Genomic DNA, 56,134 nt, shown 5'->3' with positions numbered 1-56,134 from the left:
ATGGACTGGAGGTCGGCGCGGCGGGTCGCGGCGGCGCGCAGCGGCTGGGTGAGGTGGTGCACCTCGGGGTAGGCGGGCGGGGCGTACGGGCCGTGGCGGTCGATGAAGGCGTTGCGCAGGCCGCGGGCCGGGCGGCCGGTGAAGGCCCGGGTGACGGCCGTCTCCGGGAGTTCGGTGAGCGCCGCCCGGTGCGCGGCCGAGGCGCCGGACTCGTCGGCGCGCAGCAGGGCCGTCCCCAGCTGCACCGCCGCCGCGCCGGCTCGCAGCGCCGCCGCCACCGCCGGGCCGTCGCCCAGCCCGCCGGCCGCGATCAGCGGCAGCGCCGTCACCGCCCGGACGGCGGGCAGCAGGTCCAGCAGCGGGACGTCACCGGGCTCGTCCCCGATCCGGTGGGTGGCGCGGTGCCCGCCGGCCTCCGGGCCCTGCACGCACAGCGCGTCCATCCCGACCGCCTCCGCCGCCCGCGCCTCCGCGGGCGTGGTGACGGTGCCGACCTGGAACGACCCGGCCGCGCGGACCGCCGCCGCCTCCTCCGGTGTCGGCAGGCCGAAGGTGTACGAGACCACCGGGGCCGGCTCCGCCAGCAGCACGGCGAGCTTGGCCTCCCAGTCGTCCCGGTCCGGCCCGATCTCCTCGGGCAGCGCCACGTCCCACCGCTCGGCCTCGGGCCGCAGCCGCTCCCGGTAGACGGCGACGGCCGCCGGATCGCCGGGCGGGGCCGGGACGAACAGGTTCACGCCGAACGGCCTGCCGGTCAACTCCCGGACCATCGCGACCTGTTCGGCCATCGCGGCGGCGCTCCGGTACCCGGCGGCGAGGAACCCCAGCCCACCGGCCCGGTTCACCGCGGCCACCAGCTCCGGGGTGGACGCCCCGCCCGCCATCGGCGCGCCGATCACCGGCACGGAAAGTTCGTCGAGACGCACGGCCATCGGGTTCCTCCACTCCGGAAAACGGTTCGGACCCAGCCCACCCTACGCTCAGCGGATCAGCCCCCGCCCGCGCGCCGCCCGCACCGCCGCCGTCCGCGAGTCCACCGCCAACTTGGTGTAGATGTGCACCAGATGGGACTTCACCGTGGCCTGGCTCAGGTGCAGCCGCTGGCTGATCTGCTGGTTGGTCAGCCCGTCCGCGACCAGCCCCAGCACCTCGGTCTCCCGTGCGCTGAGCGCCGCCGCGGGCGTCCGCATCCGTTCCAGCAGCCGGTCGGCGACGCTCGGTGCCAGCGCCGAGCGTCCAGCGGCGGCCGCCCGGACGGCCTGGGCCAGTTCCTCCGGCGGAGCGTCCTTGAGCAGGTAGCCGGTGGCGCCGGCCTCCAGCGCGGGCAGGGTGTCGGCGTCGGTGTCGTAGGTGGTGACGACGAGGACCCGGGGCGCGCCCGCCCGGGCGGTGATCGCGGCGGTCGCCTGGGCGCCGTTCATGGCCGAGCCGGGCCCGAACTGGAGGTCCATCAGCACCACGTCGATCCCGCCCGCCGCGGCCAGTTCGACGGCCCGCTCGGCGGTCGCGGCCTCGGCGACGATGGCGAAGTCCGGTTCGCCCTCCAGGACGGCCCGCAATCCGGCCCGCACCACCGGGTGGTCGTCCGCCAGCAGCAGCCGGATCACGTCCCCGCTCATGCCCCGCCCTCCGTCACCGTCACCGGCAGCTGCACCGCGAGCGTCGTGCCCCGGCCGGGCGCCGACTCCACCGTGAAGGTGCCGCCGAGCGCCCGTGCCCGCGCCCGCATCGACGGCAGTCCGAACCCGCCGTCCCCTCCGGTGCGCCCCGCGACCACCGCCGGGTCGAACCCGGCCCCGTCGTCGAACACGTCCAGCGCCACCTCGCCCTCCATGTAGCTGAGCGTCACCTCGGCGTGCGAGGCGTGCGCGTGCCGGACGGTGTTGCCGAGCGCGGACTGCGCGATCCGCAGCAGCGCGACCTCCTGCGGCACCGGCAGCCGGACCGGGTCCCCGGAGACGTGCAGTTTCACCGGCAGGCCGCTGTGCGCCGCCGTGGTGGCGCACAGCCGTTCCAGCGCGACCGGCAGCGGGTCGCCGTCCAGCGCGGGCGGGGTGAGCGCGCGGACGAACCGCCGGGCCTCGTCCAGGTTGTCCTGGGCGGCCCGCCGGGCCTGCTCGACGTACCCGGAGGCGGCCTCGGTGCGTTCCGGCAGGGCCCGCTGGGCGGCCCGCAGCAGCAGCTGGATGGAGCTGAGGCTCTGCGCGAGGGTGTCGTGGATCTCCCGGGCCAGGCGCTCGCGTTCGGCGAGCACCCCGGCGGTGTGGTTGGCGGCCGCGGCGTCGGCGCGGGCGGCGGTGAGTTCGTCGATCAGCCGGCGGCGCTCCTCGCTCTCCCGGTACAGCGCCTGGTAGCCGAGCACGGTGGCGGTGGCGACGGCCGCGCCGAGCGCGGGCCCGATCGCGGCGGGCAGGCTGAAGGTGTGCTGGTGCCAGGACCAGGCGGCGATGGCGGTGGCGGCGGTCAGCCCAACGGCGGTGAGGCCGCCGCGCCGCCCGAGCAGGTGCAGCTCCAGGAAGTACAGCGGGAACGCCAGCCACACCCCGTCCTGGGTGGCGATCAGCACGCCCACCCAGGTGACGCCGAGCAGCGCCAGCCAGAGTGCGGCGGCCCGGCGCGAGCGGTGGACGGCGGGCAGCCGGGGGCCCACGGCGTAGACGGCGGCCATCGCGGTGGCCGCCGCGGCGACGGGCACCGGGTCGCCGTCCCGGCCGGCGGCGGCGCGGGCGACGGCGAGTGCGAGCAGGCCCGCCACGAGCAGGTGCAGGCAGACCTGAAGGACGCGGGCGACGGGGGTGGTGCGGGATCGTTCGGTCGCCATCCGTCCAGCCTAGGTTCCGGACCGGGCCCCGGCATCAATCAAAAGGTTGAACTCCGCTTCTGCCCTTTGATGCCGAGGATGCAATCCCCGGTGCGATGCCCGCGGGGTCCCTTCTCCGAGACGGTGGAAGCGTCGGAAACACTCGTTGAGCAGGAAGGCCCACCGTGTTCGTCGCCTGGAGGGATCTGGGGTTCGCCAAGGGGCGGTTCGCCCTGATGGGGACCGTCATCGTGCTGATCACCGTACTGGTCGGCCTGCTGTCCGGCCTGACCGCCGGACTCGGCCGGCAGAACATCTCCGCGATCACCGGCCTGCCCGCCGACCACCTGGTGTTCGGCAAGCCCGCCGACGGGCAGACGCTCTCCTTCACCGACTCCCAGGTCACCCCCGAGCAGTGGCAGGCCTGGGCGGGCGAGCCGGGCGTCACCTCCGCCCAGCCGCTGGGCATCACCACCACCAAGGCCGCCGCCGGCACCCGCACCGCCGCGCTGTCCGCCTTCGGCGTCCCGGACGGCTCCGCGCTGGCCCCGCAGGGCGCCCGGATCGCCCCCGGCCAGGCCGTCCTGTCGAAGACCGCCGCCAAGAACCTGGGCGGCCTCGCCCCCGGCGACGACCTCACCCTGGCCGGCCACCGCCTCCAGGTCGCGGCCGTCGACGGCGACGCCGCGTACAGCCACACGCCGGTGATCTGGACCAGCCTCACCGACTGGCAGCAGGCCGCCCCCGGCGGCACCGGCCACGCGACCGTCATCGCGCTCACCACCGCCAAGGGCGCCGACCTGGGCGGCGCCGACGCCCGCCACGGCACCGAGACCCGCACCCGCGACGACGCCCTCGCCGCGATCGGCTCCTACACCTCCGAGAACGGCTCGCTCCAGCTGATGCGCGGCTTCCTGTTCGCCATCTCGGCCCTGGTGATCGGCGCCTTCTTCACCGTCTGGACGATCCAGCGCAGCGGCGACATCGCGGTGCTGAAGGCGCTCGGTGCCTCCACCCGCTACCTGCTGCGCGACGCCCTCGGCCAGGCCGTCCTGCTGCTGGTGCTCGGCACCGCCGTCGGCACCGCGCTCGCGGCGGGCGTCGGGGCCCTGGTCGGCTCCGCCGTGCCCTTCGTCCTGGACGCCCCGACCGTCCTGTTCCCCGCCGCCGTCATGATCGCGCTCGGCGCGGTCGGCGCGGGCCTGTCCATCCGCCGGATCACCTCCGTCGACCCGCTGACCGCCCTGGGGAGCGCCCGATGAGCCTCGTCCTCGACCACATCACCCTCACCTACCCGGACGGCGACGGCCGGCTCACCGCCCTGGACGACGTCTCGCTGACCGTCCCCAAGGGCTCGATCACGGCCGTGGTCGGCCCGTCCGGCTCCGGCAAGTCCAGCCTGCTGGCGGTCGCCGCCACCCTGATCACCCCGGACTCCGGCCGGGTCGTGGTGGACGGCACCGACACCACGGGCCTCGGCCCCGGCGAACTGACCGCGCTGCGCCGCACCCGGATCGGCATCGTCTTCCAGCAGGCCAACCTGCTGCCCTCGCTCACCGCCGCCGAACAGCTCCAGGTGATGGCCCACCTGGACGGCCGCTCCCCGCGCGCCGCCCTCCCCCGCGCCCTGGAACTGCTGGCCGCCGTCGGCCTGCGCGACCAGGCCGCCCGCCGCCCGCACCAGCTCTCCGGCGGTCAGCGCCAGCGCGTCAACATCGCCCGCGCGCTGATGAACGACCCCACCGTCCTGCTGATCGACGAACCCACCAGCGCCCTCGACCACGAACGCGGCGCCGCCGTCCTCGACCTCATCACCGAGCTCACCCACCGCCGCGCCACCGCCACCGTCCTGGTCACCCACGACCGCACCCACCTGACGGCCGTCGACCAGATCGCCGAAGTCCACGACGGCCGCCTGACAGTGCCCGCGGCGGCCTGAGCTACTTCTTCGCCGCCAGCACGTCGTCCACCGACAGCGTCACCGCCGCCCCGATCGACTCCGGCAGGGTGAACGACTGCCCCGGGTGGTGGACGGCGTGCACGCGGTACTCGCCGTCCTGCGGGTCAGTGAGCACCATGACCCGCTGGTTCGTCCGGTCCACGATCACGTAGACGGGTACTCCAGCGGCGGCATAGACGAAGGGCTTCCGCTTCAGGTCGTCGCTGAGGTTGGACGACGTGACCTCCAACACGAGCCGGAAGACCGCCGGGTCGTAACAGTTGTACTCGATCAAGTGGTCATCGATGTCGGCATCGACGATCGCCAGGTCGGGAACGGCGTAGTCCGACGGCCCGTCCGGCAGCCAGATGCCAACGCCCTGAATGACGTCGACCTCATCCCCGTCGAGGCCGGCGGCGAACAGCACACGCATGAGGCGGCTCAGCGACTTGCCGTGCGAAGCATTCGGCGGCGGCGTCACGGTGATCTGGCTCCCGACGATCTCGACCCGGTGCCCGGCGAACTGGTTGGAGATCAGCTCGGCGACCTCGAGCAGCGTCGGCTGCTCGATGGGCTCTTCCACTGCTGCGGCGGACATGGATTTCCTCCTGGCTGCCGATGTCGAGAACATCATCGTAGGGCGCGAACGCATTCCGACGCCCGATCCCCAGTCTTCACCCGAACGGGCGGTTTAGCCCCGGCTAGCCCTACCGCGCCCGCAGCTTCAGCGCCGGGCGCGCCTCCTCCGCCGCCTCGTCCTGCCCCGCCCACAGCGAGCGGACGTGGCTGAGGTGGCGGGTCATGCAGGCCTCGGCCGCCTCGGCGTCGCCGGCCAGCATGAGGTCCAGCAGCTCCAGGTGCTCCTCCGCCGAGGAGGTCAGCTCGCCGCGCTCGTCGAGCCGGTTGAGGCCGTACAGCCGCGAGCGCTTCCGCAGGTCGCTGACGACGTCGACCAGCCGGGCGTTGCCGGCCAGCCCCAGCAGGTCCAGGTGGAACTGCCGGTCGGCCTCCAGGTACCCGATGAGATCGTGCTTGCGGGCGGCCGCGACGATCGCCTCGGCCTGCGGGCGCAGCCGTTCCAGCTGCTCCTTGGTCGCGGTGCGCGTCACCCGGCCGACGGTGGGGACCTCGATCAGGGCGCGGATCTCGGTGTAGTCGTCGAGGTCGCGCTCGGTGAGCTCGGTGACCCGGAAGCCCTTGTTGCGGACGGCCTCGACGAGGCCTTCGCGGGCGAGGTCGAGCATGGCCTCGCGGACGGGGGTGGCGGAGACGCCGAAGTCGGCGGCGAGCGCGGGTGCGGAGTAGACGACGCCGGGGCGCAGTTCGCCGGAGATCAGGGCTGCCCGGAGCGCGTGGGCGACCTGGTCGCGAAGCCGCTCCTGTACGGAGATCAGGGTGCGGGGTTTGAGGTCGGCCATGGTGTTCCTCCGGGTGGGTGCAGAACACCAGCGTACAATGTCACGTTACGTTGAGTGCGCAACATTCCACGATTCGAACGGTCATCAGCGCCCGAGGTCCCGGCCGAAACCCATGGTGGCAGCGGCCGGCGGCCGTGACAACGGCCGGCGGCGCACGACCTGTCGCCCGCCCTGCCCATACGGAGCCGGCCCGACAGGGGATCCCTTCCCGCCGGGCCGACTCCCGCTTCACAGCCCCCGACACCCGCCAGGAGCAACGGACTTGGGAATCGAGATCGCCCTGTACGACGACCACCCCAACAAGGGCGGCCGGTCCGTCCCGACCCTGCTGTACCTCTCGGTCGACCACGGCCCGGCCCTCGCCGCCGCCCTGGCCGCGCACGCCCGGCCGGCCGACCACCGGCTCGGCCGGATCGACCCGTACGGCGACACCCGGTTCAACGAGCAGGACGCCGGCGCCGCCTTCGAGGAGGCCACCGTCCTGCTCGCCCGCTGCACCACCGAGGAAGAGCGGGCGGCCGTCCGCGACCTGCGCAACCTGCTCGCCCACTGCGCCGCCACCCCGGGCAGCTGGCTCCACTTCCTCGGGGACTGAAGGTCAGCCCGCCCCGGTGCTCCGGTACACCTCCGCCGCGACCGCCAGGTCCTCCCACGCCATGCCGACGCTCTTGAAGAACCGCGGCCGCCCCGCCGGCACCAGCGCGTCGCCGCGCACCAGCTCGGCCAGGTTCCACACCTGCCGGCCGGCCACGCCCGCCATGATCAGGTCGCCGGCCTCGCGGGCCGCCACCGTCCGCGCCTCCACGTACAGTTCGGCCCGCTCGACCAGCACCTCGTCCACCTCCCGCGCGTCCGGCTCGTGCGAGCCGACCGCCGCGACGGCGGCGTGCGCGGGCACCAGGGCGCCGTCGAACAGCGGCGTGCGCGCGGTGGTGCAGCAGACCACCAGGTCGGCCCCGGCGACCGCCCCCGGCTCGCCGACCCCGGCCGCCAGCCCGAGCCCCCGCCCGTACGCGGCCAGGGCCTCGGCCCGTCCGGCGTTCCGCGCCACCACGGTGAGCCGGGTCAGCGGCTGAACGGCCAGCAGCGCGTCCAGGTGCCCGTACGCCTGCGGCCCGGAGCCGAACAGCACCAGGTGCTCGGCGTCCGGCGCGGCCAGCCGGCGCAGCGCGACGGCGGTGACGGCAGGTGTGCGCAGCGCGGTGAGCGCGGCGCCGTCGAGCAGGGCGAGCGGCTGCAGGGTGGGCCCGTCGAGCAGCAGGTAGCTGCCGGTGATCCGGGGCAGTCCCCGCCCCGGGTTGGCGGGCGCGACCCCGGCGATCTTCACCCCGGCGTACGGGCCGGCGGCGGCCGGCATCATCAGCAGTTCGCCGGCCGGGACGGGGACGGCCGAGCGGGCCGGTGCCGGCTCCGGGTCGAAGCCGTCGAGCAGCACCCGCTCGATCGCCGCCACCGCCGCGGCGGGCCCGACCCCGCCGACGCCCGGCACGGCGTACTGGAGCGGCTCAGCCGCCGCACCGGGCAGCATGGAAGGGCTCACAGCAGGAACCCCGCGCCCAGGTCGTCGTCCGGTTCCAGGACGAAGGCGTGCTCGCCGGTGCGGTGCGCACTGCCGGTGACCTCGGTGACGACGCCGCCGTCCAGCGGGTCGCCGCCGGGCAGGACGCGGCCGGTGAAGACCGTCCCGATGACGGACTCGTGCCGCAGCTCCTCCCCCGGCGCGAGCCGGCCCTCGGCGGCGAGGACGGCGAGCCGGGCGGAGGTGCCGGAGCCGCAGGGTGAGCGGTCGATCTGCCCGTCCGCGAAGACGGTGACGTTCCGTTGGCTCAACACACCGTCCTCCGCGGGTAGTTCGTCGAAAAGGATGACCCCGTACACACCCGACAGGCGCGGGTCGCTCGGGTGCGCCACCGCCGCCGCGCCGGCCAGCAGGTCCCTGATCTCCCGCCCGATGGCGGTGAGTTCCGGCAGCTGCACGGGCTCGACCGCGAGGCCGAGGGCGGCCGCCGACACCGAGGCGTAGCAGGCGCCCGCGTGCGCCACCGCGACCTCCACGGTGCCCCGCGAGGTGGTCAGCGGCAACTTGAGCGCGCTGACCCGGCTGGGCACGTTGCGGAAGGTCACCCCGGTGGTCCGCCCGCCGGCCCGGTGCACCAGCGCGGTGACCCGGCCGGACGGCACGTCGATCCGCACCCGTGCCACGCCGTCGGCGGGGGCGGTGACCCGCCCGGAGTCCACCGCCCAGGCACCGAGCGCGATGGTGCCGTGCCCGCAGGCCGTCGAGTAGCCGTCCTTGTGCCAGAACAGCACCCCGAAGTGCGCCTCGTCGTCGTCCGGCGGCACCAGGAACCCGCCGTACATCCCGGCGTGGCCGCGCGGTTCGCGGCTGAGGAGCTGCCGGGCGTCGTCCAGCGCGCTCGGCCGGGGCGCGGTCGCGCTGCCGCCGGCGCCGAGTGCGATGGCCCGCCGTTCGGCGACGCTGTCGCCGGGGATCGCGGGCACACCGTCCAGCACGATCCGGAACGGCTCACCGGCCGCGTGGTAGTCGACGGTGCGGACGAGCATCACGCACCCCCGACCGGCAGGACGCTGACGGTGCGGCTGACGGTGTAGAAGTCCAGCGCCGCCTGGCCCTGCTCGCGCTCGCCGTGGCTGGCGCCCTTGGCGCCGCCGAACGGCAGGTGGAAGTCGACGCCGCTGGAGGGCGCGTTGACCCGGATCATGCCCGCGTCCAGCCGGTCGGCGGCGGCGAGCGCCACGTCCAGGCTGCGGGTGTGCACCGAGGTGGCGAGGCTGTGCGGGGTGTCGTTGGCCAGCGCGATCGCCTCGTCCAGGTCGGCGGCGGCGTGCAGCAGCGCGATCGGGCCGAAGAACTCCTCGCGGGCCAGCGGGTGTTCGGCCGGCACGTCGGTGAGCAGGGTCGGCTCGACGTACCAGCCGTCCCGTTCGGGTGCCCGGCCACCGGTGAGCAGGGTGGCCCCGGCGGCGGTGGCGGTGGCGACGGCGGCGGTGAGCCGGTCCCGGGCGGCGGCGTTGATGACCGGCCCGCAGGCCGCGTCGTCGACCAGTTCCAGCGCCTTGACCAGGGCGTCGCGCAGCGGCTCGTACGCGGCGCCGACCGCGATCACCCGGCTGGTGGCGGTGCACTTCTGCCCCGCGTACCCGGCGATGGCGGCGGCGAGGTGGGCGGCGGCCTGCTCGACGTCGGCGTCCGGCAGCACCAGCGCGGCGTTCAGCCCGCCGAGTTCGGCCTGCACCGGCACGCCGCGCTCGGTGGCGGCCCGCACCACGGCCCGGCCGACGCCGGTCGAGCCGGTGAAGGAGACCACGTCGGCCGTGTCGACCAGCGCCGCGCCCTCCTCGGCGCCGCCCGGCAGCACGGTGAACACGTCCGCGGGCAGCCCGGCCCCGGCGGCCAGTTCGGCCAGCCGCAGCGCGCAGGCGGTGGCCTCGGGCGCCGGCTTGAGCACCGCGGTGTTGCCGACCGCCAGCGCCGGCGCGGCCTTCCAGGTGGGGATCGCCAACGGGAAGTTCCACGGCGCGATCAGCCCGGCGACGCCGTACGGGCGGCGCCGGGTGAGCAGCAGCCCGGGCCCGGCCGCGGTCTCGTGCACCGCCCCGGACGGCGCGAACGGCGCCTGCGCGTAGTAGCGCCAGATCGCGGCGGTGCGGGCGACCTCGCCGCGCGCCTCGGCGAGCGGCTTGCCGACCTCGCGCACGATCAGGGCGGCCAGTTCGTCCGCGTGCGCCTCGACCGCTTCGGCGATCCGGCCGAGTGCCGCGGACCGGGCGCCCGCACCGGCCGCGAGCCAGCCGGGCTGGGCGGCCCGGGCCCGGGCCACGGCGGCCCGGACGGCTTCGGCGCCGGGTTCCTCGACGGCGACGACGAGGTCCGCGGGGTCGGCGGGGTTGTACGAGGTGATGGTCACAGCCAACAGCCCTTCGAAGGTGGTTCAGCAGACGTCATAGCAGGCCCCCCGGCAGCAGACCCCCCGGGTACCAGGCGCCCGTTACAGCAGGAACCCGGCCGGGAACGGGTCGCGCGGGTCGAGGAAGTACTGGGCGGTGCCGGTGACCCAGGCCCGCCCGGTGACGGTGGGCACCACGGCGGGCCGCCCGGCCACCTCGGTCTCCTCGACCAGGCGCCCGATGAAGGTCGTCCCGATGAAGGAGTCGTTGCGGAAGTCCCGCCCCAGCGGCAGTTCGCCGCGCGCGTGCAGCTGCGCCATCCGGGCCGAGGTGCCGGTGCCGCAGGGCGAGCGGTCGAACCAGCCGGGGTGGATGGCCATCGCGTGCCGGGAGTGCTCGGCGGTGGAGCCGGGGGCGAGCAGCTGGACGTGGTGGCAGCCGTGGATGGACGGGTCCTCCGGGTGCACCGGGCGGTCGGGGCTCGCGTTGATGGCGGCCATCAGGGCCAGCCCGGCGTCCAGGATGTCCTGCTTGCGCTCGCGGTCGAAGGGCAGCCCGAACTCGGCGAGCGGCAGGATGGCGTAGAAGTTGCCGCCGTACGCCAGGTCGTAGCCGACCGTGCCGTACCCGGGCACGTCGATCTTGCTCTCCAGCGCGGCCGAGTAGGACGGCACGTTGCGGATGGTCACCGCGGTGGCGGCGCCGTCCTCGACCCGCACCTCGGCGACCACCAGCCCGGCGGGCGTGTCCAGCCGCACCGTGGTGACCGGCTCGACCACCGGCACCATGCCGGTCTCGACCAGCACGGTGGCGACGCCGATGGTGCCGTGCCCGCACATCGGCAACAGGCCGGAGACCTCGATGTAGAGCACGCCGAAGTCGGCGTCCGGCCGGGTCGGCGGCTGGAGGATGGCGCCGCTCATCGCGGCGTGGCCGCGCGGCTCGTACATCAGCAGGGTGCGGAAGTGGTCGAGGTGCTGCTGGAAGTGCACTCGACGCTCGGCCATGGTGGCGCCGGGGATGACGCCGAAGCCGCCGGTGATGACCCGGGTCGGCATGCCCTCGGTGTGCGAGTCCACGGCATGGAACACGTGACGGCTACGCATGGCTCTTACGACTCCCGTCGGGGTGGGTGTACTGACAAGGTGGACGGACAAGGTGGACGGACGAGCTGAACGTACGCGGGATCGGGTGGGGCCGGGCCGGGCCGGCTGCCCCCTCAGCCGGCCGGGTGACGGCGCCCTGCGGCCGGACAGACCTAGGCGAGGCCCTCGGCCAGTGCCTTCTCGGTGGCGGCGCGGACGGCCGCCTCGATCTCCGGGGTCAGCGGCTGGCGCGGCGGGCGGACCGGGCCGCCGGGGCGCCCGGCGATGTCCATGGACAGCTTGATGGCCTGGACGAACTCGGTCTTGGAGTCCCAACGCAGCAGCGAGTGCAGCGACTTGTACAGCGGCAGCGCGGTGTCCAGCTCGTGCGCCACGGCCGCCCGGTACAGCGCGGCGCTGGCCTCCGGCAGGGCGTTCGGGTAGCCGGCGATCCAGCCGACCGCGCCGGCCAGCGCCAGCTCCAGCAGCACGTCGTCGGCGCCGATCAGCAGGTCCAGCCCGGGGGCCAGTTCGGCGATCTCGTAGGCCCGGCGGACGTCGCCACTGAACTCCTTGACCGCGACGATCGAACCCTCGCCGTGCAGCTGCGCGAGCAGCGCGGGGACGAGGTCGACCTTGGTGTCGATCGGGTTGTTGTACGCGACGACCGGCAGTCCGGCCTTGGCGACCTCGGCGTAGTGCGCGCGGACGGACGCGTGGTCGGCCCGGTAGGCGTTCGGCGGGAGCAGCAGCACGGAGCCGGCGCCGGCCTCGGCGGCCTGCTCGGCCCAGCGGCGGGACTCGGCGCTGCCGTAGGCGGCCACGCCGGGCATCACCCGGGAGCCGTCGCCGGCCGCCTCGACGGCCACCTCGACGATGCGGGCGCGCTCCTCGGCGGTGAGCGTCTGGTACTCGCCCAGCGAGCCGTTGGGGACGACGCCGTCACAGCCGGACTCGATCAGCCAGCGGACGTGCTCGGCGTACGCGTCGTAGTCGACGGAGAGGTCCGGGCGCAGCGGGATCGTGGTGGCGACCATGATGCCGCGCCAGGGCCGGGCGGTGTCGTGGGGGGTGTTGGACACGGTGAGCTCCTTGGTGAGGTGTGACATTTTATTAGAGGAAGTGGGCCGGAGACAAGAGTCCCCGGCCCGCACGTTCGACGACTGGCCCCAGACCGCCCCAGACCGCCCCAGACCGCCTAAACAGCGTCGGCGGTCTCGCCGGACGGCCCGGCCGCCAACTGCGACAGCGGCACCGGGCAGGCCAGCGGCCGCCGGTCCGGCCCCGGCTCACCCGAGCCGGCCAGGCAGGCCACGGCCGGTCCGCACATCCGGCCCTGGCACCAACCCATCCCGGCCCGGGTGAGCAGCTTGACGGTGCGCGGATCGCCCGCGCCCAGTTCGTCCACGGCCTCCCGGATCGCCGAGACCGGCACCTCCTCGCACCGGCAGACGTCGGTGTCCGGGCGCAGCCAGCCGGTCCAGCCGGGGCCGGGCCGGTGGGCCGCGGCCATCAGGTCGGCGAAGTTCCGCAACCGGGCCCGGCTGCGCAGCAACACGGGCTTCGGCACCCGGTCGGCCACGGCGTGCGCGGCCAGCTCGCCCTCCACGATCGCGAGGTCCGCGCCGCCGACGCCGTTGGTCTCCCCCGCGGACCAGAGGCCGGGCACGGTGGTGCGCAGCCGGGCGTCGACCTGGAGCCCGACCGCGCCGTCCGGGGCGGTCCGGGTGGCCGCGCCCAGTTCGGTGGCCAGATCAATCTGCGGCAGCAGCCCGTGGCCCACGGCGACCGCGTCGCAGGCGATCCGGCGTTCGGTGCCGGGCACCGGCCGCCAGTCGGCGTCCAGCCGGGCCACCGTGACGGCGGTGACCCGCTCGGTCCCGTGCGCTTCCACGACGGCGCTGCGCGGTCGCAGCCGCACGCCGTGCCGCAGCAGCGCGCTCCCGTGCCCGGCGCCCTCGACGAGCTTGGCGGGGACGGCCGCCAGGACGCCGGGGCGCCGGGCGTAGCCGAGGTAGTCGGTGGCCTCGACCACCGCGGGCACCTCGGCCCCGGCGGTGACCAGCGAGGACGCCGCCGCGAGCAGCAGCGGCCCGCTGCCGGCCACCACGATCCGCCGCCCGGGCAGCACCAGCCCGGCCTTGAGCATGGCCTGCGCGCCGCCCGCGGTGACCACCCCGGGCAGGGTCCAGCCGGGGAACGGCAGTTGGCGCTCGTACGCGCCGGTGGCGAGCAGCACGGACCGGGCCGGGACGGTGGCCCGGTCGGTGGCCTCCGGCCCGCACGTGACGTGCACGGCGAAGCCGTCGCCGGTCCGCTCCAGCGCCCACACCTGGTGGCCGCCGAGGAAGCGGACCCGCCCGGCCCGCTCGTGCGCGGCGAGCCGGTCGGCCAGTCCGGTGTAGACGGACCAGCCGTGGTGGAGCCGGTCCGGGCGGGCGGCGCCGAGGCCGGGCGCGGGGTGCCGGTAGTACTGCCCGCCGGTGCCGCGGCCGGCGTCCAGCAGGACGCAGCGCAGCCCGAGGTCGGCGGCGGTGACGGCAGCCGCGAGCCCGGCCGGGCCGGCGCCGATCACCGCGAGGTCGGGTCGTCGGGCCGCTTCGGCGGCGGACCGGTCAGACGGCGAGGTCGGCACGGCCGTTGCCCTCCTGGGTGGTGACGGTGGTGCCGGGTTCGGCGGGGAGCAGGCAGGTGCGCTGGTTGGCGCGGCCGTCGACGGTGGCCAGGCAGTCGAAGCAGGCGCCGATGCCGCAGAACACCCCGCGCGGCCGGCCGCCGACCCGGGTGGTGCGCCAGGCGAGCACGCCGTCGGCCCAGAGCGCGGCGGCGATCGACTGTCCGGGCAGGGCCGGGACGGGTCGGCCGTCGAACTCGATGTGGTGGGCGGGGCCGGGTTCGGCCCGGACCAGGTCGGCGGGGGTGCGGCGCATCGGCGGCTTCTCCGTTCCGGGGTTGGTCGACGAACGAGGGCGGTCGGCAAGGCGGGGGGGTAGGCGGGCAGCAGTGGTCGAGAAGCCCGGGCTCAGACCCCGGCGTCCGCCGGGAAGCGGTCCGGGCGGAACGGCGCGAGGTCCAGTTCCGGCTGTTTGCCGGTCAGTTGCTCGCTGATCAGCAGGCCGGTCGCCGGGGCCAGCCCGATGCCAGCGCCCTCGTGCCCGCAGGCGTGGTACAGCCCGGGTGCCCGGGGGTCCTCGCCGATGGCCGGCAGGTGGTCCGGCAGGTACGGGCGGAAGCCCCGGTAGGTGCGCATCACGGTGACGTCCGCGAGCACCGGGAAGAGCGCCGCGGCCTGGGCGGCGAGCCGCCGCAGCACTTCCTGGGAGAGGGTGCGGTCGAAGCCGACCCGTTCGCGGCTGGCGCCGATCAGCACCGGCCCGCCGGGGGTGCCCTCGACCACGGCGGAGGTCTGCAGCCCGGCCGAGCCGCTGGCGACGTCGGCGACGTAGTCGGCGGCGTAGACCTTGTGCCGGACGATCCGCGGCAGCGGCTCGGTGACCAGGACGAAGCCGCGGCGGGGCATCACCGGCAGGTGCACCCCGGCCAGCCGGGCCAGTTCGCCGCCCCAGGTGCCGGTCGCGTTGACGACGGCGGGGGCGTCGAGGCGGCGGCGGTCGGTCCGCACTCCGCGCACGGCGCCGTCCGGCCCCCGGTGCACGGCGGTCACGGTCTCGCCGGTGATCAGCTCGGCGCCCATCCGGCGCGCCTCGCGCAGCAGGTGGGCGGCGGCGAGGGCGGGCTGGACCTGGGCGTCCTGCGGGTAGTGGAAGCCGCCGGCGAGGCCGGGGGCGAGGTGCGGCTCCAGTTCGTGCAGCCGCTCGGCGGGGACCTCCTCGGCGGTGACGCCGGCGGCGGCCTGGCCGACGGCGAAGGCCCGCAGGGCGTCCTGCCCGGCCGGGGTGGAGGCGATCACCACGCCGCCCTTGGGCTCGTACTCCATGGCCGTGCCGAGGTGCTCGGCGAGGTCGTGCCAGAGCCGGGTGCTGAGCAGGGCGAGGTCGAGTTCGGGCCCGGGTTCCTTGTCGGAGACCAGCAGGTTGCCCTCGCCGGCGCCGGTGGTGCCGCCGGCCACCGGCCCGCGGTCGACGACGGCGACGGTGAGCCCGGCGCGGGCCGCGTAGTAGGCGCAGGCGGCACCGACCACGCCGGCGCCGACCACGACGACATCCAGGGGAGGTCTCTGGGTCTTGAGCACGTCAGTAATATGTCACATGCCATCCACCCTGCCAAGACCATCCGCCGAATCCCGGACCGGGCCGGATCGACGCGAAAGCCCGGGCTCACCGGGCCGGAGCAGCGCAAAGGCCCCGGCCCACCGCGTCGGGCGGCGGGCCGGGGCCTCAGGGTGCGCTACCGGCTCAGGTGATGTCGTCGATCTGCTCGTGACGGGCGGCCGGCACCGGGGCGCCCGCCGTCGGCGCGGTCGAGGCCTCGACCATCTCCGTACCGGCCACCGGCTGCACCGAGAGGTCCAGCTCCGAGGCCTCCTCGTCGCTCAGCCCGGCGTCGGGGTTGCGACGGTCCTTCCGCTTGTCGTTGAAGATCGCGATGCCCACCGCGAGGAAGTACAGCGCCCAGATCGGCGCCGCCAGCGTGAGCATGCTCACCGGATCGGCGCTCGGGGTGGCGAAGGCCGCGAAGACCGTGATGCCCATGACCATGCCGCGCCACCAGCCGAGCAGCCGCTTGCCGGTGACCATGCCGACCATGTTCATCATCACCAGCAGCAGCGGGAACTCGAAGGCCAGGCCGAAGACCAGCACCATCCGGGTGGCGATGTCGAGGTAGTCCTCGGGCGGCAGGATCGGCGTGGTGTTGTTCGGGGTGAACGAGATCAGCACGTCGACGGTGGTCGGCAGCACCAGGATGGCGCAGCCGGAACCGGCCAGGAAGAGCGGCGCCCCGCACAGCATGAAGATGACGGCGTACTTCTTCTCGTGCCGGTGCAGACCGGGCGCCACGAAGGCCCAGACCTGGTAGAGCCAGATCGGCACGGTCGCGACCACACCGGCCGTCAGCGACACCTTGAGCATCCAGGTGAAACCGGCGGTCAGACCGATGTTGGAGACCTGGGCGCACTTGCCCTTGAACTGGGAGGCGGTCTCAGCGGTGCAGCGCGGCAGCGGCTCCAGCAGGAAGTCTTCGATCTGCTTGTGGTAGATCGCCGCCACGATGGTGATCACCACGATCGCCAGGACCGACTTGACCACGCGGTTGCGCAGTTCCCGCAGGTGGTCGGTGAGGGCCATCCGCCCCTCAGGATCCTTGGACGCCTTCGACGCCTTGGAGAGCTTGCTCAACCCCGGTCCTCAACTCGTGCGTCGAGGCCCGTCGGTCGACGGGCCTCCGTGGTCGCGTTCGTCACGTGCGCCGCGCTCAGTGCGGGCGGTCGCCGTCGGCCGCGGACGGCCCGGCGGCGGGCTCGGCCACCGGACGGGCCGTGCCCGAGGCGCCCGGAGCGGTCTGGATGGTCCTGGCCGCGGTCGTCGCCGAACCGCCGTCGACCCGGGGGGCCGGGGGCGGCGTCGCGGCGGCGTCCTCCTCGGCGCCGTCCGAGCGCATGGCCTTGGCCTCGCTCTTCAGGATCCGCATGGACTGCCCGAGCGAGCGGGCCAGATCGGGCAGCCGCTTGGCGCCGAACAGCAGAACGGCGAAAATCACGACCACCACGATCGCGGTCATCGAGATGCGCATGCGCGACCACCTTCACTCATGGCGACCCGTCGGGCCCCCCGCCGCGGATGGTAACCGCTGCGGATGACGCCACGACGACGGCCGCCCGAACAGGACAGCGGCCCCGTTCGCAGTTCAGGAGCCACCTCAGAGCGTAACCCGCCCCCGCCTCCCCGCAGCAGCCCCCGTACCACCGACGGCCCTCCTGTGCTACCGAAAGGCGCCGGGAAGGTGGCACCGGGCGGCGCTACCGGGCCGGTACGGCCCCGGCCAGCTCCCCCGCCGCCTCGGCCAGCGCCCGCGAGGCCGCGTCCACGCCCTTGGCCAGCGCCCGCACGTCCAACCAGAGCCGGATCGCGAGCACCCCGAGGACCAGCAGGCCCGCGGTGGCGAGCAGGACGGCGGCGACGAGCATCCAGGACATGCGCCCCACCCTATCGGGCCCCGCCCACCCGGGGCGCTACCCCTCGGCCGGGACGAGCCGCATGGTGCGGACCCCGGCCCCGATGAGCGCCGCGACGATCTTCTCCCCGGCCGGCTTGCGCACCGCCGCCCCGCAGAGCGGGCAGCCGAAGCTGTAGTGCGCCTGGGCCGGGGTGCGACCGAGGGTCAGCCGGAACTCCTCCGCCGGGACCTCGACCTTCTCCCGGCAGTCGGAGCAGTACACCTTGAATCTGGTCCCGGGCTCCACCGATCAGACCCGCCCCTCCCCGTCGGTGACGGTCTGCTCCCCGTAAGCGGCCAGCGCCTCCAGGGCGGCCGCGCGCGCCTGCCCGGCCAGCCCGGGCGGCGAGACGATCCGACCGTCCCGGCCCAGCCGCAGCGCCAGCGGGCGCAGCTGGGAGGGGTCGGCGCTGCGCAGGGTGATCCGCAGCCCCCCGTCGGGCAGTTCCTCGGCCCGGTCGTGGGTGTAGTACTCCGCCACCCAGCGCCCGCCGGAGGAGACCTCGACGACCACCTCGGGGTCGTCCGCGGACGGGTTGACCAGCCCGCCGCTCAGGTCGCGCGGCTCGCGCCGGGGCGGGTCGGCGGGGACGTCCAGCACCCGGATCTCGGCGACCCGGTCCAGCCGGAACATCCGGTGGTCCTCGGAGGTGCGGCACCAGGCCTCGAGGTAGGTGTGGCCCTCGGTGAGCAGCCGGATCGGGTCGACCTCGCGCTCGGTCATCCCGCCGCGCCCGTGCGAGTAGTAGCGCAGCCACAGGCGGCGCCCCTCGCTGAGCGCGCGGTCGATGTCGGCGAACACGTGGCCCTCCGCCTCGAAGGTCACACCGACCCGGGCGCTGCCGGCGGCGTTCTCCCCCGCCGCGTTCTCGATCTTGACGACGGCCCGGGTGAGCGCCTCCCGGTCACCGGCCCGCAGGCCGGGCAGCCCGGCCACCGCGCGGGCGGCGACCAGCAGCGCGGTGGCCTCGTCGGCGGCGAGGCGCAGCGGCTGGGCCACGTCGTCGACGTTGTGCCACCAGATCCGCTCGCCGTCGGTGTCGATGTCGAGCAGGTCGCCGCCACGGAAGCTGGTGCCGCACATCGGCAGCACGTTGAGGTCGCCGATCAGCTCGCGCTCGGAGATCCCGAACGCGCGGGCCACCTCGGCCACCTCGGCGCCGGGGCGCTCGCGCAGGTAGGTGACCAGCGACAGCATCCGCCTCGTCTGGTCGATCGCGTTGCTCATGCCTGCACCCCTCCGGCCACCACGTCTCCAGTCACCACGTCCAGCCCGGCCACGGCCCGCAGCCGGTCGATCACGTCGGCCCGCAGCTCCTCGGGCCCGAGCACCAGCACGTCCGGCCCGAACTCGGCGAGGTCGGCGCCCAGCCCGTTGCCGTACGGGATCTCCAGCTCGTCCCAGCCGTCGTCCACCCGCGCGCTGCTCAGCGCCTTGGTGCGCAGCGGGAAGCCCGCTCCCCGGCGGACCCGGACGGTGGCGGTGGCGGTGGCGCCCTCGCCCGCGAACTTGGCGACGGTGGCGCGGACGTCGACGTGCTCGGGCACGGTGCCGAGGAACGCGCCGGTCCTGGCCCGGACCTTGCCGGTGATCCGGCTGAGCCGGAACACCCGCGCGTCGCCGCGGTCGCGGTCCCACCCGGCCAGGTACCAGTGCCCGCGCCAGCACTCCAGCGCCCACGGCTCGACGGTGCGCAGCTCGCCGGCGGCGGCGCCGGCCTTGCGGTACTCGAAGCCGACCGGGCGGCGGTCCCGGGCGGCGGTGAGCAGCGGCTCGAACGCGGCCTCCCGGGCGGGGATCCGCGGCTCCAGGGCGGTCCGGCCCTCGGGCTCGGCGAACGGCACCCCGGCGGCGCGCAGCTTCTGCAGTGCGCCGCTGGCCGCGCCGGACATCTTGGCCTGCTGCCAGACCCGGGCGGCCAGGGTCAGCGCGGCCGCCTCCTCGGCGTCCAGCGCGATCTCGGGCAGCCGGTTGCGGTCGGCGCGGGCCAGGTAGCCGAGTTCGCCGTCCAGGGCGCTCTCGTCGACGTCGATCACCAGGCCGAGTTCGCGCAGGTCGTCCTTGTCCCGCTCGAACATCCGGTTGAAGGCGTCCTCGCTGCTGTTCTGCCAGGCCTCGCGGTACGCCTCGATGGATTCCCGCAGCTCCTTCTTGGAGAGCGGACGTCTGGTGTTCATCAGGCACAGGGCGAGATTCATCAGCCGCTCTGCCTTGGCGATCGCCATCGCTGACCCTTCCGGTGTGCCGCGCCGTGCGCGCGGGGTGCGCCCGCCGGGCGGTCGTCACCCGGCGGGACCGACCGTACCGGTAGCGGTACGCGCTGCAAAAGCGGCCTCCCGAAACGCCCGTGGGCCGGGCCCCCGGAGGGGTCCGGCCCACGGCCGCGGCAGGCTCAGACGCCCAGCAGGTCGACCACGAAGATCAGGGTCGAGCCCGCCGGGATCAGCGGGGTCGGCGACTGGTTGCCGTAGGCCAGGTGCGACGGGATGGTCAGCTCGCGGCGGCCGCCGACCTTCATGCCGACGACACCCCGGTCCCAGCCCTTGATGACCCGGCCGCCGCCCAGCGGGAAGCGGAACTCGTTCGGGCTCCGGTTCCAGCTCGCGTCGAACTCCTCGCCGGTCTCGAAGGTCACGCCGACGTAGCGGACCTTGACGTTGTGGCCCGGCTTGGCCTCCTCGCCGTCACCGACGACGATGTCGCGGATCTGCAGGTCCGCCGGGGCGTCGCCGATCGGGAAGTCGATCTCGGGCTTCTCGTTGAGGTTGACGCTCACAGTCCCTCTTCTCACGTTTCGCATTGCAGTCACGACCAAGCGGCGGGCGCCCGCACCCCGGTCCGTTCCCGGACCACGGTACGGGCGCCCACCGCCCGGGTGGGTCCGGCCACGCGGCCGGACCCGAAGGTCACACGCACACCATTGTCACCCGAAAGTGGATCAGCCCTGACCGGCGTCCAGGATGTCCACCACGAAGACCAGCGGCGCGCCCGGCGGGATGTCGCCCTGGCCCTTGTCGCCGTAGGCCAGCGCGGCCGGGATCACCAGCTCCACCCGGCTGCCGACGGTCTGGCCCACCAGGCCCTGGTCCCAGCCCTGGATGACCTGGCTGCCGCCGACCGGGAAGGAGAACGCCTGGCCCTTGCTGAGCGAGGAGTCGAACATCTTGCCGTCCTTGAACAGCGCGCCGGTGTACTGGACGACGACCTTCTCGCCCTTCTCCACCGCCGGCCCGGTGCCCTTGATCAGGACGTGCGTCTTGAGCTCGGTCGGGTCCTTCGCGCCGGCCACCGGGGTGATCTCGGCCGGCTTCTTGCCGTTGTCCTTGACCTGCGGGAAGTCCGCCGGCGGCGGCGTCACGGTGCCGCTCACCACGGCGTCGGGCGCGTTGGCGTTGCGGATGTCGATCACGAAGACCAGGTCGTCCTTCGCCCCGATCGACATGTCGGCCTTGCCCTGGGAGCCGAACGCGGCGGCCGGCGGGGCCACCACGAGGACCCGGCTGCCGGCCTTCTTCCCGACCACGGCCTGGTCCAGCGCCGGGATCAGCGCGTCGGTGCCGGCCTGGAAGATCTGCGGCTTGCCGTTGTTGTCGTACGAGCTCGGGATGTCCTTGCCGGTGGTCCAGTCCTTGGCGGTGTAGTCCACCGAGGTCCAGGAGTTCTTGTCCACCTTGGGGCCGCTGCCCTCGGACAGCACCTTCACCACGAAGGAGCCGTCGGACGCCTCGCCCGGCACCTGGATCTCGGCCTTCTTGCCGAAGTCACCGGTGACCGTGGGCAGCACCTTGGCACTGTCCTTGATCGGCGGCACCGGGTCGGCGGTCGGCGTGGGCGGCGCGCTCTTGGCGGCGTCCGGCTTGGCGGCGGTGTCCGACTTGCCGTCCTTGTTCACCAGGTACAGCGTCACGGCACTACCGGCCAGCAGCACGGCCAGCACCGTGCCGAGGATCACGCCCAGCCGGCCCACCCCGGGCGGGTTCTCGTCGTACCCGGCCTCCGAGGTGTCGCCCCGACGCACGGTGGAGGCGAAGATCTGCGGGGCGTCGTCCGTCTTGGTCCCGCCCGAGGCACGCGGCTGCTCGCCGGGCTGCGCCCAGCCGGCCTGCTGCTTCAGGATCGACGGCGGGACGACGATCGACTCGCCGTCCCCCGGAAGCGGGCCGCCGGGACGCGAGGCGGCCGGGTCACCCGCAGAGCTGTCGTTCGCCGCGGTGCCGGCCCCGCCCGGGCTCGGCGTCTTCTCAGTCATGACTCCCCATCCATCTCGCCACGAGGTCTTCCAGGTCTGCGGCCGGCGTGCTGAGCGCCGGCCTGCCGTCGCACCGTCCGCCCCGGACCTCGACGCCGGGCGGCGCCTGCCACAGTGCGAGGGCAGTATGACAGCTCAGGATGAGGGCGGACGCTTCGTTGTACGAGCGTCCGCCCAAGCGTACGGAATCCCCCCGAGGACTTCCTAGGCCGTCCGCCTAAACCGCTTCCAGAATGTCGATCACGAAGACCAGCGTGGAGTTGGGCGGCACCGAGCCCTGCGCCTGGTCCTTGTAGCCGAGCCCGGGCGGCACCACGAGCTCGATCCGGCTGCCGACGGTCTGGCCGACCAGCCCCTTGTCCCAGCCCTCGATCACGCTGCCGGTCCCGATCTGCACCGCCTGCGCTCCCCCGTGCGTCCAGGAGGAATCGAACTGCTGGCCGTTGTTCCACAGCACCCCGGTGTACTGCACCACCAGGGTCTGCCCGGTCTTGACCGGCTTGCCCTCGCCCTTGATCAGCACCGCCTGCTCCAGGTCGGTGGGCGCGGCCTGCCCGGCCGGCACGGTGATCGCCACCGGAGCCTTGCCGTTGTCCTTGACCTGCGGCATCGTCGCCGGCGGCGGGGTCATGGCGCCGGTCAGCGTGGAGTCCTGCGGCAGGCTCTCCACGATGTCCAGGACGAACACCACGGTGTCACCCTTGCTGACGCCGAGCTGGGTGCTGCCCTGCTCGCCGAAGGCCGCCGCCGGCGGGGCGACCACCAGCAGCCGGCTGCCGACCTTCTTGCCGATCACGCTCTGGTCCAGCGCCGGCACGAGCTGCCCGCTGCCGGCCTGGTAGAGCTGCGGCTTCCCGCTAGGGTCGTACGAGCTGGGCAGGTCCTTGCCGGTGGTCCAGTCCTTCGCCGTGTAGTTGACCGTCACCCAGTCGCCCTTGTTGACCGTCGACCGCTCGCCCTCGCTGACGGTGTTGACCACGAACTGGCCGCTGGGCTGGCCCTCCGGGAGGGTGATGGTGGCCTTGCTGCCGAAGCCGCCCTCCGAGAGCGTGGGCATCGGCGACGCCTCGCCGACCGGCGCGGGCACCGTCGGAGGCGCGCTCGCCGCGGACGGAGTCGCCGGGCCGGCCGCCTTGGGCGAACTGCTGCAGGCGACCGCCAGCAGCAGGGGCAGGGTGAGTAGCAAACCGGCGGTGCGGCGCACGGTGGTCCTAACTGTCGATCGAGGTCGGCTCTCCTGACTTCGACGGACAGCGTATGCCCGGACGGCGCCCGGCCCCGGTAGGCACCACCGGGGCCGGACACCGCCTTGATCACAAACCCGAGGACGCCGTGGATCACATCCCGGCGATGAGCTTCTCCACCCGCTCGTCCACCGAGCGGAACGGGTCCTTGCAGAGCACCGTGCGCTGCGCCTGGTCGTTCAGCTTCAGGTGCACCCAGTCCACCGTGAAGTCCCGGCGCTGCTCCTGCGCCCGGCGGATGAAGTCCCCGCGCAGCCGGGCCCGGGTGGTCTGCGGCGGGATGGACTTGGCCTCGAAGGTCTTGAGGTCGGTGGTCACCCGCTTCGCCTGGCCCTTGCCCTGGAGCAGGTAGAACAGGCCGCGCCGGCGGTGGATGTCGTGGTACGCCAGGTCGATCTGGGCCACCCGCGGGTTGGACATGCTCATCTGGTGCTTCTCGCGGTAGCGCTCGATGAGCTTGTACTTCATGATCCAGTCGATCTCGGTGGCCACCTCGTCCAGGTTCTCGGTGCGGACGGCCTCCAGGGTCCGGCCCCACAGGTCGAGCACCCGGGCGATGGTGCCGGTGTTGATGCCCTTGCGGTCGGCGAACTCCAACGCCTTGGTGTAGTACTCCTCCTGGATGTCCAGCGCGCTGGCCTCGCGCCCGTTGGCGAGCCGCACCTGGTGGGTGCCGGTGAGGTCGTGGCTGACCTCGCGGATCGCCCGGATCGGGTTCTCCAGGGTGAGGTCGCGCATCACCACGCCGGCCTCGATCAGCCGCAGCACCAGGTCGGTGGCGCCGACCTTGAGCAGCGTCGTGGTCTCCGACATGTTGGAGTCGCCGACGATCACGTGCAGCCGGCGGTAGCGCTCGGCGTCCGCGTGCGGCTCGTCGCGGGTGTTGATGATCGGGCGGGAGCGGGTGGTGGCGGAGCTGACGCCCTCCCAGATGTGCTCGGCCCGCTGGCTGACGCAGTAGACCGCGCCGCGCGGGGTCTGCAGCACCTTGCCGGCGCCGCAGATCAGCTGGCGGGTCACCAGGAAGGGGATCAGCACGTCGGCCAGCCGGGAGAACTCGCCGTGCCGGGCCACCAGGTAGTTCTCGTGGCAGCCGTAGGAGTTGCCGGCCGAGTCGGTGTTGTTCTTGAACAGGTAGACGTCCCCCGCGATGCCCTCCTCGTGCAGCCGCCGCTCGGCGTCGACCAGGAGCCCTTCGAGGATCCGCTCGCCCGCCTTGTCGTGCGTCACCAGCTCGGTCACGTCGTCGCACTCGGGGGTGGCGTACTCGGGGTGGGAGCCGACGTCGAGGTACAGCCGGGCGCCGTTGCGCAGGAAGACGTTGCTGCTGCGGCCCCAGGAGACGACCCGGCGGAACAGGTACCGCGCCACCTCGTCCGGCGACAGCCTGCGCTGCCCGCGGAACGTGCAGGTCACGCCGTACTCGTTCTCCAGCCCGAAAATCCGGCGGTCCATGAGCACTCCATTCTGTGTCGGAGCTGTCCGAAACCGCCTCCACGACGACTGGGCCGCCGCAGGGGCACCGGAGTCCCGTACGGCCTCCGTCCGGCCGCCGTACGGGACTCCGCAGGCACTGCTACTCCGGCGCGGTGTCCGCCGGGTTCTCCTCGTCGTCCGACTCGGCGGACTGGTCGCCGTCGAGCAGCCGGGCGAGCTGGTTGCCCAGGATGCGCTTGAACTTGCGCTGCTGGAACCGCTGGCGGTCGAGGACGGCCACCTCCAGTTGCTCCGGGGTGAGGGTGCGCGGGCTGCCGCCGTTGGGGTCGCGGGCGAGCGAGTCCACGGCGGCCCGGACCACCTCGGTGAGGCCCAGCCCGGCGCGGTGGCGCTGACCCAGGTAGTTGCCGATCGAGTCGGCGTTGCCGCCGACCACGACGTAGTTCTTCTCGTCGACGATCGAGCCGTCCGGGGTGAGGCGGTAGATCTGGTCCTCGTCCGCGGTGCGGCCGACCTCGGCCACGATCAGCTCGACCTCGTAGGGCTTCTCGCCGACCGAGGAGAAGATGGTGCCGAGGGTCTGGGCGTAGACGTTGGCCAGGCCCCGGGCGGTGACGTCGGCCCGGTCGTAGGAGTAGCCGCGCAGGTCGGCGTAGCGGACGCCGCCGATGCGCAGGTTCTCGAACTCGTTGTAGCGGCCGACCGCCGCGAAGGCGATCTTGTCGTAGATCTCGGAGACCTTGTGGAGCGCTCTGGAGGTGTTCTCCGCGACGAAGACGATGCCGTCGGCGTAGGTGAGCACGACCACGCTGCGGCCGCGCGCGATGCCCTTGCGGGCGTACTCCGCGCGGTCCGCCATGGCCTGCTGGGGCGAGACGTAGAACGGTGTCGACACCGGCGGTCGTCCCTTTCCTGAGAGGTGATGGCTAGAGCAGCGGGGCCTGCGGGCCGTTGGGGTGCGAGCGGCGCTCGTCGGTGATCGCGACGGCGATCTCGGCGACCTCCCCGTCGGTGAGCCGGCGGAAGCCGTCCTCGGTGATCAGCGAGACGATCGGGAAGATCTTGCGGGCGAGGTCGGGGCCGCCGGTGGCGGAGTCGTCGTCGGCCGCGTCGTAGAGCGCCTGGACGACCAGCATGGCGGCCTGGTCGGCCGTCAGGTCGTCGCGGTAGAGCTTCTTCATCGAGCCGCGGGCGAAGACCGAGCCCGAGCCGGTGGCGGCGAAGCCGCGCTCCTCGGAACGCCCGCCGGTGACGTCGTAGTTGAAGATCCGGCCGCGGCCGAGGTCCAGGTCGTAGCCGGCGAACAACGGCACGACGGCCAGGCCCTGCATCGCCATGCCCAGGTTGCCCCGGATCATGCTGGTGAGCCGGTTGGCCTTGCCCTCCAGCGAGAGCACCGCGCCCTCGATCTTCTCGTAGTGCTCCAGCTCCAGCTGGAACAGCCGGACCATCTCGATGGCGAGGCCGGCGGTGCCGGCGATGCCGACCGCGCTGTACTCGTCGGCCGGGAACACCTTCTCCATGTCGCGCTGGGCGATCACGTTGCCCATCGTCGCCCGGCGGTCACCGGCGATCACCACGCCGCCGTCGAACACCGCGGCCACGATGGTGGTCCCGTGCGGGGCCTCGACCACGGACCCCGCGGGGAGCCCGCGGTGGCCGGGAATCAGCTCCGGCCGGTGCTCGGCGAGGAAGTCCACGAAGGAGGAGGACCCCGGGGTCAGGAAGGCAGCCGGTAGACGCCCGGTGCCACGAGTGTTGGCTTCCACACGATTCCTTCCAGGTAGCTTGAAGCTCGCGTTGCCCGCACCCTACCCGCCCGACGATCACTGTCCACGCGTGGAGGGGGCCGGTGCCGGGCGGTCGGACGGCCCTCGCCGCCCGACCGCCCTCGACGGTCGAGACCGTGAATTCCCGAATGCCGGGGCGGGCTATTGCCCGCCCTTCTGCACGAATCCACGGACGAAATCTTCCGCATTCGACTCGAGGACCTCGTCGATTTCGTCCAGTACCGCGTCGACGTCGTCGCTCAGCTTTTCCTGGCGCTCCTTGAGGTCGTCGGAATTCTGGGTTTCCGCGGCCTGCTCCTCGACCTCCTCGGAGGAGCGGTTCGCCCGCTGCTGGCCGCCGCCGGTGTCCTTGCTCGCCATTTCCCTCACCCCGCTCGATTCTTCTGGCACGGTTTGGTCGTTGCTTGCTGCACCGACCCTATACACAAGGTGCGACTACCGCTCCCGGTTCGCCGGTGGCGCTTCCTGTCCAACACCCGCTGCCACCCCGGATGATTCCCATTCGGCGGACGTTCACCCATGGTGATCGAAAAGTTACCCGCCGGAGAGGACCCGGAGCAGGTCCTCCGCGGTGCGACAGCGGTCCAGCAGTTCCTTGACGTGGTTGCGGGTGCCGCGCAGCGGCTCCAGCGTGGGCACCCGCTGCAACGAGTCCCGGCCCGGCAGGTCGAAGATCACCGAGTCCCAGGAGGCCGCCGCGACGTGGTCGGCGTACTGCTCCAGGCAGCGCCCGCGGAAGTACGCCCGGGTGTCCTCCGGAGGCTTGGAGACGGCCCGCTCGACCTCCTCCTCGGTCACCAGCCGCTCGAACCGGCCGCGGGCCACCAGCCGGTTGTAGAGGCCCTTGTCGGGGCGTACGTCGCTGTACTGGAGGTCGACCAGGTGCAGCCGCGAATTCTCCCACCCCAGGGCGTCCCGGCTGCGGTAGCCCTCCAGGATCTCCCGCTTGGCGATCCAGTCCAGTTGCCTGGAGAGCGACATCGGATCGCGCTCCAGCCGGCCGAGGACGTCCTCCCAGCGGGCCAGCACGTCCAGTGTCTGCTCGTCCGCGTCGGTGCCGAAGCGGTCCTCGACGTACTTGCGGGCCAGTTCGAAGTACTCCAGCTGGAGCTGGACGGCGGTGAGTTTGCGCCCGTTGCGCAGGGTGATCAGGTGCTTGAGCGTGGGGTCGTGGGAGACCCGGTGCAGGGTGCGCACCGGTTGGTCGACGGCGAGGTCGGAGGCGATGAAGGAGTCCTCGATCATCGACAGGACCAGTGAGGTGGTGCCCAGCTTGAGGTAGGTGGAGATCTCGGAGAGGTTGGCGTCCCCGATGATCACGTGCAGCCGGCGGTACTTCTCCGCGTCGGCGTGCGGTTCGTCCCGGGTGTTGATGATCGGGCGCTTGAGCGTGGTCTCCAGGCCGACCTCGACCTCGAAGTAGTCGGCCCGCTGGCTGATCTGGAAGCCGTGCGTCGAGCCGTCCTGGCCGATGCCGACCCGGCCGGCGCCGGTGACCACCTGGCGGGAGACGAAGAACGGGGTGAGGTGGCGGACGATGTCGGCGAACGGCGTCGCCCGCTTCATCAGGTAGTTCTCGTGGGTGCCGTAGGAGGCGCCCTTGTTGTCGGTGTTGTTCTTGTACAGGTGGATGTTCTGCCCGTTGGGCAGTTCCAGCGCGCGCTGCGCGGCGGCGGCCATGATCCGCTCGCCGGCCTTGTCCCAGAGCACGGCGTCCCGCGGGTTGGTGACCTCGGGCGAGCTGTACTCGGGGTGCGCGTGGTCCACGTAGAACCGGGCCCCGTTGGTGAGGATGACGTTGGCGAGGCCGATGTCCTCGTCGGTCAGTTGGCTGGCGTCCGCCACCTCGCGTGCCAGGTCGAAGCCCCGGGCGTCACGCAGCGGGTTCTCCTCCTCGAAGTCCCAGCGGGCCCGCCGCGCCCGGTGCATCGCCGCCGCGTACGCGTTGACGATCTGGGACGAGGTGAGCATGGCGTTGGCGTTGGGGTGCCCGGGCACGGAGATCCCGTACTCGGTCTCGATGCCCATCACGCGCCGTACGGTCATGCGGCCCTCCTTGCCCGGTGCGCCGCCCCCCACGGGCGGAGCACGCCGACGTACCGCTGGACAACACCGGCGCCGGCGTTCTGCCCGCGAACGGTGGGTCGAGCCTAGAACCCGGCACCGACGGGCGGGCCCCGAGACGCGCCGTCCGGCTGCGGGGCCGCGAGGCGCCACAGCCGGACGGGGTGCGTGCTGTTCCGGGGACCGCCGGGCGGCCCGGTGTCACCGTGTGCCTACAGGTACTGCCCCGTGTTGGCGACAGTGTCGATCGAGCGGCCGGACTCGGCGCCCTGCTTGCCGGTGACCAGCGTGCGGATGAAGACGATCCGCTCGCCCTTCTTGCCGGAGATGCGGGCCCAGTCGTCCGGGTTGGTGGTGTTCGGCAGGTCCTCGTTCTCCTTGAACTCGTCCACGCAGGCGGCGAGCAGGTGGGAGACGCGCAGACCGCGCTGACCGTGGTCGAGGAAGTCCTTGATGGCCATCTTCTTCGCGCGGTCGACGATGTTCTGGATCATCGCGCCGGAGTTGAAGTCCTTGAAGTACAGGACCTCCTTGTCACCGTTGGCGTAGGTGACCTCCAGGAAGCGGTTCTCCTCGGTCTCGGAGTACATCCGCTCCACGACCGACTGGATCATCGCCTCCACCGTGGCCTCGACGGAGCTGCCGTGCTCCTTGAGGTCGTCCGGGTGGAACGGCAGCGAGTTCTTGAGGTACTTGGAGAAGATGTCCTTCGCGGCCTCGGCGTCCGGGCGCTCGATCTTGATCTTGACGTCCAGGCGGCCGGGCCGCAGGATCGCCGGGTCGATCATGTCCTCGCGGTTCGAGGCGCCGATGACGATGACGTTCTCCAGGCCCTCCACGCCGTCGATCTCGGCGAGCAGCTGCGGGACGATGGTGTTCTCCACGTCCGAGCTGACGCCGGAACCGCGGGTGCGGAACAGCGACTCCATCTCGTCGAAGAAGACGATGACGGGCGTGCCCTCGCTCGCCTTCTCCCGGGCCCGCTGGAAGACCAGGCGGATCTGCCGCTCGGTCTCGCCCACGTACTTGTTGAGCAGTTCGGGGCCCTTGATGTTGAGGAAGTAGCTCTTCCCCTGGGGGCGTCCGGTGACCTCGGCGACCTTCTTGGCCAGCGAGTTGGCAACCGCCTTGGCGATCAGCGTCTTGCCGCAGCCGGGCGGGCCGTAGAGCAGCACGCCCTTGGGCGGGCGCAGCTCGTACTCCTTGAAGAGGTCGGCGTGCAGGTAGGGCAGCTCGACCGCGTCCCGGATCAGCTCGATCTGGTTGCTCAGTCCGCCGATCTGGCGGTAGTCGATGTCCGGGACTTCTTCGAGGACCAGCTCCTCGACCTCGGACTTCGGCACGACCTCGTACACGTAGCCGGAGCGGGGCTCCAGCAGCAGGGCGTCCCCCGCCCGGATGGTGAGCTCGCGCAGCGGTTCGGCGAGGCGCACCACCCGCTCCTCGTCGGTGTGGCCGACGACCAGGGCGCGTTCGCCGTCCTCGAGGATCTCCTTGAGGGTGACGATCTCGCCGATGCGCTCGAAGGCCATCGCGTCCACGATGTTGAGGGCCTCGTTGAGCATCACTTCCTGGCCGCGCCGCAGTTCGTCGAGGGCGACGTTGGGGCTGACGTTCACGCGGAGCTTGCGCCCCCCGGTGAAGATGTCGGCGGTGCCGTCCTCGTTGGCCTCGAGGAAGGTGCCGAACCCGGCCGGGGGCTGTGCCAGCCGGTCCACTTCCTCCTTGAGGGCCACGATCTGGTCGCGGGCCTCTCGCAGGGTGGAGGCGAGCCGTTCGTTCTGGGCGGACACTCCGGCCAGGTTGGTCTGGAGCTCGACGATCCGCTCTTCGAGGATCCTCGAATTGCGCGGCGAGTCGGCGAGCTTGCGGCGCAACGCGGCGATCTCCTGCTCAAGGTACGAGACCTGAGCGGCCTCGTCGGAACCACGAGCGGGCCTGCCGGTGCTGCGGTTGTAGTCGTCATCGTGGGCTGCCACGGTCCTCACCTCCTCCGGGGAGCTGGACGCTTCCAGACCCTACCTGGGACCAGGGGTCCGTAAACCCCTAGATCAAGAAAGATGGAACGGGCGTGTCCGATCTTCGCCACAGCGTGCTTCCCCTCTGCTAAGGGGATACCCACCGCGCACCACCCAAAGCGGGCCAGATGTATCGTCGAGCGAAGTGATATCCGATCGCGACCGTGCAGCGAGGTCCGATCGTTGTACGAATGGCGGGATTGCCCCCGGAAAAGGGCGACCCGGGACAGAAACGGCAGGGGACCATGTCGGTAACCGAGCAGACGGCCGCAGCGGCCGAGCAGCTGGAGGTGTGGATCGACCAGGATCTGTGCACCGGCGACGGCATCTGTGTGCAGTACGCACCCGAGGTCTTCGAGCTGGACATCGACGGCCTCGCCTACGTGAAGGGGTCGGACGACGAACTGCGCCAGCAGCCCGGGGAGACCGCCCCGGTGCCGCTGACGATCCTTCAGGACGTGGTGGACTCGGCGAAGGAGTGCCCCGGCGACTGCATCCACGTGCGCCGGGTCTCCGACCGGGTCGAGGTGTACGGGCCGGACGCGGACTGAGGCGCGTCAGGTCTGGCTGACCGGGGCGGCGGTCTGGGAGCGTTCCCAGCCGCCGCCCTTGCGCGTCCAGGTGAGATCGAGTGAGATGTCGGGACGGAAGCGCGGCACGTCGTCGCTCGAATACCCCTGCGCGTGGCCGGTGATGACGCCGTCGGAGCGCAGCGCGAGCCGGCCGACGGTCAGGTTCTCGCGCTCGGAGAGCAGCGTGGCCAGCACCACCGGGCGGTCGCCCGGGCCGAAGCCGAGCAGGTAGACGGCGTCCGGCGGGGTGCCGTTCTCGGCCGCGCAGTGCGCGGCGACCACCGTGCCGGGCCGTCCGTCGCCCAGGTCGGCCGACATGCTGATGGCCGTCGCGACCGGGAACGGGCCGCAGTCGAGCGGAAGTTGGGCCTTGGCCGGATCGGGGGCGGCGCTCGCGCCGAGGGCCTTGGGAGTGCCGTGGACGGGCACCGGGGTGCCGGTGGCCGGGCTGGCGGCGAGGGCCGCGGCCACCACCGCGCCGCAGCCGGCCAGGGCCAGGGCCCAGTGCCAGGGGACGGTGCGCGCGTGCCCGGGCCGGGTGCGGCCCCGCGGTGTCTGCTGTCCAGCCGTCGTCCCGACCGCGGTCTCCACCAGGCGTCCCCTCCAGTGCTCCCAGGAGCTGGTCTGCGTGCGCGAGCATCGTCCCACACGCCGGCGGCCGAAATGCCGAGGGGTGGCACGAGCAGGCTCGCACCACCCCTGGAAAGCGCTCCGGGTCAGCCCAGGTCGGGCTGCTCCGTCTGGTCCGTCTCGACGGCGCGGGCGGCGGCACGGGCCGCGGCGCGCTCCTGCAGGCTCGACCCCGAGCCCCCGTTGTCGTAGTCCTCGCCGTACGCGCCCTTGGCCGGGCGGCGGCGGCGCAGCGGCGGCTCGACGCCGTCGGCGAGGCGGCGGGCGGTGAGCAGGAAGCCGGTGTGGCCGATCATCCGGTGGTCCGGGCGGACGGCCAGGCCCTCCAGGTGCCAGGTGCGGACCATGGTCTCCCAGGCCTGCGGCTCGGTGAAGGTGCCGTGCTCGCGCAGCGCCTCGACGGTCTTGGACATCTGCGTGGTGGTGGCCACGTAGCAGCAGATCAGGCCGCCGGGGACGAGCGCCTTGGAGGCGACGTCCAGGCACTCCCAGGGGGCGAGCATGTCGAGGATGACGCGGTCGACGTCGGACTCGACCAGGTTGTCCTGGAGGTCGCCGACGGTGAGCTTCCACGCCGGGTGCGGCCCGCCGAAGTAGCGCTCGACGTTGCCCTTGGCGATGTCGGCGAAGTCCTGCCGGCGCTCGTACGAGGCCAGCATGCCGGTGTCGCCGACGGCGCGCAGCAGGTAGGTGGAGAGCGCGCCCGAGCCGACACCGGCCTCGACGACGCGGGCGCCGGCGAAGATGTCGGCCATGGCCAGGATCTGCCCCGCGTCCTTGGGGTAGATCACGGCGGCGCCGCGCGGCATGGACAGGACGTAGTCGGGGAGCAGGGGGCGCAGCGCGAGGTACGGGACGTTCCCCGTGGTGCGCACGACCGTGCCCTCGGGGGCGCCGATCAGCTCATCGTGCGGGAACGCACCCTTGTGGGTGTGGAACTGGTTCCCGGCCTGGAGCGTGAACGTGTAGTGGCGGCCCTTGGGGTCGGTCAGCTGGACCTGGTCCCCGACCTGGAAGGGCCCGCGTCGGCGGGTGGCACCGGTCGGTTCGGACATGCGGACAATCCTAAGGGAAGCGGGCGGTCCGCCCGACCAGAGTGATCACCGGCCGGCGACGGCCGCGGTGAGGCGCTGCTCGATGTCGGTGAGCGTGGCGACGCCGAACACCCGGCCGTCCGTCTCGACCACCAGGTACTCGCCGGCCGGGGTGGCCTGGACCGCGCGCAGCAGGTCCTCGCCGCCGAGGTCGGCGTCCAACCGCAGGCCGGGTTCGAGGTCGCGGGCGAGCGGGCCGACGGCGACCCACGGGCGGCGGTGCTCGGGCACCGCGCGGACGGCGGACTCGCGGACGATGGCGATCGGGTCGCCCCGGCCGTCCACCACCACGACCGCGCCGGCCTGGGCCTCGCGGGCCCGGCGCAGTGCCTCGCCGAGCGGGGTGTCGGCGGTGACCTCGACGGTCCGGCGGGCGAGGTCGCGCAGCCGCAGGCCGGGCAGCGCCTCCTTGAGCCGGGCGTTGCGCAGGCTTCCGCCGGCGCCGTTCCAGATGATCGCGGCGAGGACGGCGGCCAGCACCGCGTCCACCAGGGTGTCGGTCGTGGTGCGCTCGATCCCGCGGGCGGCGCTGACCAGCGGCAGGCCGATCAGCACCGCGACGGCCAGCGCACGGCCGACCCAGGCGGCGGCGACCGTGCCGGTCATCGCCCTGCCGCTGATCGCCCAGACGACCGCGCGCAGCATCCGGCCGCCGTCCAGCGGCAGGCCGGGCAGCAGGTTGAACGCGGCGACCACCAGGTTGGAGACCATCAGCCCGGTGAGCAGCACCCCGGGCACGGTGGAGAGCTCCACGGCCTGCATCGCGAGGTAGAACACGCCGCCGAGCGCCAGCGAGAGCAGCGGGCCGACGAAGGCCAGCCAGAACTCGCGCCACGGGCTCTCGGCCTCGTTCTCGATCTCGGAGACCCCGCCGAAGAACTGGAGCTGGATCCGCCGTACACCGAGCCTGTAGCGCAGCGCGACCAGGGTGTGAGCGAGCTCGTGCACCAGGACGGAGGCGTAGAAGGCGACGGCGAAGAAGAACGCGAGCAGGTAGCGGGCGCCGCCGAGGTCCGGCAGGACGTCGCCGAGCTGGCCGCCGAACACCCAGGTGATCAGTGCGGCGATGACGAACCAGGAGGGGGTGACGTAGATGGGCACGCCGAAGGGGCGGCCCACCAGGAGGCCGTTGCCGCGCTCGGGCGGCCGGGGCGGTCGCCCTGCCGGGCGGCCGCCGTCGTCCTGCGGTGGCTGGTCGGAGGTCTGCTGCCCCCTGTTGTCGCTCACCGTGATCCCTTCGGTCGTCTGCCCCGTCGTGCCCCGGTGCGCCCACGCTACGTGATCGCGGCCCCTCCGGTGGCGTGCGTCCCTCTGCCAGCCTTCATACCCACTGTGCCGGGCGGTGTGGCAGCACCGTGGCAGCGGGATGACAGCGAAGGGCAATAGGGTCGGAGGCATGCAGCAGACCGACACCACCAGCGCCGCCGGGGCCCCGGCGCGCCCGGCGGCGCCCCCGACCGGCCTGTCCCCGTCCCGTGCGGGGGACTTCCTCACCTGTCCCCTGCTGTACCGGCTGCGGGTGATCGACCGGCTGCCCGAGCCGCCGAGCGCGGCGGCGACCAGGGGCACGCTGGTGCACGCGGTGCTGGAGCGGCTGTTCGACAGCCCGGCGACCGAACGGACGCCGGAGCGGGCGCTGGGCCTGCTGCGCCCGCAGTGGGAGCGGCTGCTGGGCGAGCGCCCGGAGCTGGGCTCGCTGTTCCCGGACGATCCGGACGGCGCGGCGCTCGCCCGCTGGCTGGCGGACGCCGAGAAGCTGGTCGGCCAGTGGTTCCGGCTGGAGGACCCGACCCGGCTGCACCCGGTGGAGCGCGAGCTGTACGTGGAGACGGCCCTGGAGTCGGGGCTGCTGCTGCGCGGCTACATCGACCGGGTAGACGTCGCCCCGAGCGGCGAGGTCCGGCTGGTGGACTACAAGACCGGCCGGGCGCCCTCGCGGGACTTCGAGGGCAAGGCGATGTTCCAGATGAAGTTCTACGCGCTCGTGGTGTGGCGCTGGAAGGGTGTCGTCCCCAAGCGGCTCCAGCTGGTCTACCTCGGCGGGGGCGGGGACGTGGTCAGCTACGACCCGGACGAGGCCGACCTGCTCGCGGTGGAGCGCAAGCTGCGGGCGCTCTGGGAGCGGATCACCCACGCGGTGGCCACCGGGGAGTTCCCGGCGACCCGCAACCGCCTCTGCGACTGGTGCGACCACCAGGCCAGCTGCCCGGAGTTCGGCGGCACTCCCCCGCCGTACCCGCTTCCGCTGGCGCGTACGTCTGACGAAGACGATCCCACGGGGGATCAGACGAGCAAGGAGTCCTAGTGACGATCCGAGTGCTGCTGGTCGACGACCAGCCGCTGCTGCGCACCGGTTTCCGGATGATCCTGGAGGCCGAGTCCGACCTGGTGGTGGTCGGTGAGGCCGGCGACGGTCAGCAGGCGCTGGACCAGGTCCGGGCGCTGCAGCCCGACGTGGTGCTGATGGACATCCGGATGCCCAGGATGGACGGCGTCGAGGCGACCCGCAGGATCGCCGGCCCGGGGCGGGACGGCCCGGCCAAGGTGCTGGTGCTGACCACCTTCGACCTGGACGAGTACGTCGTGGAGGCGCTGCGCGCGGGCGCCAGCGGCTTCCTGCTGAAGGACGTCCCGGCGGAGGAACTGGTGCAGGCGATCCGGGTGGTGGCGGACGGCGCGGCGATGCTGGCGCCGAGCATCACCCGCCGGCTGCTGGACATGTACGCCACCAAGCTGCCCTCGGGCGAGGACGCGCCGCCGCAGGCGCTGAGCGCGCTGACCGAACGTGAGCTGGAGGTGCTGAAGCTGGTGGCGCGCGGGCTGTCGAACGCGGAGATCGCGGCCGAACTGTTCGTCAGCGAGACCACCGTGAAGACGCACGTCGGCCATGTGCTGACCAAGCTCCAGTTGCGCGACCGGGTGCAGGCGGCGGTGTACGCCTACGAGAGCGGGCTGGTGCGCCCGGGCGCCCTGTAGGCCCTCGGGAACGTGCCGGCGGCCCGCCCGCCCTCCCCCTGCACCCTGGGGGAGGGCGGGCGGGCCGCCGTGTCGAGGGGTGTCGTCACTTGCCGCTGCGGCTGATCTCCCAGAAGCGGAACACGCCGGTGGTGTCGATGGTGGACTCGACGCCGGTGATGTACGAACGCGACGCGAAGAAGCCCTTGTTCTGGTACAGCGGGATGAGCGGCGCGTTCTCGGCGACGATCTGCTGGATCTGGGCGTAGCCGGCCACCGCGGCGCTGCGGTCGGCCTGCTTGAGGCCGTCCGGCACCAGCTTCTGGCTGATCCTCGGGTCGTCCCAGCCGTGGTGGTAGGCGCCGCCGTCGATGAGCAGCGGGGCGATGTAGTTGTCCGGGTCCGGGTAGTCGGCGAACCAGCCGATGAGGTACGCCTGGTAGCGGCCCTCGGTCCAGCCGGACCGGTACTTGTCCCAGTCCGGCTCGGTCTGGACCGTCACCTGGAACAGGCCGCCGGCCTCCAGCTGCTTCTTCAGGGCCTCGGGCTCGGCGCTGCCGGCGCGCGAGCGCGACCAGGTGAGGGTGAGCTTGACCGGGGTCTGGACCTTGGCGTCGGTGAGGATCTTCTTGGCCTTGCCGGTGTCCTGGTCGCCGTAGCGGTCGAAGAAGGCCGTGGTGTGGCCGGTGACGCCGGCCGGCACCATCGCGTACAGCGGCTGGACCGTCCGGGCGAAGACGTCGCGGGCGAGCGACTTGCGGTCGAGCAGCTGGGCGGCGGCCTGGCGGACGGCGACGTTGCCGACGACCGGGTCCTTGGTGTTGAAGACCAGCGAGCGGGTGTCGTTGCTGTCGCCCTCGACGACCTGGAGGTCGGTCTTGCCGCCCTGCTGGTCGGAGTGCATCTGGGCGGCGGTGTTCGGGTCCAGGCTGTTGTCGGTGAGGTCGACGTCGCCCTTGTCCAGCGCGGCCTTCAGGTCGGCGGGCTTGTCGAAGTACCGGACGGTGAACTTGCTGTTCCGCAGCTTGGCCTCGCCGCTGTACTTGTCGTTGGGCACCAGGACGACCTTGCCCAGCTGCTTGGCCGTGTCGCCGGTGCCGCCCATGACCTCGACCGTCTCGAAGCGGTACGGGCCGGAGCCGATCAGCTTGTCGTTGGGGACCACCCTGTCGGCCGGGTAGGCCTGGTGGTCGAGGATGGCGCCGGCCGGGCCGGCCAGCTTGGCCGGCAGGGTGGCGTCGGGCGTGGAGAGGTGGAAGATCACCTCGGTGTCGCCCTTGGCCTCGACGCTCCTGATCGAGGAGAGCAGCGGGGCCGCGCCGTTCTGGTCGTTGATCTTCTTGGTGCGCTCGATCGAGAACACCACGTCGGCCGCGGTCAGCGGGTGGCCGTTGGAGAACTTCAGGCCGGTCCGCATGGTGCAGTGGTACTGGGTGGCGTCGCCTGCGGTGAACTCGCAGGACTGCGCGGCGTCCGGGGAGGGGGCGCTGGAGGCGGCCGGGAAGGTGAGCAGCGACTGGAAGGTGTTGCGCAGCAGCAGCCAGGAGCCGGAGTCGTAGGCGGCGGCCGGGTCCAGCACGCCGGTGAGCTGGGTGGTGCCCATGACGATCGCCTTGCCGCCGTCCCCCTTGACGGCGTCGGTGACCGATCCGCAGCCTGCCGCCGTCACGGCGACAAGACCGGCGCAGCCGAGTGCTGCCAGGCGTTCAGCTGAAGTCTTCACGGGGCGCGTCCTTCTGGGTGCGGTCCGACCGGGGCCGGCGGCCCGCGTCGAGGCGCTCCGAGGTGCGGAAGGCGTGCGCGGGCCTGGCGCCCGTACGACCGCGGGCGCGACGGGGTTACCCGTCGTCGGCGGTGGCGGGGCGCGAGGGAGGGGAACGAACTGGAGTAGCGTGCCATATCGAACACGCACGACCGATACCCGTGCAGATGACGTTTGGGACACAGTAGTTGAGGGCAGCGCGAGGCACCCGACGAGTTGTCAGGCAATGCCCTTTTTCTCCCCGGGCAGCCGTCGGCGGCGGCGGGATCCGGCTACTTACCGGCGAGTAGACCGCACCCGCAATGAGATGACAATCACACCCGCGAGGCGACCAGCGAGCGCAGCAGTTCAAGATCGACCTGCTCCAGCGAGGAGCGCACCAGCCGCCCCGGGGCCGGCTCGATCGGCGCCACCGAGGGCACCGCGATGACCGGGCAACCCGCCGCCTCGGCCGCCCGCACCCCGGTCGGCGCGTCCTCGACCACCACGCAGCGGGCCGGGTCCGCGCCCAGCCGCCGGGCCGCCTCCAGGTACGGGTCCGGGTGCGGCTTGGTGCGCGGCACCTCGTCCCCGGCGACCGTGAAGGCGAAGTGGTGGGAGCCCAGCGAGCGCAGCACGATGTCCACCACGTGCCGGTGCGAGGCGGTCACCAGGACCGCCGGAATCCCGTGTGCGGCAAGGGTGTTGAGCAGGCGTTCGGCGCCCGGCATGAGCGGCACGCCGCCCGCCAGCAGGTCGACGAAGCGCTGGTTGATCAGCACCGTCAGGTCCGCCGGGGCGAGGTCCACCCCGGTGGTGCCGACCAGGTAGTCGATCACCCGCGTCATCGGGCCGCCGACCACCTGGGCCCGGTCCTCGTCGGTCAGCGCGTGGCCCAGCTCGGCGAACAGGGTGACCTCGGCCTGCCACCAGAAGTCCTCGGTGTCCACCAGCGTCCCGTCCATGTCCAGCAGCACCGCCTGCAGGCCGCGGCCGTCCCCGTGGTCGAGGACCCGGGCGGCGGTGGAGGTGGTGGTCATGGTGGGAGTCCTTCCGTCGGTACCCCCGGGCCCGTCCGAGCGCCCCCCGGGGATGGCGCAGGCCGGCCCGCTGGTGAGCGGACCGGCCCGTTCAGGATCATCCAGCTTACGCCCGGTTCGCCCGAAAAGAGCGAACGGAACGAGGCGCCGGGATTACCGGGCGTTGAAGTACTTCGCCTCCGGGTGGTGGATGACGATCGCGTCGGTGGACTGCTCCGGGTGCAGCTGGAACTCCTCGGAGAGCACCACACCGATCCGCTCGGGCTTCAGCAGCTCGGCGATCTTGGCGCGGTCCTCCAGCTCCGGGCAGGCCCCGTAGCCGAGCGAGAAGCGGGCGCCCCGGTACTTGAGCGCGAACATGTCCTTGACGTCCTGCGGGTCCTCGCCGGAGAAGCCCAGCTCGTAGCGGACCCGGGCGTGCCAGAACTCGGCCAGTGCCTCGGCCAGTTGCACCGACAGGCCGTGCAGCTCCAGGTAGTCGCGGTAGGAGTTGTCGGCGAACAGCTCGTTCGCCGCCTCCGAGATCCGGTTGCCCATGGTCACCACCTGAAGGCCGACCACGTCCCGCACGCCGGACTCCTCCGGGCGGAAGAAGTCGGCCAGGCAGAGCCGGCGCCCGCGCCGCTGGCGGGGGAAGGTGAAGCGGGTGCGCTCGGTGCCGTCCTCGTGGAAGACGATCAGGTCGTCGCCCTTGGAGTTGGCCGGGTAGTAGCCGTAGACCACGGCCGCCTCCAGCCAGCCCTCGGTCTGCAGCCGGTCCAGCCACATCCGCAGCCGCGGCCGGCCCTCGGTCTCCACCAGCTCCTCGTACGAGGGGCCGTCGCCGCTGCGGGCCGCCTTCAGGCCCCACTGGCCCTTGAACAGCGCGTCCTCGTCCAGCCAGGAGGCGTAGTCGGCGAACGGGACGCCCTTGACGATCCGGTCGCCCCAGAACGGCGGGGTCGGCACGGTGTTGTCGACGGTGACGTCCGAGCGGATCTGGCCGAGGTTGACCTCCGGCTCCTCCACCACCTCGACCCGGGCGTGCCGGCGCTGCTTGAGCTCCGGCAGGGCCGCGCCGGGCACGCCGCGCTTGACCGCGATCAGCGCGTCCATCAGCCGCAGGCCCTCGAAGGCGTCCCGGGCGTAGCGGACCTCGCCCTCGTAGATCTCGTGCAGGTCCTGCTCGACGTAGGCCCGGGTGAGCGCGGCGCCGCCCAGGATCACCGGGTAACTCGCGGCCAGCTTGCGCTGGTTGAGCTCCTCCAGGTTCTCCTTCATGATCACGGTGGACTTGACCAGCAGGCCGGACATCCCGATCACGTCCGCCTTGTGCTCCTGCGCGGCGTCCAGGATCGCCGAGACCGGCTGCTTGATGCCCAGGTTGACCACGTTGTAGCCGTTGTTGGACAGGATGATGTCCACCAGGTTCTTGCCGATGTCGTGGACGTCGCCCTTGACGGTGGCCAGCACGATGGTGCCCTTGCCCTCGCTGTCGGACTTCTCCATGTACGGCTCCAGGTGGGCCACCGCGGTCTTCATCACCTCGGCGGACTGGAGCACGAAGGGCAGCTGCATCTGGCCGGAACCGAACAGCTCGCCGACCACCTTCATGCCGGCCAGCAGGGTGTCGTTGATGATCTCCAGCGCGGGCCGCCCGGCCAGCGCCTCGTCCAGATCGGCCTCCAGGCCGTTGCGCTCGCCGTCGATGATCCGGCGCTGCAACCGCTCGTCCAGCGGCAGCGCGGCCAGCTCCTCCGCCTTGGACGCCTTGACCGAGGCCGAGGAGACGCCGTCGAACAGCTCCAGCAGGTGCTGCAGCGGGTCGTAACCGTCCCGGCGGCGGTCGTAGACCAGGTCGAGGGCGGCCTCGCGCTGGTCCTCGGGGATCCGGGAGATCGGCAGGATCTTGGAGGCGTGCACGATCGCCGAGTCCAGGCCGGCCTCCACGCACTCGTGCAGGAAGACCGAGTTCAGCACCACCCGGGCGGCCGGGTTGAGGCCGAAGGAGATGTTGGACAGGCCCAGCGTGGTCTGCACGGCCGGGTGGCGGCGCTTGAGCTCGCGGATCGCCCCGATGGTCTCGATGCCGTCCCGGCGGGACTCCTCCTGGCCGGTGGCCAGGGTGAAGGTGAGGCAGTCCACCAGGATCGAGCCCTCGTCGACGCCGTAGTCGGCGGTCAGCTCGGCGATCAGCCGCTCGGCGATCTCGACCTTCTTCCCGGCGGTGCGGGCCTGGCCCTCCTCGTCGATGGTCAGCGCGATCAGGCCGGCGCCGTGCTCGCGGGCCAACGAGGCGATCCGGCCGAAGCGCGAGTCCGGGGCGTTGCCGTCCTCGTAGTTGACCGAGTTGAGCACCGCGCGGCCGCCGAGCGCCTCGAGGCCGGCCCGCAGCACCTGCGGCTCGGTGGAGTCCAGCACGATCGGCAGGGTGGAGGCGGTGGCCAGCCGGCCGGCGACCTCCTTCATGTCGGCGACGCCGTCGCGGCCGACGTAGTCCACGCACAGGTCCAGCAGGTGGGAGCCGTCCCGGATCTGCTCGCGGGCGATCTCCACGCAGGCCTGCCAGTCGCCGGCCAGCATCGCCTCGCGGAACTTCTTCGAGCCGTTGGCGTTGGTGCGCTCGCCGATCGCCAGGTACGAGGTGTCCTGGCGGAACGGCACCGCCTGGTACAGCGAGGCCGCCGAGGGCTCCGGCTGCGGGGTGCGCGGGGTGACCGGCCGGCCCTGCACCCGCTCGACCACCTGGCGCAGGTGCTCGGGCGTGGTGCCGCAGCAGCCGCCGACCAGCGAGAGGCCGTACTCGCGGGTGAACACGTCGTGCGCGTCGGCCAGTTCGGCCGGCGAGAGCGGGTAGTGGGCGCCGTCCTTGCCGAGCACCGGCAGGCCCGCGTTCGGCATGCAGGACAGGCCGATCCGCGCGTTCTTGGCCAGGTAGCGCAGGTGCTCGCTCATCTCGGCCGGGCCGGTGGCGCAGTTGAGGCCGATGTAGTCGACGCCGAGCGGCTCCAGGGCCGTCAGCGCGGCGCCGATCTCGGAGCCGAGCAGCATGGTGCCGGTGGTCTCCACGGTCACCTGCACCAGCACCGGCAGGTCCAGCCCGGCCTCGGCGAGGGCGCGCTTGGAGCCGAGGATGGCGGCCTTGGTCTGCAGCAGGTCCTGGCTGGTCTCGACCAGCAGCGCGTCGGCGCCGCCGGCGATCAGGCCGGCCGCGTTCTGCTGGAAGCCGTCGCGCAGCGTCTCGTACGGTGCGTGGCCGAGGGTGGGCAGCTTGGTGCCGGGGCCGATCGAGCCGAGCACCCAGCGGGTGCGGCCGTCGGCGGCGTGGGCGTCGGCCACCTCGCGGGCGATCCGGGCGCCGGCCTCGGACAGCTCGAAGATGCGCTCCGCGATCTCGTACTCGCCGAGTGCGGAGAAGTTGGCACCGAAGGTGTTGGTCTCGACGCAGTCCACGCCGACCCCGAAGTAGGCCTCGTGCACGGAGCGCACGATGTCGGGCCGGGTGACGTTGAGGACCTCGTTGCAGCCCTCCAGGTCCTGGAAGTCCTCCAACGTCGGATCCTGTGCCTGGAGCATGGTGCCCATCGCACCGTCGGCGACCACCACCCGGGTGGCGAGCGCTTCACGCAACGCGTTCGCGCGGCTCTGCTGAGTGATGGACGGATTGGCTGCAGTGGCCATGGGGCTTCTCCCTGGTGCGACGGCTGTCGGCTTTGCGGGCCCGCTGACTCGGGCCCGCACGTGGCCAGGGTATCCGGCCCGCGCCCCGGCCTGCGGTCGCATTCCGTATCCTGAGCGTTCGAGCGCAAGGGGGGAGCAACCGCGTGGACCGATTCCGGACCGTCGCGCGACGCGTCGCGCAGGCCCTGGCGGCCCCGTTCCGGGCGTTGCGCGAGCGCTGGCGAAGCTGGTCCTGGTGGCGCCGGGCGCTGCTGGCGCTGGGCCTCGCGGCGGCCGTGCCAGCGGCCGCGCTCGGCTCGGCCTTCGTCGCGATCCGCTTGCAGTACACCGGGGACCCCGCCGCCGAGGCCCGCACCCGCGGCCGGGACGCGCTCTGGCTCGGCCACGCCTGGGTGGACGGCCGCAAGGGCGAGGCCGACGTCGCCGCGCTGGTGCGGCAGCTGGCCGGCACCGGGGTCCGCGACCTGTACGTGCACACCGGCCCGCTGGAACACGACGGCTCGCTGCCGCCCGCCGTCCACCCCCGGGCCCGCTGGTTCACCGACGCGGTGCACCGGGCGCTGCCGGACGTCCGGGTGCAGAGCTGGCTGGGCGACGAGGTCAAGCCGGAGAAGGACGCCCTGGACCTGGAGGACGCCCCCACCCGGGACCGGGTCACCGCCTCCGCCCGGCAGGTCCTGGACCTCGGTTTCGACGGCGTGCACTTCGACATGGAACCGATCCGGCCCGGCAGCGCCGGCTGGCTGGCCCTGCTCGACCAGGTCCGCCCGGTCACGGCCGAGCACGGCGCCGCGCTCTCGGTGGCGGCCCCGCAGCTCGACCCGGTGCCCGGCCTGCACACCGCCGGGATCCTGCTCACCGACCACGGCAAGTGGTGGGACCAGGCGTACTTCACCGAGACCGCCCGCCGGGTCGACCAGGTCGCCGTGATGGCGTACGACACCAGCATGCCGACCGAGCCGCTGTACGGCGGCTACGTCGCCCTGCAGACCGAACTGGCGCTGGAGGCCACCCCGGCCGGGGTGGACCTGCTGATCGGCCTGCCGTTCTTCTGGGACGACCGGCACGGCCATCGGGGTGACGCCGAGACCGTGCCGGCCGCCGTCCGGGGCGTCCGGCTGGGCCTGGGCCGCCAGGACCCGGGGCGGCGCAACTTCGGCGTCGCGCTGTACGTGGACTTCGCCGCCACCCCGGAGCACTGGGCGGCGTACCGGCGCGGGTGGGTGGACGTCTAGCGGGTTCCGGGCAGGGGCCGGCGGGTTCCGGCGGCGGGCGCGGGACGGCTCCCGGCGGCGGGCGCGGGAGGGTGCGCCGTCGCACCGCGTCGCCGCTCGGGTGCGGTCCGCGCCCAGCCCCGGCGAGCTGACGGCCCGTCAGTCGGAGCGGTCCGGATATCCGCTGGATCGGGGCGGCGCGCTCCCCCAGACTGTCCCGGTGCCCGGCCGCGGTGCGCATCAAAGCCCGTAGGCTGGGCAGGTAGGGACCATGGGGCGAGGCGTTCCATGGGTGACGAGAGGTTCGACAGTCGGCAGCCGACCCGTCGGCGCCCCGGCAGGCCAGCCGAGGCGGCGCCGGTTCGACCGCCGACCGGAGGGAGACGCTGGGTGATCGAGCTGGAAGATGTTCCCGAGTTGATCGACCCGGTGATGGTCTGCGCTTTCGAGGGCTGGAACGACGCGGGCGACGCCGCCTCCGCGGCTGTGGCACATCTGGACGACACCTGGGGCGGCAAGGTGATCGCCGCCCTGGACGCGGAGGACTACTACGACTTCCAGGTCAACCGGCCCACGGTCTGGCTGGACGGCGGCATCCGCCGGATCACCTGGCCGACCACCAGACTCTCGGTGATCCGGGTGACCGAGCCGACCACCCGGGACGTCGTCCTGGTGCGCGGCATCGAGCCGAGCATGCGCTGGCGCTCGTTCTGCAACGAGCTGCTCGGCTTCGCGCACGAGCTCGGCATCGAGCTGGTGGTGATCCTGGGCGCGCTGCTCGGCGACACCCCGCACAGCCGCCCGGTGCCGGTCAGCGGGGTCACCTCCGACCCGGAGCTGGCCCGCCGGCTGGACCTGGAGGAGAGCCGCTACGAGGGCCCGACCGGCATCGTCGGAGTGCTCCAGGAGGCCTGCACGCACGCCGGGGTCCCGGCCGTGACGCTCTGGGCGGCCGTGCCGCACTACGTCGCACAGCCGCCGAACCCCAAGGCGACGCTGGCCCTGATCAACAAGCTGGAGGACCTGCTGGACCTGCGCATCCCGCCGGGCGAGCTCGGCGAGGACGCCCGGGCCTGGCAGCTGGGCGTGGACCAGCTGGCCGCCGAGGACAGCGAGGTGGCCGAGTACGTCCAGCAGTTGGAGGAGGCCCAGGACACCGCGGAGCTGCCGGAGGCCTCCGGCGACGCGATCGCCCGCGAGTTCGAGCGCTACCTGCGCCGCCGGGAGAACGTCGGGCCGACCGGCGAGAAGCCGGTGGCCGGGCACGCCACGGCGGAGCGGCCGGCCGAGCCCGAGGCCCCGGGCGCGGCCCGGGAGAGCCAGGACGGCGACGAGGAGTAGCCGCCACCCCGGGGCCCGCCCCGAGCAACGCCGAAGGGGCGTCAGGACCAGGTGTCCTGACGCCCCTTCGATGCACGGAGGGGCTAGAGCGCGACGCCGAGCAGTGCGTCCACGGTGCGGCTGACCAGGCCGGGCGCGCCGAGGTCGGTGCCGCCCCCGGCCTCCTGCCGCTCGGCCCAGCGGTCGACGGCGGCCAGCGCGGCGGGCGCGTCCAGGTCGTTCGCGAGCGCCGTCCGGACCTCGTCGAGCAGCTGCTCGGCGGCCGGGCCGTCAGGCCGGGAGACCGCGGCCCGCCAGCGGGCGAGGCGCTCGACGGCCTCGTCCAGGGTCGCCTTGGTCCACTCCCAGTCCTCGCGGTAGTGGTGCGAGAGCAGCGCCAGGCGGATCGCCGCCGGGTCGACGCCCTCGCGGCGCAGCGCCGAGACGAAGACCAGGTTGCCGCGGGACTTGGACATCTTGTGACCGTCCAGGCCGACCATGCCGGCGTGCACGTACGCCTTGGCGTACGGGTGGGCGCCGGTGGCGACCTGGGCGTGCGAGGCGCCCATCTCGTGGTGCGGGAAGGAGAGGTCGCTGCCGCCGCCCTGGATGTCGAAGGACATGCCGAGGTACTGCAGCGCGATGGCGACGCACTCGATGTGCCAGCCGGGGCGGCCGTGGCCGAGTTCGGTCTCCCAGGCGGGCTCGCCCGGGCGGGCGGCGAGCCAGAGCAGGGCGTCCAGCGGGTGGCGCTTGCCCGGGCGGTCCGGGTCGCCGCCGCGCTCGGCGAAGACCGGGCGCATGGCCTCCCGGTCGAGACCGGAGACCTGGCCGAAGCGGGGGTCGGCGTCGACCGAGAAGTAGATGTCGCCGTCCACCCGGTAGGCGGCGCCGGAGGCGAGCAGCTTCTGGACCAGCGGGACGATCCACGGGATCGACTCGACGGCGCCGATGTAGTGGGCCGGCGGGAGCAGCCGCAGGGCGGTCATGTCCTCGCGGAACAGGGCCGTCTCACGCTCGGCGAGGGCCACCCAGTCCTGACCGGTCTCGACCGCCCGGGCGAGCAGCGGGTCGTCCACGTCGGTGACGTTCTGGACGTACAGGACGTCGTGGCCGGCGTCCTTCCACACGCGCTGCACCAGGTCGAAGGCGTTGTAGGTGGCGGCGTGGCCCATGTGGGTCGCGTCGTAGGGGGTGATGCCGCAGACATAGATCCGGGCGGTGCCGTCCTGCGGCACGACCTCCCGGACCGTGCCCACTGCGGTGTCGAAGATACGGAGGGGGAGCCCCTGACCAGGCAGGGCGGGAACCTCGGAGGCGGGCCAGGCATGCATGGGAACGACTTTAACCTTGCGAACATTTGAAAGCCTAACCAGTACGCAAGATCGACTGGATTCGCTTCCTGTCGTTGCCGGACCGCTTCCCGACTGATAAGGAACGGGCTTTGTCGGATCCGGCGGTTGCATCGGGGCACGGGTGAGCGCCCGGTCGACCCTGCCGCCGACCGGGCGCCCGGCACCCCGGGGGACGCGGCCGGAGCCGCTACGACCGCTGCCAGAGGGCCGGCACGTTCGGCGGCTCCCAGCCGACCATGGCGGTGTGCGCCTGGAGGCAGAGGTAGGAGGCGCCGGAGTAGGTGGCGCGGTCGCCCGCGTTGTACGAGGCCCCCGGCTTCCAACTGCCGCTCGGCGGCGTGGTGGGCGTCCCGGTGGGGGTCCCGGTCGGGGTGGCGGTGGGGGTCGGGCTCGGCGTGCCCGGGGTCTGCGGCACGTCCAGGACGAAGTCGTAGCTGCCCTCGCGGACCGGGCCGTTCTGGCGCACGTTCATCAGCAGCCGGGCGTCGTAGATGGTGTCCGTGCTGTTGCGCGGCTCACCGGGGAAGTAGAGCTGGGTGGTGAGCACCGGGCGGCCCGGCGCCTGGAGTTTGACGTGGAGGTGCCGGGTGCGGCCCGGGTAGAGGCCGGGGACGATCGTGTCCAGCTTGAAGGCGCCGTTCGCGTCGGTGAACTGGTGGCCGCGGAAGGTGTAGCCGACGTTGTCGTAGGCGCCGTTGTCGTCGGCCTGCCAGAAGTCCAGCAGGACGCCGGAGATCGGTCGGCAGGCGCGGCCGAAGACGTAGCCGCTGACGGCCAGCCGGGTGCCGGGGCCGTCGTCGACCAGCGAACTGCGCAGTGGGGAGTCGGGCTTGAAGTAGGGGCCCTCGGTCTGCTCGATGGTGGGGTCGTCGCCGTCGTGGCACTCGGGGGTGAGGCCGGGGGCCCGGCCGGTGCCGGCCTGCTCGCGGGCCAGCGCGACTCCGCCGCCGACCAGCAGCGGGGCGGCACCGAGCACGGCGGCGGCCTTCAGGACGGTCTTGCGGCTGATCATGCCGTCGGGCGTGGGCATGCGTCCTCTCCTTCGAGTGGAGGGTGGATGGGGGTGGCCCTTGCCATGGTGGGGGCATGACAAGGGCCGAACCGGCCGCCCGCCCGCGCGCGCCGGACCGGCCGCCGGTGGCCACCAGCGACGTTACGGGCCGTCCGGAGCCGCCGCGATGGACGCGATCCGGGGATCGTGGTGATTTCCGTCGACCCGGGCCCGGAACTCCCCCGGCGTCATCCCGGTCTCCCGCCGGAAGAACCGGCAGAAGTAGGCCGGGTCGGCGAAGCCCGCCTCCTTCGAGACCTGACGTATCGTCAGATCCGTGCAGGCCAGAAGCCGTTTGGCCTCCAATGTCTGCTGGCGGCGGATCAGTCCGCCCGGGGTGCGGCCGGTGGCCTGCTTGACCAGGGTCTGCAAGTGGCCCGGCGAGACGCCGAGTTCCTGCGCACTGGAGGCCACCGAGTGGCGCACCCCGCCCGGGCCGGCGATCAACCGGGTGAAGGCGGCGGCCACTTCGGTCGGCCGGCCGGGTGGCGCCGGCCGCTCCCCCGGCCGGCCGGCGCGCAGCGCCCGGACGATCAGGATGTGCAGACTGGCCCGCAGCACGCCCTGGTAACCGGGCTGCCTGGACCGGTACTCGTGTTCCATGTCGGCGAGCAACGCGCCGACGGCGTCGGCCTGTTCACCGAGTCCGAGTGCGGGGCGGGTGGCCAGGGCGCGCAGCGCGGCGAGGTCCTGCGGGTTCCTGAGCAGGAAGTCCTCGTTGAACAGGACGACCTGGCCGGTGAGTTCGTCCGCGTCCGACCAGTAGTGCACCTGGCCGGGCGTGATCACGCACAACTGCGGTGGCGCCAGCGGCCGGTGGACCAGGTCCAGGACGTGGGCGCCGCGGCCGCCGGTGACGTGGACGATCTCGTAGAACGAGTGCCGGTGCGGGAAGCCCGCCCGGGACAACGGGCCGATCGTGTCGAAACTCCCGATGGCGAACGGGAGCAGGTGCGGCAGCGGGACCTGTAGCCGGTGCAGCGGCAGGTCCGGCGTGGTACGGGGGGTGGGGGTGGTCCGTAACGCGTCCATCGGAGCAGTGTGCTGCCGGTTCGCGGACAGGTCCAGACCATCAGCCGGCACGCCCCCTCCGGGCGGACGGCGGGATCCTGGACCCTAGACCGGCGGCCAGGGGATCGAGGGCCAGTCCTCGGAGGGCAGCGGGTGCCGGCCGGTGCGGCGCAGCCCGGCCACCCGGGCGCGGGTCGCCTCCAGTTCGGCGGCGGTCAGGTGCGGGGCGAGGCGCGCGGCCAGCTCGCCGTCCAGCCGCTCGGCGAGCCGGGCCAGCACCTCCAGCGCCTCGGCGGGCAGCGGGTCGCCGGCCCAGCCCCAGAGCAGGGTGCGCAGCTTGCCCTCGGTGTTGAAGGTGACGCCGTGGTCGATGCCGTAGACCCGACCGTCGGCCGCCGGGATCAGGTGGCCACCCTTGCGGTCGGCGTTGTTGAGCACCGCGTCCAGCACGGCGAGCCGGCGCAGCCGCTGGTCGTCGTGGTGCACCAGCAGCGCGGTGCGTCCCCCGCCGACCTCGGCCCGCACGATCGGCAGCCAGCCGTGCTCCGGGCCGCGCGGGTCCTGGAGCGCCAGCAGCGGCTCGGCCTGCGGATCCGGCTCGACCCACAGCTGCACCATCCCGGGCCCGTGCGGCCCGTCGCGCAGCACGGTCGGCGGCACCAGCGCCCAGCCGGTCGCGGCCGACACCTCGTACGCGGCGACCTCGCGGCCGGCCAGCGTGCCGTCCGGGAAGTCCCAGAGCGGGCGCTCCCCGGCGACCGGCTTGTAGACGGCCTGCGCGCTCAGCGAGCCGTGCGTGGCGGTGCAGTAGAGCGCGGCGTTGGACGCCTCGGTGAGACGCCCGTGCACGGTCAACTCGCCCTCGCGCAGCAGCTCCAGCGCGGCGGGCACGTCGGCGGCGAGGGCGGCGGCGGCGGCCGGGTCCGCCTGGGGCGGGGTCTCGGTGTTCAGCGCCGGTAGCCGTTCGCGCGCGGGCACAGGTGGCCCTCCGGGTCGAGCGGCAGGTTGCAGAACGGGCAGGGCTTGCGGCCGGCCGCGACCAGGTCCAGCGCCCGCTTGGCGAACACCCTGGCCATCGCGCCGGACAGCCGCACCCGCAGCATGTCCGGGCCGTTGTCGTCGTCCTCGAAGACCGCTGCGGCGCTGTCCTCGTCCTCCTCCTCGGCCTCGACCAGCGCCTGTGCCTCGACCACCAGGCAGCCGTCCACGCTGTCCCAGGCCAGGGCCATGGTGCCGACCCGGAACTCCTGCTCCAGCGGCAGGTCCAGCGGTGCGGTGTCGAGCAGTTCCTGCGGGGCGGCGGCCGGGATGGAGACGTCGCCGCCGCTGCGCCGCAGCGCCTCGTCCAGGACCTCCTCGATCCGCTCGGCGAGCGCGGCCACCTGGGTCTTCTCCAACAGGACGCTGGTGATCCGGCCCCGGGCGCTGGCCTGCAGGTAGAACGCCCGGGCGCCGGGCTGGCCGACGGTGCCGGCCACGAACCGTTCGGGCTGGTCGTAGAAGAAGACCTGACGGGGCACGCTCTCGCTCCGGATCGTGTCGGTCGTGGGGATCACAGGGATCGTTCGGACGTCATGGCTCGGGCTGCCGTACGGCGGCCCGCACGCGGGCTCGCCACGCGGCGGGGCTCGTTAGTCACCCTACGACCTCCGGGCCCCCGCAGGGGAGCCGAGCCGGAGTGGCGCCAGGCAGCTCAGGCGGTGCCGTCGACCGCTGCGGGGGGTGTTCCTCCGCTTCGAACGGAACCTCTGCCGCCCGGGTGGCACCACTACGCCTCGGGTGGCGCCGCCGCGCCTCAGGTGGCACCGCCGCGCCTCGGGTGGCACCGACTGCCTCAGGCGGTACCGCCGACCACCGCGTCGCCGGCCGGGGTGGCCGGGGCCGCGCCGGACCTGGGCGCGAGCGAGGCGAGGTCGCCGGTGTCGCCCATCCTCAGGACGAAGGGCCGCTGCGGGGTGTAGCGGATCACGGTGACCGAGCAGGGCTCGACGCTGATCCGCTGGAAGTGGTCCAGGTGCAGGCCGAGCGCGTCCGCCACCACCGCCTTGATCACGTCCCCGTGCGAGCAGGCCAGCCAGACCGCGTCCTCGCCGTGCTCGGCGGCGATCTTCTCGTTCCACTCCCGGACCGCGCCGACCGTGCGGTGGCTCAGCTCGCGCAGCGACTCCCCGCCCGGGAAGGCCGCGGCGGCCGCGTGGTCCTGCACGGTGCGCCAGAGCGGCTCCTGGGCCAGCTCGGCCAGCGGCCGGCCGGTCCACTCGCCGTAGTGGCACTCGCCCAGCCGTTCGTCCTCGGCGGGCGGGCCCAGCTCGGGCCGGGCCGCCAGCAGCGGCTCCAGGGTCTGCCGGCAGCGCTCCAGCGGGCTGCTGACGGCCTGCGCCAGCGGGATGCCCGCGAGCCGGACAGCCAGCGCGGCGGCCTGCGCGCGCCCGGTGTCGTCGAGGTCCACGCCGGGCGTCCAACCGGCCAGGATTCCGGCGGTGTTCGCGGTCGAGCGGCCGTGGCGGACGAGCAGCAGGGTGGGCATGGGGTTTAGCCTACGGCCTCCGGGCGCGGGCGTGGGGCGCTGGCGTGAGGCGCTGGCGTGAGGCGCTGGCGTGAGGCGCTGGCGTGAGGCGCTGGCGTGAGGTGCGATCACAGCGACACGCGCGCGGGGTGCGGGCTCTCCCGGGCCGCCCTGGACACCGGCCCGGGAGAGCCGTCCTGGCCCGGCTCCGCCGCGGACACCCCGACCCGGGCCACAATGGCCCGCATGATCGTCCACTGCGCCAGCTACCACGACGGCCACCGGATCGAGGCCCCCGACGACCTCGCCGGCGCGCTCGCCGCCGCCCGCGCCGCCGGGCCCGGCGGCTTCGTCTGGATAGGCCTGTTCGAGCCCACCGCCGAGGAACTCGACCGCGTCGGCAAGGAGTTCGCGCTGCACCCGTTGGCCGTCGAGGACGCCGTCAGCGCCCACCAGCGCCCCAAGATCGAGCCCTACCAGGGCTCCCTGTTCGTCGCCCTCAAGACGCTCGGCTACCACCCCGGCGCCCACGCGGTGACCATCGGCGAGGTGATGGTCTTCCTCGGCGCGGACTTCGTGATGACCGTCCGGCACGGCGCCGACGCCCCGCTCTCCGGTCTGCGGGCCCGGCTGGAGAAGCAGCCCGAACTGCTGCGCTACGGGCCCAGCTCGGTGCTGCACTCGGTCTGCGACACCATCGTCGACGGCTACATGGACGTCGCCACCGGGCTCCAGACCGACCTGGACGAACTGGAGGCGGACGTCTTCGCCCCCAGCCGGGTCGGCCGCGACACCGCCGGCCGGATCTACGGCTACAAGCGCCAGGTGATGACCGTCCGGCGCGCCACCGGCCCGCTGCTGGAGCCGACGCTGCGCCTGGCCCGCGGCGGCGAGCCGTACATCCGCCCGGAGACCCTGCCCTACCTGCGGGACGTCGCCGACCACCTGGCCCGGGTGACCGACCAGGTCGACGGCATGGACCGGCTGCTGTCCGACATCCTCAACGCCAACCTGGCGCAGGTCAGCGTGCAGCAGAACAACGACATGCGGAAGATCTCGGCCTGGGCGGCGCTGGCCGCCGTGCCGACGATGATCGCGGGCGTCTACGGGATGAACTTCGAGGACATGCCCGAACTGCACCAGCCCTGGGGGTACCCGGCGGTGCTGTCGCTGATGGTCGCGGTCTGCATAGTGCTGCACCGGGTGTTCAAGCGGCACGACTGGCTGTAGTGCCGCTCGCTGGCCCCGGGCGCCCTGCCGTGGTCCCGCTCGCTGGCCCCGACGTTGGCCCCGGGCGCCGTCACGCCAGGCCGGCGCGCTCCAGTGCCTCGACGCCGGTGCGCAGCGCCTGGATCCGCTCGTCCAGGGTGAAGCCGGACGGGGCCAGGGTGAGCGTGGTGACGCCCGCGTCGGCGTAGGCCTGCATCCGGTCGGCGATCCGGGCGGTGTCGCCGATCAGCGAGGTGGCGTCGATCAGGTCGTGCGGGACGGCGGCCGCCGCGCCCGCGTAGTCCTTGGCCAGGTACTTCTCCTGGATCTCGTCGGCGGCCTGCTCGTAGCCCATCCGCCGGGCGAGCTGGTTGTAGAAGTTCTTCTCCTTGCTGCCCATGCCGCCGATGTACAGCGCGGCGTAGGAGCGCTGGGAGTCGACGCCGGCCTCGATGTCCTCGCCGACCGCGATGGTGACGGTCGGGCAGAGGTCGAAGCCGTCCAGGGTCCGCCCGGTCTTGGCGCGGCCGGCCGTCAGCGGGTCGAGGGAGAGCGCGGCGTGCTCGGGCGAGAAGAAGATGCCGAGCCAGCCGTCGGCGATCTCGCCGGTCTGCTCCAGGTTCTTCGGGCCGATCGCGGCGATGTACAGCGGGATGTGCTCGCGCACCGGGTGCACGGTCAGCTTGATCGGCTTGCCGGGGCCGCCGGGCAGCGGCAGCGTCCAGTGCGCGCCCTCGTGGACCAGCCGCTCGCGGGACATCGCCTTGCGGATGATCTCCACGTACTCGCGGGTGCGGGCGAGCGGCTTGTCGAACTTCACGCCGTACCAGCCCTCGGAGACCTGCGGGCCGGAGACGCCGAGGCCGAGCCGGAAGCGGCCGCCGGACAGGGTGTCCAGGGTCGCCGCGGTCATCGCGGTCATCGCGGGGGTGCGGGCGGGGATCTGGAAGATGGCCGAACCGACGTCGATCCGCTCGGTCTTCGCGGCGACGAAGCTCAGCACGGTCGCGGCGTCCGAGCCGTACGCCTCGGCCGCCCAGCACACCGAGTAGCCGAGCCGGTCCGCCTCCTGGGCCACGGCGATGTTGTCGGTGTCCATGCCGAGCCCCCAGTAGCCGAGGTTGATTCCGAGTCGCATGTGCCGAACCTTCCAGTCGGTGAGGGTTGGTGGCGAGGGTAACCGCGCACCCGCCGGTCATGCTACTGACCGGTAGTGGTGGTCCGAGTCACACCCGCCGCCGCCCGGGCCCGGTGATCGTTCTGCGGGTCGCCACCCCTGCCCGGACACCGGCCGCTACGCTCAGCCGACGTGGGGAGCGCTCTCCCCACCTGCGCGTTCTCAGGGCTACCGGGGCGCCCGGTGCCACCGGCCAGTGGAGGGCCCGTCCGATGGAAAAACGTCACCTCGGCCGTACCGGTCTGCGGGTCTCCCGGCTCGGCCTCGGCACCATGACCTGGGGCCGCGACACCGACGAACACGAGGCCGCCGAGCAGCTCAAGGAGTTCGTCGACGCCGGCGGCACCCTGATCGACACCGCCGACGTGTACGCCGACGGCGGCGCCGAGTACCTGATCTCCCGGCTCACCGACAGCCTCATCCCCCGCTCCGAACTCGTCATCGCCACCAAGGCCGGCAGCGTGCCGGAGTCCACCCGCCGCTTCGACGGCTCCCGCGGCCACCTCCTCGCCGCCCTCGACGCCTCGCTGCGGCGGCTCGGCACCGACTACGTCGACCTGTGGCAGGTGCACTCCTTCGACCCCGCGACGCCCGTCGAGGAGACGCTCGGCGCCCTCGACCTCGCCGTCTCCTCCGGGCGCGCCCGGTACGTCGGGGTCTGCGACTTCAGCGGCTGGCAGCTCGCCAAGGCCGCCACCTGGCAGCGCGCCCACCACGGGCGCACGCCGCTGGCCGGGGCCCAGCTGGAGTACTCGCTGCTCCAGCGCGGCATCGAGCGCGAGGCGCTGCCCGCCGCGTCGGACGCCGGGGTCGGGCTGCTCGCCTCCTCGCCGCTCGGGCGCGGGGTGCTCACCGGCAAGTACCGGCACGGCGTCCCGCAGGACTCGCGCGGCGCCTCGCCGTACCTGTCCGGGTTCGTCCAGCCGTACCTCGGGGAGCGCTCGCGGCGGATCGTCGACGCCGTCGCCACCGCCGCCGACGGCCTCGCCAGCAGCCCGCTCGCGGTCGCCCTCGCCTGGGTCCGGGACCGGCCCGGAGTGGCGAGCGCGCTGGTCGGGGCCCGTACGGTGGCACAGCTGCAGGCGGCACTGTCAGTGGAGGCGCTTACGCTTCCGGGTGAGATCCGTGGTGCGCTGGACGACATCTCGTCGCCGGTGCACCGCTACCCGGACCAGGGGTGGAGCGAGCTGTAAACCCTCGCCCGCGCCCCTCGTCCTGATGAACACGCAGTGGAGTGACCTTTGGAGCGGACGATGAGTGACACGGAGAACGGCGCTCCGGAGGAGACCTCGGAGGGCCCGGCGAACCCGGCGAGCCCGGCGGAGAAGGCGGCGGCGATCGCCGAGCTGGCGCAGCGGATCCGCAGCGTCGGCCCGCAGGCCGCACCACCGGAGGGCGAGGGCCGCCCCGCGGCCCCCGAGGACGCCAAGGCTCCGGCGCCGACTTCGGCCCCGGCACCCGCGGAGCCCGACCAGCAGCGCGCGCAGGCGCTCAAGGACACCGCCGAGGTGCTGACCGCCGGAGGCGCCCCGGCCAACCTCGCGGCCGCCGCGGTGGCCGAGTTCGGCGACGGCGCCGCCGAACAGCTGCGCGCCGACCCATGGGCCGTCCTGTCCCTGCCCGGCGTCCGCCCCGAGCACGCGGACGGTTTCGCCCGCGGCCTGCTCGGCCCCGCCGCCGGCCCCGGCGACCCGCGCCGCGCCCAGGCGCTGGTGCCGTGGCTGCTGGAGCAGGCGGCGCTGCGCGGCCACTCCGCCGTCGAGGTCGCCGAGGTCGCGGCCGGGCTCGACCGCCACGGGCTGCCGGACTCGGCCGCGGCGATCCAGGCCGCCGTCCTGGACGGGCGCGCGATGCCCTTCCAGGAGGAGCTGACCGGCCCCGAGGCACACGCGGCGGGCGGCGACGAGGACGAGGAGCCGCCGACCCGGACGCTGCTCACCCTGGAACGGCTCGCACTGGCCGAGGAGAGCCTCGCGGACGGGTTGGTCCGGCTGATGTCGACCTTCACGCCGGGCGCGGACCCGGAGCCGGGCGAGGAGGCCGCGGCGGAAGAGCCCACGGCGGACGGCACGGCGGAAGCGGACGCGGCGAAGGACGCGGCGGAAGCCGACGCGGCGGACGGCTCGGCGGACGGCTCGGCGGAAGCCGACGCTGGGACGGCGCAGGACGCCGAGTCTGCGGCCGACACCGACACGGGCTCCTCACCGGGGGCGGACGCCGCCTCGGAGGACGCCCCGCAGGCCCCCGCCGCGCCCGGCCCGGCCGCGTGGGCGGCCGCCGGCGAGGCCGCGCCGTCCTCCTCCGCGACCGCCCTGATCCAGGCCGTCGCCGACAGCGCCCTGGTAGTGCACACCGGTGGCGAGGCCGCCCGCGCCGAACCCGCCGCGCTACTGACCGCCGCCAACGGCCTCGGGCTGCGGGCCTGGGCCGCCACCTGGACCGACCAGGGCCGGGAGTCCTTCGCCGCGCTCACCGGCACCCCGGCCGCTGTGGTCACCCTCGCCGACCTGCTCGCCGGCGCCGCCGGGCCGGGCCGCGCCCCCGACGGCACGCTCGCCCTGGACGTCCTGATCGTCCTCGACGCCCCGCTGCTGGACGTCGAACTGGCCGCCACCGTCCTGGAGTCGCTCGCCGACGGCACCCGGCTGGTGCTCAGCGGCGATCCCGGCCAGCTCTGGTCGGCCGGCCCCGGCCGGTTCTTCGCCGACCTGCTCGCCGCCAAGGTCTGCCCGGCGGTCGCCTCCCGCACCCCGGACTTCGGCCCGATCGGCGAGCTGGTCTCCGGCGTCGGCATCGGCGAGCTCCAGCCGGTCGAGGCGCCGGACAAGGAGGTGGTCATCCTGACCGCCAAGGACGGCGGCGAGGCCGTCCACCGTGCCCTCCAACTGCTCACCGACTCCATCCCCCGGGCCCTCGGCATCCCCGCCGAGCAGGTGGTGCTGCTCACCCCCGGCCACGGCGGCCCTGCGGGCACCCGGGCGCTGAACGCCGCCGCGAAGGCCCGGCTCAACCCGGGGCCCGGCCGGTTCGGCGGCTTCGACCCGGGCGACCGGGTGGTCGACTCCCCGGCCCCCGGCGTCACCCGCCCGGCCCGGGTGCTGGACGGCGACGCCACCGGCCTGCACCTGGAGTACGCGGACGGCTCGCGCCGGACCGTCCCGCCCGCCGAGGCCGGCCGGCTCCGGCACGGCTGGGCGCTGACCGTCCACCAGGCGCTCGGCCGCCGCTGGCCGGGCGCGGTCGTGGTGCTCCCGGAGGACGCCGGCCCGGCGCTCACCCGGCAGTGGGTCTACACCGCCTTCGGCCGCGGCGAGCGGCACCTGTCCGTGGTGCACGCCGCGGGCCCGGCGCTCGCCCAGGCCGTCACCGAGCGCCCGGCGCAGCCGCGCACCACCCGGCTGCGGGCAATCCTCGCCGAGAACGCCGCCTCGGCCTACTAGGCCGTGTCCTGCCGATCACTTGAGTCGTTGATACGACTATGGGGAGTAGGGGTGATCTGACTGACGGCCAGTGGGAGCGGCTTCGGCCGCT

Annotated in this window: 52 protein-coding genes (1 of these 52 cut by a window edge); 11 read left to right on the top strand and 41 right to left on the bottom strand. The window is 73.2% G+C overall.

Annotated features, from left to right (window positions below; all coding sequences use genetic code 11):
- The 3 genes in view from ACIPLC_RS25760 to ACIPLC_RS25750 are tightly spaced (at most 48 nt apart) and all read right to left on the bottom strand, a layout consistent with a single transcriptional unit that may run on beyond the window.
- Nucleotides 1-932: the 5' portion of a nitronate monooxygenase gene (locus tag ACIPLC_RS25760; RefSeq protein ID WP_400475388.1), read on the bottom strand. It extends 94 nt beyond the left edge of the window; only the first 932 of its 1,026 coding nucleotides appear in the window; it begins with the start codon at nucleotides 930-932; its stop codon lies beyond the left edge, outside the window.
- A 48-nt stretch (nucleotides 933-980) separates the two neighbouring features.
- Entirely contained in the window at nucleotides 981-1,619 is a 639-nt protein-coding gene (locus ACIPLC_RS25755) for a response regulator (RefSeq protein ID WP_400475387.1), read from the bottom strand.
- A complete protein-coding gene (locus tag ACIPLC_RS25750) occupies nucleotides 1,616-2,821 on the bottom strand; it encodes a sensor histidine kinase (RefSeq protein WP_400475386.1) in 1,206 nt (401 codons plus the stop codon). Before ACIPLC_RS25750 ends, ACIPLC_RS25755 begins: the two co-directional genes overlap by 4 nt.
- Before the next feature lie 164 nt (nucleotides 2,822-2,985).
- Here ACIPLC_RS25750 and ACIPLC_RS25745 point away from each other — a divergent pair, with 164 nt between their 5' ends.
- Together ACIPLC_RS25745 and ACIPLC_RS25740 are read left to right on the top strand one after the other, a co-directional pair.
- Nucleotides 2,986-4,062 carry an ABC transporter permease gene (locus ACIPLC_RS25745; protein ID WP_400475385.1) on the top strand — a complete coding sequence of 359 codons (1,077 nt, stop codon included), beginning with the start codon at nucleotides 2,986-2,988 and terminating at the stop codon, nucleotides 4,060-4,062.
- Entirely contained in the window at nucleotides 4,059-4,739 is a 681-nt protein-coding gene (locus ACIPLC_RS25740) for an ABC transporter ATP-binding protein (protein ID WP_400475384.1), read from the top strand. Before ACIPLC_RS25745 ends, ACIPLC_RS25740 begins: the two co-directional genes overlap by 4 nt.
- A 1-nt stretch (nucleotide 4,740) precedes the next feature.
- Here ACIPLC_RS25740 and ACIPLC_RS25735 read toward each other — a convergent pair whose 3' ends face one another.
- Entirely contained in the window at nucleotides 4,741-5,337 is a 597-nt protein-coding gene (locus ACIPLC_RS25735; protein WP_363583869.1) for a Uma2 family endonuclease, read from the bottom strand.
- A gap of 109 nt (nucleotides 5,338-5,446) precedes the next feature.
- A complete protein-coding gene (locus ACIPLC_RS25730) occupies nucleotides 5,447-6,157 on the bottom strand; it encodes a GntR family transcriptional regulator (RefSeq protein ID WP_400475383.1) in 711 nt (236 codons plus the stop codon).
- Nucleotides 6,158-6,419: 262 nt separating this feature from the next.
- Here ACIPLC_RS25730 and ACIPLC_RS25725 point away from each other — a divergent pair, with 262 nt between their 5' ends.
- Nucleotides 6,420-6,752 (top strand): hypothetical protein, encoded by a 333-nt coding sequence (locus ACIPLC_RS25725; RefSeq protein WP_400475382.1) that lies wholly within the window; start codon nucleotides 6,420-6,422, stop codon nucleotides 6,750-6,752.
- A gap of 3 nt (nucleotides 6,753-6,755) precedes the next feature.
- Here ACIPLC_RS25725 and ACIPLC_RS25720 read toward each other — a convergent pair whose 3' ends face one another.
- The 23 genes from ACIPLC_RS25720 to arc all read right to left on the bottom strand — a co-directional run bounded on the left by ACIPLC_RS25720 (nucleotide 6,756) and on the right by arc (nucleotide 30,029).
- A complete protein-coding gene (locus tag ACIPLC_RS25720; RefSeq protein ID WP_400475381.1) occupies nucleotides 6,756-7,697 on the bottom strand; it encodes an ornithine cyclodeaminase family protein in 942 nt (313 codons plus the stop codon).
- On the bottom strand, nucleotides 7,694-8,722 hold the full coding sequence (locus ACIPLC_RS25715) for a proline racemase family protein (RefSeq protein WP_400475380.1): 1,029 nt from the start codon (nucleotides 8,720-8,722) through the stop codon (nucleotides 7,694-7,696). The genes ACIPLC_RS25720 and ACIPLC_RS25715 overlap by 4 nt, the downstream gene beginning before the upstream one ends.
- Nucleotides 8,722-10,086, bottom strand: a complete 1,365-nt coding sequence (locus ACIPLC_RS25710; protein ID WP_400475379.1) for an aldehyde dehydrogenase family protein — start codon at nucleotides 10,084-10,086, stop codon at nucleotides 8,722-8,724. Before ACIPLC_RS25710 ends, ACIPLC_RS25715 begins: the two co-directional genes overlap by 1 nt.
- A gap of 81 nt (nucleotides 10,087-10,167) precedes the next feature.
- Complete coding sequence (locus ACIPLC_RS25705; RefSeq protein WP_400475378.1) at nucleotides 10,168-11,172, bottom strand: proline racemase family protein; 1,005 nt, start codon at nucleotides 11,170-11,172, stop codon at nucleotides 10,168-10,170.
- A 152-nt stretch (nucleotides 11,173-11,324) separates the two neighbouring features.
- Nucleotides 11,325-12,260 (bottom strand): dihydrodipicolinate synthase family protein, encoded by a 936-nt coding sequence (locus ACIPLC_RS25700; protein ID WP_400475377.1) that lies wholly within the window; start codon nucleotides 12,258-12,260, stop codon nucleotides 11,325-11,327.
- Nucleotides 12,261-12,349: 89 nt separating this feature from the next.
- A complete protein-coding gene (locus ACIPLC_RS25695; protein ID WP_400475376.1) occupies nucleotides 12,350-13,786 on the bottom strand; it encodes an NAD(P)/FAD-dependent oxidoreductase in 1,437 nt (478 codons plus the stop codon).
- Complete coding sequence (locus tag ACIPLC_RS25690; protein ID WP_400475375.1) at nucleotides 13,767-14,081, bottom strand: (2Fe-2S)-binding protein; 315 nt, start codon at nucleotides 14,079-14,081, stop codon at nucleotides 13,767-13,769. Before ACIPLC_RS25690 ends, ACIPLC_RS25695 begins: the two co-directional genes overlap by 20 nt.
- A gap of 92 nt (nucleotides 14,082-14,173) precedes the next feature.
- Nucleotides 14,174-15,343, bottom strand: coding sequence for an NAD(P)/FAD-dependent oxidoreductase (locus tag ACIPLC_RS25685; protein WP_400475374.1), 1,170 nt, complete (start codon nucleotides 15,341-15,343; stop codon nucleotides 14,174-14,176).
- A 163-nt stretch (nucleotides 15,344-15,506) separates the two neighbouring features.
- The gene (gene tatC / locus ACIPLC_RS25680; RefSeq protein ID WP_400475424.1) at nucleotides 15,507-16,397 is read right to left on the bottom strand and encodes a twin-arginine translocase subunit TatC; all 891 of its coding nucleotides are present in this window, start codon (nucleotides 16,395-16,397) and stop codon (nucleotides 15,507-15,509) included.
- A 127-nt stretch (nucleotides 16,398-16,524) separates the two neighbouring features.
- Nucleotides 16,525-16,842 carry a Sec-independent protein translocase subunit TatA gene (gene tatA, locus ACIPLC_RS25675; protein WP_400475373.1) on the bottom strand — a complete coding sequence of 106 codons (318 nt, stop codon included), beginning with the start codon at nucleotides 16,840-16,842 and terminating at the stop codon, nucleotides 16,525-16,527.
- Between the two features lie 226 nt (nucleotides 16,843-17,068).
- Entirely contained in the window at nucleotides 17,069-17,245 is a 177-nt protein-coding gene (locus ACIPLC_RS25670) for a hypothetical protein (RefSeq protein WP_400475372.1), read from the bottom strand.
- Nucleotides 17,246-17,281: 36 nt separating this feature from the next.
- Nucleotides 17,282-17,512, bottom strand: a complete 231-nt coding sequence (locus ACIPLC_RS25665; protein ID WP_400475371.1) for a hypothetical protein — start codon at nucleotides 17,510-17,512, stop codon at nucleotides 17,282-17,284.
- 3 nt (nucleotides 17,513-17,515) lie between these two features.
- Complete coding sequence (locus ACIPLC_RS25660) at nucleotides 17,516-18,493, bottom strand: helix-turn-helix transcriptional regulator (protein WP_400475370.1); 978 nt, start codon at nucleotides 18,491-18,493, stop codon at nucleotides 17,516-17,518.
- On the bottom strand, nucleotides 18,490-19,491 hold the full coding sequence (locus ACIPLC_RS25655; protein WP_400475369.1) for a helix-turn-helix transcriptional regulator: 1,002 nt from the start codon (nucleotides 19,489-19,491) through the stop codon (nucleotides 18,490-18,492). The genes ACIPLC_RS25660 and ACIPLC_RS25655 overlap by 4 nt, the downstream gene beginning before the upstream one ends.
- A gap of 167 nt (nucleotides 19,492-19,658) precedes the next feature.
- Nucleotides 19,659-20,042 (bottom strand): FKBP-type peptidyl-prolyl cis-trans isomerase, encoded by a 384-nt coding sequence (locus ACIPLC_RS25650; protein WP_400475368.1) that lies wholly within the window; start codon nucleotides 20,040-20,042, stop codon nucleotides 19,659-19,661.
- Nucleotides 20,043-20,204: 162 nt separating this feature from the next.
- A complete protein-coding gene (locus ACIPLC_RS25645) occupies nucleotides 20,205-21,515 on the bottom strand; it encodes an FKBP-type peptidyl-prolyl cis-trans isomerase (protein WP_400475367.1) in 1,311 nt (436 codons plus the stop codon).
- Nucleotides 21,516-21,732: 217 nt separating this feature from the next.
- The gene (locus ACIPLC_RS25640; protein WP_400475366.1) at nucleotides 21,733-22,719 is read right to left on the bottom strand and encodes an FKBP-type peptidyl-prolyl cis-trans isomerase; all 987 of its coding nucleotides are present in this window, start codon (nucleotides 22,717-22,719) and stop codon (nucleotides 21,733-21,735) included.
- A gap of 133 nt (nucleotides 22,720-22,852) precedes the next feature.
- Nucleotides 22,853-24,214 carry a Pup--protein ligase gene (gene pafA / locus ACIPLC_RS25635; protein ID WP_400475365.1) on the bottom strand — a complete coding sequence of 454 codons (1,362 nt, stop codon included), beginning with the start codon at nucleotides 24,212-24,214 and terminating at the stop codon, nucleotides 22,853-22,855.
- A gap of 121 nt (nucleotides 24,215-24,335) precedes the next feature.
- Nucleotides 24,336-25,091 (bottom strand): proteasome subunit alpha, encoded by a 756-nt coding sequence (gene prcA / locus ACIPLC_RS25630; protein WP_400475364.1) that lies wholly within the window; start codon nucleotides 25,089-25,091, stop codon nucleotides 24,336-24,338.
- Between the two features lie 31 nt (nucleotides 25,092-25,122).
- Entirely contained in the window at nucleotides 25,123-25,965 is an 843-nt protein-coding gene (gene prcB / locus ACIPLC_RS25625; protein WP_400475363.1) for a proteasome subunit beta, read from the bottom strand.
- A gap of 162 nt (nucleotides 25,966-26,127) precedes the next feature.
- The gene (locus ACIPLC_RS25620; RefSeq protein WP_031069167.1) at nucleotides 26,128-26,346 is read right to left on the bottom strand and encodes a ubiquitin-like protein Pup; all 219 of its coding nucleotides are present in this window, start codon (nucleotides 26,344-26,346) and stop codon (nucleotides 26,128-26,130) included.
- Between the two features lie 174 nt (nucleotides 26,347-26,520).
- Nucleotides 26,521-28,032: a depupylase/deamidase Dop gene (gene dop / locus ACIPLC_RS25615; RefSeq protein ID WP_400475362.1), complete on the bottom strand. Its 1,512-nt coding sequence runs from the start codon at nucleotides 28,030-28,032 to the stop codon at nucleotides 26,521-26,523.
- Between the two features lie 230 nt (nucleotides 28,033-28,262).
- Entirely contained in the window at nucleotides 28,263-30,029 is a 1,767-nt protein-coding gene (arc, locus tag ACIPLC_RS25610) for a proteasome ATPase (RefSeq protein ID WP_400475361.1), read from the bottom strand.
- A 284-nt stretch (nucleotides 30,030-30,313) separates the two neighbouring features.
- Here arc and ACIPLC_RS25605 point away from each other — a divergent pair, with 284 nt between their 5' ends.
- Nucleotides 30,314-30,619, top strand: a complete 306-nt coding sequence (locus tag ACIPLC_RS25605; protein ID WP_400475360.1) for a ferredoxin — start codon at nucleotides 30,314-30,316, stop codon at nucleotides 30,617-30,619.
- Between the two features lie 6 nt (nucleotides 30,620-30,625).
- Here ACIPLC_RS25605 and ACIPLC_RS25600 read toward each other — a convergent pair whose 3' ends face one another.
- From ACIPLC_RS25600 to ACIPLC_RS25590, 3 genes are all read right to left on the bottom strand, one after another.
- Nucleotides 30,626-31,231, bottom strand: coding sequence for a hypothetical protein (locus ACIPLC_RS25600; RefSeq protein WP_400475359.1), 606 nt, complete (start codon nucleotides 31,229-31,231; stop codon nucleotides 30,626-30,628).
- A 125-nt stretch (nucleotides 31,232-31,356) separates the two neighbouring features.
- Nucleotides 31,357-32,325: a tRNA (adenine-N1)-methyltransferase gene (locus ACIPLC_RS25595; protein ID WP_400475358.1), complete on the bottom strand. Its 969-nt coding sequence runs from the start codon at nucleotides 32,323-32,325 to the stop codon at nucleotides 31,357-31,359.
- A gap of 45 nt (nucleotides 32,326-32,370) precedes the next feature.
- Entirely contained in the window at nucleotides 32,371-33,597 is a 1,227-nt protein-coding gene (locus tag ACIPLC_RS25590) for a site-2 protease family protein (protein WP_400475423.1), read from the bottom strand.
- A 163-nt stretch (nucleotides 33,598-33,760) separates the two neighbouring features.
- Here ACIPLC_RS25590 and ACIPLC_RS25585 point away from each other — a divergent pair, with 163 nt between their 5' ends.
- Both ACIPLC_RS25585 and ACIPLC_RS25580 read left to right on the top strand, forming a co-directional pair.
- Nucleotides 33,761-34,669, top strand: coding sequence for a RecB family exonuclease (locus tag ACIPLC_RS25585; RefSeq protein ID WP_400475357.1), 909 nt, complete (start codon nucleotides 33,761-33,763; stop codon nucleotides 34,667-34,669).
- On the top strand, nucleotides 34,669-35,340 hold the full coding sequence (locus ACIPLC_RS25580; protein WP_400475356.1) for a response regulator: 672 nt from the start codon (nucleotides 34,669-34,671) through the stop codon (nucleotides 35,338-35,340). The genes ACIPLC_RS25585 and ACIPLC_RS25580 overlap by 1 nt, the downstream gene beginning before the upstream one ends.
- An 85-nt stretch (nucleotides 35,341-35,425) precedes the next feature.
- Here ACIPLC_RS25580 and ACIPLC_RS25575 read toward each other — a convergent pair whose 3' ends face one another.
- The 3 genes from ACIPLC_RS25575 to metH form a co-directional block, all read right to left on the bottom strand.
- A complete protein-coding gene (locus ACIPLC_RS25575) occupies nucleotides 35,426-37,042 on the bottom strand; it encodes an ABC transporter substrate-binding protein (RefSeq protein ID WP_400475355.1) in 1,617 nt (538 codons plus the stop codon).
- A 353-nt stretch (nucleotides 37,043-37,395) separates the two neighbouring features.
- Nucleotides 37,396-38,100 (bottom strand): HAD family hydrolase, encoded by a 705-nt coding sequence (locus ACIPLC_RS25570; RefSeq protein WP_400475354.1) that lies wholly within the window; start codon nucleotides 38,098-38,100, stop codon nucleotides 37,396-37,398.
- Between the two features lie 153 nt (nucleotides 38,101-38,253).
- Complete coding sequence (gene metH / locus ACIPLC_RS25565; protein WP_400475353.1) at nucleotides 38,254-41,760, bottom strand: methionine synthase; 3,507 nt, start codon at nucleotides 41,758-41,760, stop codon at nucleotides 38,254-38,256.
- Between the two features lie 143 nt (nucleotides 41,761-41,903).
- Here metH and ACIPLC_RS25560 point away from each other — a divergent pair, with 143 nt between their 5' ends.
- Together ACIPLC_RS25560 and ACIPLC_RS25555 are read left to right on the top strand one after the other, a co-directional pair.
- On the top strand, nucleotides 41,904-42,995 hold the full coding sequence (locus ACIPLC_RS25560; RefSeq protein ID WP_400475352.1) for a hypothetical protein: 1,092 nt from the start codon (nucleotides 41,904-41,906) through the stop codon (nucleotides 42,993-42,995).
- A gap of 369 nt (nucleotides 42,996-43,364) precedes the next feature.
- Nucleotides 43,365-44,315: a PAC2 family protein gene (locus ACIPLC_RS25555; RefSeq protein WP_400475351.1), complete on the top strand. Its 951-nt coding sequence runs from the start codon at nucleotides 43,365-43,367 to the stop codon at nucleotides 44,313-44,315.
- 83 nt (nucleotides 44,316-44,398) lie between these two features.
- Here ACIPLC_RS25555 and mshC read toward each other — a convergent pair whose 3' ends face one another.
- The 6 genes from mshC to ACIPLC_RS25525 all read right to left on the bottom strand — a co-directional run bounded on the left by mshC (nucleotide 44,399) and on the right by ACIPLC_RS25525 (nucleotide 50,238).
- On the bottom strand, nucleotides 44,399-45,628 hold the full coding sequence (mshC, locus tag ACIPLC_RS25550) for a cysteine--1-D-myo-inosityl 2-amino-2-deoxy-alpha-D-glucopyranoside ligase (RefSeq protein WP_400475350.1): 1,230 nt from the start codon (nucleotides 45,626-45,628) through the stop codon (nucleotides 44,399-44,401).
- Between the two features lie 208 nt (nucleotides 45,629-45,836).
- Nucleotides 45,837-46,679, bottom strand: coding sequence for a carbohydrate-binding protein (locus tag ACIPLC_RS25545; protein ID WP_400475349.1), 843 nt, complete (start codon nucleotides 46,677-46,679; stop codon nucleotides 45,837-45,839).
- Nucleotides 46,680-46,802: 123 nt separating this feature from the next.
- On the bottom strand, nucleotides 46,803-47,732 hold the full coding sequence (locus tag ACIPLC_RS25540) for an AraC family transcriptional regulator (RefSeq protein WP_400475348.1): 930 nt from the start codon (nucleotides 47,730-47,732) through the stop codon (nucleotides 46,803-46,805).
- A gap of 84 nt (nucleotides 47,733-47,816) precedes the next feature.
- Entirely contained in the window at nucleotides 47,817-48,689 is an 873-nt protein-coding gene (locus ACIPLC_RS25535) for an SCO1664 family protein (protein ID WP_400475347.1), read from the bottom strand.
- Nucleotides 48,659-49,231 carry a DUF3090 domain-containing protein gene (locus tag ACIPLC_RS25530; protein WP_400475346.1) on the bottom strand — a complete coding sequence of 191 codons (573 nt, stop codon included), beginning with the start codon at nucleotides 49,229-49,231 and terminating at the stop codon, nucleotides 48,659-48,661. The genes ACIPLC_RS25535 and ACIPLC_RS25530 overlap by 31 nt, the downstream gene beginning before the upstream one ends.
- 314 nt (nucleotides 49,232-49,545) lie before the next feature.
- Nucleotides 49,546-50,238, bottom strand: a complete 693-nt coding sequence (locus ACIPLC_RS25525) for a histidine phosphatase family protein (protein ID WP_400475345.1) — start codon at nucleotides 50,236-50,238, stop codon at nucleotides 49,546-49,548.
- 225 nt (nucleotides 50,239-50,463) lie between these two features.
- Between ACIPLC_RS25525 and ACIPLC_RS25520 the strand changes: the two genes are divergently transcribed.
- Nucleotides 50,464-51,447: a magnesium and cobalt transport protein CorA gene (locus ACIPLC_RS25520; RefSeq protein ID WP_400475344.1), complete on the top strand. Its 984-nt coding sequence runs from the start codon at nucleotides 50,464-50,466 to the stop codon at nucleotides 51,445-51,447.
- Nucleotides 51,448-51,517: 70 nt separating this feature from the next.
- On the opposite strand, the gene ACIPLC_RS25515 is transcribed toward ACIPLC_RS25520, so the two are convergent.
- Nucleotides 51,518-52,564: an LLM class F420-dependent oxidoreductase gene (locus tag ACIPLC_RS25515; protein WP_400475343.1), complete on the bottom strand. Its 1,047-nt coding sequence runs from the start codon at nucleotides 52,562-52,564 to the stop codon at nucleotides 51,518-51,520.
- A 251-nt stretch (nucleotides 52,565-52,815) separates the two neighbouring features.
- Here ACIPLC_RS25515 and ACIPLC_RS25510 point away from each other — a divergent pair, with 251 nt between their 5' ends.
- The gene (locus tag ACIPLC_RS25510) at nucleotides 52,816-53,796 is read left to right on the top strand and encodes an aldo/keto reductase (RefSeq protein WP_400475342.1); all 981 of its coding nucleotides are present in this window, start codon (nucleotides 52,816-52,818) and stop codon (nucleotides 53,794-53,796) included.
- A gap of 60 nt (nucleotides 53,797-53,856) precedes the next feature.
- On the top strand, nucleotides 53,857-56,043 hold the full coding sequence (locus tag ACIPLC_RS25505) for a helix-hairpin-helix domain-containing protein (protein WP_400475341.1): 2,187 nt from the start codon (nucleotides 53,857-53,859) through the stop codon (nucleotides 56,041-56,043).
- Nucleotides 56,044-56,134 lie beyond the last annotated feature (91 nt).

This window comes from Kitasatospora sp. NPDC086801, assembly GCF_044745805.1.
GTDB lineage: Bacteria > Actinomycetota > Actinomycetes > Streptomycetales > Streptomycetaceae > Kitasatospora.
The sequence above is the reverse complement of the archived record's forward strand: the minus strand, read 5'-3'. Positions and strand labels throughout refer to the sequence as shown.

Excerpts from the sequence above, each read along its gene's own strand:
- ACIPLC_RS25755 (WP_400475387.1), bottom strand. The coding sequence starts at position 1,619 with ATGAGCGGGGACGTGATCCGGCTGCTGCTGGCGGACGACCACCCGGTG.
- ACIPLC_RS25750 (WP_400475386.1), bottom strand. The coding sequence starts at position 2,821 with ATGGCGACCGAACGATCCCGCACCACCCCCGTCGCCCGCGTCCTTCAG.
- ACIPLC_RS25740 (WP_400475384.1), top strand. The coding sequence starts at position 4,059 with ATGAGCCTCGTCCTCGACCACATCACCCTCACCTACCCGGACGGCGAC.
- ACIPLC_RS25735 (WP_363583869.1), bottom strand. The coding sequence starts at position 5,337 with ATGTCCGCCGCAGCAGTGGAAGAGCCCATCGAGCAGCCGACGCTGCTC.
- ACIPLC_RS25730 (WP_400475383.1), bottom strand. The coding sequence starts at position 6,157 with ATGGCCGACCTCAAACCCCGCACCCTGATCTCCGTACAGGAGCGGCTT.
- ACIPLC_RS25715 (WP_400475380.1), bottom strand. The coding sequence starts at position 8,722 with ATGCTCGTCCGCACCGTCGACTACCACGCGGCCGGTGAGCCGTTCCGG.
- ACIPLC_RS25705 (WP_400475378.1), bottom strand. The coding sequence starts at position 11,172 with ATGCGTAGCCGTCACGTGTTCCATGCCGTGGACTCGCACACCGAGGGC.
- ACIPLC_RS25700 (WP_400475377.1), bottom strand. The coding sequence starts at position 12,260 with ATGTCACACCTCACCAAGGAGCTCACCGTGTCCAACACCCCCCACGAC.
- ACIPLC_RS25690 (WP_400475375.1), bottom strand. The coding sequence starts at position 14,081 with ATGCGCCGCACCCCCGCCGACCTGGTCCGGGCCGAACCCGGCCCCGCC.
- tatC (WP_400475424.1), bottom strand. The coding sequence starts at position 16,397 with ATGGCCCTCACCGACCACCTGCGGGAACTGCGCAACCGCGTGGTCAAG.
- tatA (WP_400475373.1), bottom strand. The coding sequence starts at position 16,842 with ATGCGCATCTCGATGACCGCGATCGTGGTGGTCGTGATTTTCGCCGTT.
- ACIPLC_RS25670 (WP_400475372.1), bottom strand. The coding sequence starts at position 17,245 with ATGTCCTGGATGCTCGTCGCCGCCGTCCTGCTCGCCACCGCGGGCCTG.
- ACIPLC_RS25660 (WP_400475370.1), bottom strand. The coding sequence starts at position 18,493 with ATGAGCAACGCGATCGACCAGACGAGGCGGATGCTGTCGCTGGTCACC.
- ACIPLC_RS25655 (WP_400475369.1), bottom strand. The coding sequence starts at position 19,491 with ATGGCGATCGCCAAGGCAGAGCGGCTGATGAATCTCGCCCTGTGCCTG.
- ACIPLC_RS25645 (WP_400475367.1), bottom strand. The coding sequence starts at position 21,515 with ATGACTGAGAAGACGCCGAGCCCGGGCGGGGCCGGCACCGCGGCGAAC.
- pafA (WP_400475365.1), bottom strand. The coding sequence starts at position 24,214 with ATGGACCGCCGGATTTTCGGGCTGGAGAACGAGTACGGCGTGACCTGC.
- ACIPLC_RS25620 (WP_031069167.1), bottom strand. The coding sequence starts at position 26,346 with ATGGCGAGCAAGGACACCGGCGGCGGCCAGCAGCGGGCGAACCGCTCC.
- dop (WP_400475362.1), bottom strand. The coding sequence starts at position 28,032 with ATGACCGTACGGCGCGTGATGGGCATCGAGACCGAGTACGGGATCTCC.
- ACIPLC_RS25605 (WP_400475360.1), top strand. The coding sequence starts at position 30,314 with ATGTCGGTAACCGAGCAGACGGCCGCAGCGGCCGAGCAGCTGGAGGTG.
- ACIPLC_RS25595 (WP_400475358.1), bottom strand. The coding sequence starts at position 32,325 with ATGTCCGAACCGACCGGTGCCACCCGCCGACGCGGGCCCTTCCAGGTC.
- ACIPLC_RS25585 (WP_400475357.1), top strand. The coding sequence starts at position 33,761 with ATGCAGCAGACCGACACCACCAGCGCCGCCGGGGCCCCGGCGCGCCCG.
- ACIPLC_RS25570 (WP_400475354.1), bottom strand. The coding sequence starts at position 38,100 with ATGACCACCACCTCCACCGCCGCCCGGGTCCTCGACCACGGGGACGGC.
- metH (WP_400475353.1), bottom strand. The coding sequence starts at position 41,760 with ATGGCCACTGCAGCCAATCCGTCCATCACTCAGCAGAGCCGCGCGAAC.
- mshC (WP_400475350.1), bottom strand. The coding sequence starts at position 45,628 with ATGCATGCCTGGCCCGCCTCCGAGGTTCCCGCCCTGCCTGGTCAGGGG.
- ACIPLC_RS25545 (WP_400475349.1), bottom strand. The coding sequence starts at position 46,679 with ATGCCCACGCCCGACGGCATGATCAGCCGCAAGACCGTCCTGAAGGCC.
- ACIPLC_RS25540 (WP_400475348.1), bottom strand. The coding sequence starts at position 47,732 with ATGGACGCGTTACGGACCACCCCCACCCCCCGTACCACGCCGGACCTG.
- ACIPLC_RS25525 (WP_400475345.1), bottom strand. The coding sequence starts at position 50,238 with ATGCCCACCCTGCTGCTCGTCCGCCACGGCCGCTCGACCGCGAACACC.
- ACIPLC_RS25520 (WP_400475344.1), top strand. The coding sequence starts at position 50,464 with ATGATCGTCCACTGCGCCAGCTACCACGACGGCCACCGGATCGAGGCC.
- ACIPLC_RS25515 (WP_400475343.1), bottom strand. The coding sequence starts at position 52,564 with ATGCGACTCGGAATCAACCTCGGCTACTGGGGGCTCGGCATGGACACC.
- ACIPLC_RS25510 (WP_400475342.1), top strand. The coding sequence starts at position 52,816 with ATGGAAAAACGTCACCTCGGCCGTACCGGTCTGCGGGTCTCCCGGCTC.
- ACIPLC_RS25505 (WP_400475341.1), top strand. The coding sequence starts at position 53,857 with ATGAGTGACACGGAGAACGGCGCTCCGGAGGAGACCTCGGAGGGCCCG.